The sequence below is a fragment of the Hamadaea flava genome (assembly GCF_024172085.1).
GTDB classification, from domain to species: Bacteria; Actinomycetota; Actinomycetes; order Mycobacteriales; family Micromonosporaceae; genus Hamadaea; species Hamadaea flava.
The window spans coordinates 2053111-2110781 of sequence record NZ_JAMZDZ010000001.1; the positions used below are offsets into that span (position 1 = coordinate 2053111).

At 66.2% G+C, this 57671-nt stretch carries 46 protein-coding genes and 5 pseudogenes (2 of these 51 only partly in view); 21 read left to right on the plus strand and 30 right to left on the minus strand.

The annotated features are described in order from the left end of the window. From HDA40_RS09680 to HDA40_RS09720, 9 genes are all read right to left on the minus strand, one after another. A protein-coding gene (locus HDA40_RS09680) for an SbcC/MukB-like Walker B domain-containing protein (protein WP_253754133.1) crosses the window boundary here: on the minus strand, positions 1 to 1949 show its beginning. The gene continues 2944 nt to the left of window position 1, outside the view; only the first 1949 of its 4893 coding nucleotides appear in the window; the start codon lies at positions 1947 to 1949; its stop codon lies beyond the left edge, outside the window. After that, positions 1946 to 3160 (minus strand): TIGR02678 family protein, encoded by a 1215-nt coding sequence (locus tag HDA40_RS09685; RefSeq protein ID WP_253754135.1) that lies wholly within the window; start codon positions 3158 to 3160, stop codon positions 1946 to 1948. The genes HDA40_RS09680 and HDA40_RS09685 overlap by 4 nt, the downstream gene beginning before the upstream one ends. Then, positions 3157 to 4734, minus strand: a complete 1578-nt coding sequence (locus HDA40_RS09690) for a TIGR02677 family protein (protein WP_253754138.1) — start codon at positions 4732 to 4734, stop codon at positions 3157 to 3159. Before HDA40_RS09690 ends, HDA40_RS09685 begins: the two co-directional genes overlap by 4 nt. A gap of 170 nt (positions 4735 to 4904) precedes the next feature. Next, entirely contained in the window at positions 4905 to 7892 is a 2988-nt protein-coding gene (locus HDA40_RS09695; RefSeq protein WP_253754142.1) for an AAA family ATPase, read from the minus strand. Then, on the minus strand, positions 7889 to 9121 hold the full coding sequence (locus tag HDA40_RS09700) for a metallophosphoesterase family protein (protein WP_253754144.1): 1233 nt from the start codon (positions 9119 to 9121) through the stop codon (positions 7889 to 7891). Before HDA40_RS09700 ends, HDA40_RS09695 begins: the two co-directional genes overlap by 4 nt. Positions 9122 to 9180: 59 nt before the next feature. Continuing rightward, the gene (locus HDA40_RS09705) at positions 9181 to 10509 is read right to left on the minus strand and encodes an AAA domain-containing protein (RefSeq protein WP_253754147.1); all 1329 of its coding nucleotides are present in this window, start codon (positions 10507 to 10509) and stop codon (positions 9181 to 9183) included. Further along, positions 10506 to 11999 carry a hypothetical protein gene (locus HDA40_RS09710; RefSeq protein WP_253754150.1) on the minus strand — a complete coding sequence of 498 codons (1494 nt, stop codon included), beginning with the start codon at positions 11997 to 11999 and terminating at the stop codon, positions 10506 to 10508. Before HDA40_RS09710 ends, HDA40_RS09705 begins: the two co-directional genes overlap by 4 nt. Next, on the minus strand, positions 11996 to 13123 hold the full coding sequence (locus tag HDA40_RS09715; RefSeq protein ID WP_253754153.1) for a hypothetical protein: 1128 nt from the start codon (positions 13121 to 13123) through the stop codon (positions 11996 to 11998). Before HDA40_RS09715 ends, HDA40_RS09710 begins: the two co-directional genes overlap by 4 nt. A gap of 58 nt (positions 13124 to 13181) precedes the next feature. Continuing rightward, positions 13182 to 13988 (minus strand): hypothetical protein, encoded by an 807-nt coding sequence (locus HDA40_RS09720; protein ID WP_253754155.1) that lies wholly within the window; start codon positions 13986 to 13988, stop codon positions 13182 to 13184. 366 nt (positions 13989 to 14354) lie between these two features. On the opposite strand from HDA40_RS09720, the gene HDA40_RS09725 reads away from it, so the two are divergent. Continuing rightward, positions 14355 to 15482: a hypothetical protein gene (locus tag HDA40_RS09725; RefSeq protein ID WP_253754158.1), complete on the plus strand. Its 1128-nt coding sequence runs from the start codon at positions 14355 to 14357 to the stop codon at positions 15480 to 15482. Positions 15483 to 15615: 133 nt separating this feature from the next. Here HDA40_RS09725 and HDA40_RS09730 read toward each other — a convergent pair whose 3' ends face one another. Further along, a complete protein-coding gene (locus HDA40_RS09730) occupies positions 15616 to 16401 on the minus strand; it encodes a hypothetical protein (RefSeq protein WP_253754161.1) in 786 nt (261 codons plus the stop codon). Then, a complete protein-coding gene (locus tag HDA40_RS09735; protein WP_253754164.1) occupies positions 16398 to 17330 on the minus strand; it encodes an MvdC/MvdD family ATP grasp protein in 933 nt (310 codons plus the stop codon). The genes HDA40_RS09730 and HDA40_RS09735 overlap by 4 nt, the downstream gene beginning before the upstream one ends. A 774-nt stretch (positions 17331 to 18104) precedes the next feature. On the opposite strand from HDA40_RS09735, the gene HDA40_RS09740 reads away from it, so the two are divergent. The 3 genes and pseudogenes from HDA40_RS09740 to HDA40_RS09750 all read left to right on the plus strand — a co-directional run. Beyond that, positions 18105 to 19436 (plus strand): site-specific integrase, encoded by a 1332-nt coding sequence (locus HDA40_RS09740; RefSeq protein ID WP_253754166.1) that lies wholly within the window; start codon positions 18105 to 18107, stop codon positions 19434 to 19436. A gap of 85 nt (positions 19437 to 19521) precedes the next feature. Next, the gene (locus tag HDA40_RS09745; RefSeq protein ID WP_253754168.1) at positions 19522 to 20046 is read left to right on the plus strand and encodes a hypothetical protein; all 525 of its coding nucleotides are present in this window, start codon (positions 19522 to 19524) and stop codon (positions 20044 to 20046) included. Between the two features lie 67 nt (positions 20047 to 20113). Further along, a pseudogene (locus HDA40_RS09750) lies at positions 20114 to 20719 on the plus strand (DUF349 domain-containing protein); the annotation flags it as partial. A gap of 1041 nt (positions 20720 to 21760) precedes the next feature. Here the strand turns inward: HDA40_RS09750 and HDA40_RS09755 are convergent. The 3 genes and pseudogenes from HDA40_RS09755 to HDA40_RS09765 all read right to left on the minus strand — a co-directional run. Continuing rightward, positions 21761 to 22051 (minus strand): STAS domain-containing protein, encoded by a 291-nt coding sequence (locus HDA40_RS09755; RefSeq protein ID WP_253754171.1) that lies wholly within the window; start codon positions 22049 to 22051, stop codon positions 21761 to 21763. Between the two features lie 659 nt (positions 22052 to 22710). Beyond that, positions 22711 to 23013, minus strand: a complete 303-nt coding sequence (locus tag HDA40_RS09760; RefSeq protein WP_253754174.1) for a hypothetical protein — start codon at positions 23011 to 23013, stop codon at positions 22711 to 22713. 498 nt (positions 23014 to 23511) lie between these two features. Further along, positions 23512 to 23938, minus strand: a pseudogene (locus HDA40_RS09765) (integrase core domain-containing protein); the annotation flags it as partial. Positions 23939 to 24112: 174 nt separating this feature from the next. Here HDA40_RS09765 and HDA40_RS41385 point away from each other — a divergent pair. Next, positions 24113 to 24244, plus strand: coding sequence for a hypothetical protein (locus HDA40_RS41385; protein ID WP_275978213.1), 132 nt, complete (start codon positions 24113 to 24115; stop codon positions 24242 to 24244). Continuing rightward, positions 24231 to 24878 (plus strand): hypothetical protein, encoded by a 648-nt coding sequence (locus tag HDA40_RS09770; protein ID WP_253754176.1) that lies wholly within the window; start codon positions 24231 to 24233, stop codon positions 24876 to 24878. The genes HDA40_RS41385 and HDA40_RS09770 overlap by 14 nt, the downstream gene beginning before the upstream one ends. A 512-nt stretch (positions 24879 to 25390) precedes the next feature. Here the strand turns inward: HDA40_RS09770 and HDA40_RS09775 are convergent. Beyond that, a complete protein-coding gene (locus HDA40_RS09775) occupies positions 25391 to 26479 on the minus strand; it encodes a chymotrypsin family serine protease (RefSeq protein WP_253754178.1) in 1089 nt (362 codons plus the stop codon). A gap of 302 nt (positions 26480 to 26781) precedes the next feature. Beyond that, entirely contained in the window at positions 26782 to 27261 is a 480-nt protein-coding gene (locus HDA40_RS09780; protein ID WP_253754181.1) for a hypothetical protein, read from the minus strand. A 364-nt stretch (positions 27262 to 27625) separates the two neighbouring features. On the opposite strand from HDA40_RS09780, the gene HDA40_RS09785 reads away from it, so the two are divergent. Together HDA40_RS09785 and HDA40_RS09790 are read left to right on the plus strand one after the other, a co-directional pair. Then, positions 27626 to 28039 (plus strand): tetratricopeptide repeat protein, encoded by a 414-nt coding sequence (locus tag HDA40_RS09785; RefSeq protein WP_253754183.1) that lies wholly within the window; start codon positions 27626 to 27628, stop codon positions 28037 to 28039. 67 nt (positions 28040 to 28106) lie between these two features. Then, positions 28107 to 32633: an ATP-binding protein gene (locus HDA40_RS09790; protein WP_253754185.1), complete on the plus strand. Its 4527-nt coding sequence runs from the start codon at positions 28107 to 28109 to the stop codon at positions 32631 to 32633. A 132-nt stretch (positions 32634 to 32765) separates the two neighbouring features. On the opposite strand, the gene HDA40_RS09795 is transcribed toward HDA40_RS09790, so the two are convergent. The 9 genes and pseudogenes from HDA40_RS09795 to HDA40_RS09835 form a co-directional block, all read right to left on the minus strand. Continuing rightward, positions 32766 to 33383 (minus strand): hypothetical protein, encoded by a 618-nt coding sequence (locus tag HDA40_RS09795; RefSeq protein ID WP_253754187.1) that lies wholly within the window; start codon positions 33381 to 33383, stop codon positions 32766 to 32768. Between the two features lie 19 nt (positions 33384 to 33402). Continuing rightward, the gene (locus HDA40_RS09800; RefSeq protein ID WP_253754189.1) at positions 33403 to 34578 is read right to left on the minus strand and encodes a hypothetical protein; all 1176 of its coding nucleotides are present in this window, start codon (positions 34576 to 34578) and stop codon (positions 33403 to 33405) included. Positions 34579 to 35208: 630 nt separating this feature from the next. Next, a complete protein-coding gene (istB, locus tag HDA40_RS09805) occupies positions 35209 to 35988 on the minus strand; it encodes an IS21-like element helper ATPase IstB (RefSeq protein ID WP_308197682.1) in 780 nt (259 codons plus the stop codon). Continuing rightward, positions 35985 to 37660 (minus strand): annotated as a pseudogene (gene istA, locus HDA40_RS09810) (IS21 family transposase). Before istA ends, istB begins: the two are co-directional and overlap by 4 nt. Before the next feature lie 419 nt (positions 37661 to 38079). Next, positions 38080 to 38913, minus strand: coding sequence for an alpha/beta fold hydrolase (locus HDA40_RS09815; RefSeq protein WP_253754190.1), 834 nt, complete (start codon positions 38911 to 38913; stop codon positions 38080 to 38082). Positions 38914 to 38940: 27 nt separating this feature from the next. Next, the gene (locus HDA40_RS09820) at positions 38941 to 39363 is read right to left on the minus strand and encodes a DoxX family protein (protein ID WP_253754191.1); all 423 of its coding nucleotides are present in this window, start codon (positions 39361 to 39363) and stop codon (positions 38941 to 38943) included. Positions 39364 to 39466: 103 nt separating this feature from the next. Further along, positions 39467 to 40312 (minus strand): ABC transporter permease, encoded by an 846-nt coding sequence (locus tag HDA40_RS09825; RefSeq protein ID WP_253754192.1) that lies wholly within the window; start codon positions 40310 to 40312, stop codon positions 39467 to 39469. Further along, complete coding sequence (locus HDA40_RS09830; RefSeq protein WP_253754193.1) at positions 40309 to 41274, minus strand: ATP-binding cassette domain-containing protein; 966 nt, start codon at positions 41272 to 41274, stop codon at positions 40309 to 40311. Before HDA40_RS09830 ends, HDA40_RS09825 begins: the two co-directional genes overlap by 4 nt. A 105-nt stretch (positions 41275 to 41379) precedes the next feature. Then, positions 41380 to 42021 carry a PadR family transcriptional regulator gene (locus tag HDA40_RS09835; protein ID WP_253754194.1) on the minus strand — a complete coding sequence of 214 codons (642 nt, stop codon included), beginning with the start codon at positions 42019 to 42021 and terminating at the stop codon, positions 41380 to 41382. Between the two features lie 407 nt (positions 42022 to 42428). Between HDA40_RS09835 and HDA40_RS42505 the strand changes: the two are divergent. After that, positions 42429 to 42590 (plus strand): annotated as a pseudogene (locus HDA40_RS42505) (DDE-type integrase/transposase/recombinase); the annotation flags it as partial. An 81-nt stretch (positions 42591 to 42671) separates the two neighbouring features. Here HDA40_RS42505 and HDA40_RS09840 read toward each other — a convergent pair. Next, positions 42672 to 43886: a Gfo/Idh/MocA family protein gene (locus HDA40_RS09840; protein ID WP_443671301.1), complete on the minus strand. Its 1215-nt coding sequence runs from the start codon at positions 43884 to 43886 to the stop codon at positions 42672 to 42674. Positions 43887 to 43905: 19 nt separating this feature from the next. Here HDA40_RS09840 and HDA40_RS09845 point away from each other — a divergent pair, with 19 nt between their 5' ends. Then, complete coding sequence (locus HDA40_RS09845) at positions 43906 to 44520, plus strand: TetR/AcrR family transcriptional regulator (protein ID WP_253754196.1); 615 nt, start codon at positions 43906 to 43908, stop codon at positions 44518 to 44520. A gap of 262 nt (positions 44521 to 44782) precedes the next feature. On the opposite strand, the gene HDA40_RS09850 is transcribed toward HDA40_RS09845, so the two are convergent. Beyond that, entirely contained in the window at positions 44783 to 45724 is a 942-nt protein-coding gene (locus tag HDA40_RS09850) for an oxidoreductase (protein WP_253754197.1), read from the minus strand. A gap of 237 nt (positions 45725 to 45961) precedes the next feature. Here HDA40_RS09850 and HDA40_RS09855 point away from each other — a divergent pair, with 237 nt between their 5' ends. From HDA40_RS09855 to HDA40_RS42050, 8 genes and pseudogenes are all read left to right on the plus strand, one after another. Beyond that, positions 45962 to 46954: an AraC family transcriptional regulator gene (locus tag HDA40_RS09855; protein ID WP_253754198.1), complete on the plus strand. Its 993-nt coding sequence runs from the start codon at positions 45962 to 45964 to the stop codon at positions 46952 to 46954. 68 nt (positions 46955 to 47022) lie between these two features. Continuing rightward, positions 47023 to 47580: a hypothetical protein gene (locus HDA40_RS09860; protein WP_253754199.1), complete on the plus strand. Its 558-nt coding sequence runs from the start codon at positions 47023 to 47025 to the stop codon at positions 47578 to 47580. A gap of 7 nt (positions 47581 to 47587) precedes the next feature. Further along, positions 47588 to 47947: a hypothetical protein gene (locus HDA40_RS09865; protein ID WP_253754200.1), complete on the plus strand. Its 360-nt coding sequence runs from the start codon at positions 47588 to 47590 to the stop codon at positions 47945 to 47947. Positions 47948 to 48132: 185 nt separating this feature from the next. Next, positions 48133 to 48339 carry a Mu transposase domain-containing protein gene (locus HDA40_RS09870; protein WP_253754202.1) on the plus strand — a complete coding sequence of 69 codons (207 nt, stop codon included), beginning with the start codon at positions 48133 to 48135 and terminating at the stop codon, positions 48337 to 48339. An 84-nt stretch (positions 48340 to 48423) separates the two neighbouring features. After that, positions 48424 to 48696: pseudogene (locus HDA40_RS42045) on the plus strand (ATP-binding protein); the annotation flags it as partial. 215 nt (positions 48697 to 48911) lie between these two features. Then, positions 48912 to 49436 carry a PadR family transcriptional regulator gene (locus tag HDA40_RS09880; RefSeq protein WP_253754204.1) on the plus strand — a complete coding sequence of 175 codons (525 nt, stop codon included), beginning with the start codon at positions 48912 to 48914 and terminating at the stop codon, positions 49434 to 49436. Continuing rightward, on the plus strand, positions 49433 to 50161 hold the full coding sequence (locus tag HDA40_RS09885) for an ABC transporter ATP-binding protein (protein ID WP_253754206.1): 729 nt from the start codon (positions 49433 to 49435) through the stop codon (positions 50159 to 50161). The genes HDA40_RS09880 and HDA40_RS09885 overlap by 4 nt, the downstream gene beginning before the upstream one ends. Before the next feature lie 11 nt (positions 50162 to 50172). Continuing rightward, a complete protein-coding gene (locus HDA40_RS42050) occupies positions 50173 to 51978 on the plus strand; it encodes an FtsX-like permease family protein (RefSeq protein WP_253754208.1) in 1806 nt (601 codons plus the stop codon). A 264-nt stretch (positions 51979 to 52242) separates the two neighbouring features. Here HDA40_RS42050 and HDA40_RS09895 read toward each other — a convergent pair whose 3' ends face one another. Then, entirely contained in the window at positions 52243 to 53502 is a 1260-nt protein-coding gene (locus HDA40_RS09895; RefSeq protein WP_253754210.1) for a COG4705 family protein, read from the minus strand. A 242-nt stretch (positions 53503 to 53744) separates the two neighbouring features. Between HDA40_RS09895 and HDA40_RS09900 the strand changes: the two genes are divergently transcribed. From HDA40_RS09900 to HDA40_RS09910, 3 genes are all read left to right on the plus strand, one after another. Further along, positions 53745 to 54929, plus strand: a complete 1185-nt coding sequence (locus HDA40_RS09900) for an alpha/beta hydrolase (RefSeq protein ID WP_253754212.1) — start codon at positions 53745 to 53747, stop codon at positions 54927 to 54929. Between the two features lie 223 nt (positions 54930 to 55152). Next, positions 55153 to 55689: a phosphatase PAP2 family protein gene (locus HDA40_RS09905; protein ID WP_253754214.1), complete on the plus strand. Its 537-nt coding sequence runs from the start codon at positions 55153 to 55155 to the stop codon at positions 55687 to 55689. 130 nt (positions 55690 to 55819) lie between these two features. Next, positions 55820 to 56236, plus strand: a complete 417-nt coding sequence (locus tag HDA40_RS09910; protein WP_253754216.1) for a hypothetical protein — start codon at positions 55820 to 55822, stop codon at positions 56234 to 56236. A 15-nt stretch (positions 56237 to 56251) separates the two neighbouring features. Here the strand turns inward: HDA40_RS09910 and HDA40_RS09915 are convergent, their stop codons facing one another. Further along, on the minus strand, positions 56252 to 56929 hold the full coding sequence (locus HDA40_RS09915; RefSeq protein ID WP_253754218.1) for a response regulator transcription factor: 678 nt from the start codon (positions 56927 to 56929) through the stop codon (positions 56252 to 56254). Between the two features lie 7 nt (positions 56930 to 56936). Next, a protein-coding gene (locus HDA40_RS42055; protein ID WP_253754220.1) for a sensor histidine kinase crosses the window boundary here: on the minus strand, positions 56937 to 57671 show its 3' portion. The gene runs 666 nt beyond the window's last position; only the last 735 of its 1401 coding nucleotides appear in the window; its start codon lies beyond the right edge, outside the window — the gene reads right to left on this strand; it ends in the stop codon at positions 56937 to 56939.

Genomic DNA, 57671 nt, shown 5'->3' on the forward strand with positions numbered 1-57671 from the left:
TGTTGAGGCTCGTAGTCGTGCAGAGTGGGCATGGGCGTGGCGGAGGTGGGGAGTTGAGCGAGGCTGGCCGCCCAATCTGACAGCCGTTGTAGCCATGTGGTGCGGGCGTCGCTGTAGGCGCTGGCTGCGGCGTGAGCATCATTGATGTGACTGTGGGCTGTGCTGAGAAGTTCCAGGTAGATCTGATGATTGAGGGCTCCTGCGTGGCGGGCCTGGATGGTGGGGCCGGTGCTGAACTGATCGATCAGCATTGTCAGCTGGGAGGTTCGGGTGCGGTGGGCAACCTGGCACCATTGGAGCATGGCTGATGCCACGCGGGTCGGTTCGGTTTCGCGCCATTCGTGGCTGGCGGCCAGGAGCTGGTCGCTGTTTGCCATCCAGGTACGGGCTTCCTGGATGAACTGGTCCCGGACGTGTCGCAGCCGCTCGCCGGCGTCTGCGGCTGCCTGGTCGGCCTGGATTAGTTCGCCTCGGGCGGACTCGAGCTCGCCTGCCGACTTCTCGGCGGCTCGCGCGGCAGAGGCAGCGTCTGACGCGAGCCGCCGCGCATCTTTCAGCGTGTTTCGCAGGTCGTCGACAGCCTCACGGAGGGTGTGCCGAAGCTGCTCGGTCGGTCGAGCGGAGGGTTCGGTGTCGGTAATCGCCGCCGCGAGCTGCTGGTAGATGCGGCTGAGCAAGGTGAAGAGCTCGGCGCCTTGCCGGGTTAGGCGGTGCCGATCATCGGCGGTCTGGGCGGCGAGCTCGGCGGCTTGGCGGGCCTGCTCGGCGAGCTCGGCAGCTGATTGGGCCTGCCCAGCGGCGTCGTCCGCGGCGTCGCGAGAGCGTCGGGCCAGCTCGTCGAGGGTGTCGGCTTGTTCGCGTAGCGGCTGGAGGTCGCGTCCCTGGATGTAGGCATCGGATTCCCGAAGCCCTGACAGCCGCCCGGCGGCGGCTCTAGCTTGGCTGGCCAGGCCGTCGATTTGCTGTCGGAGCTGTTCGATGGTTGCGGCCAGCTTCTCGCGTTCACTGGCCGACGCTTGCGCCTTGGCCGTGGCGCGACTGATGGCCTTGTCGCAGGTAGTGATGGCGGTGGCACGTTGCCACAGGAACGCTCTGGCGTAGCGGCTGTAGGCGTTGTCCAAGTCCCGCAGGCCGGTGATCATTTCGTGGCAGTTCTTGATGTCGGCTTGGTGACGGTCCAGCCGTTCGTAGCCGCTGGCGATCGACGTGACCAAACCTTTGTCCAGCCGGGGCAGCGAGTCGCGCAGGATCTCCGCCAGCGCCTTCTGCGACAGCTTGTCCGACAGTTTGGGTCGACGTAGTTGCCGCAGTGCCTTGAGCAACGCGCTGTAGCTGGTGTCGGGCAGGCCGAACAGCACGCGGTTGCACTCGGCGCGATGGTTGCGCGGCGAGCGGATGTCACCGACGAGACCCTCACCCGAGAGTTGGAGCAGTTGGCTTTGCAGGGCCTCACGTGTCAGCGTTTCAGTCCCGGGCGAGCCCAACTGCAGGTGGACTCCGACTCGTGCGCTGGTGGTGAAGTACCACGCGTTGACGGTTTCCTTGGCACGTAAGGCGTCGAATCCAGCTCCAACGGTGAAGTACTCCGGCTGACCGAGCGGACCGATTCGGCCGAATTCAACCCAGACGTAGCCGCGTGCGGTGCTGTGTCGCTGTGCCTGATCGTGGCCGAGCAGCCATGTGAACATCGAGCGAGTGCGGTTACCGAAGGTGCTCAGCTGACTTGGATCTATGTCAGCGACAAGAACGTAGGGCAGGAGAACTTCCAGAGCCATTGATTTGCCGTTGCCGTTGTTTCCACGCAGCAGGAGCCGTCCGCGGTAGAAGACGAACACCTGGGCGTCATAGTGGAACAATCCGCAGATGCCGGCCCGCAGCGGCTGCCACCGGCCCCGGGTTGGGATAGGTAGCCCGTTGAGCAGGTCGTCGGTCAGGTCATTGGTTGTCATTGGTGTGTTGGCTCCACGCTGAAAAGATCGTCCTGGGCTGGCTGGGTGGGAATCGGGCTGCTGCTGGGGGGTAGGCATGCCGGATCCACCCGGGCTGCCCACCGCCAGGCGGCTGGCATGATCCGCCATCCGTCTGATTGCGGCCGGATGAGGTCGAAGGAGCGAAGCACGGTCGCCACGGCGTCGGCGCGGTTGCGGTCGTTGCGCAACGAGCGTGCCCACCACGGGTATTCGTCGAGCAGCTCGTCGACCAGGGTGGCCAGGTGCGTGGCGGAGATCCAACCGCTGGGTTGGGCGGTGAGCTGCGGTAGGACAAGAAGGGCACAGTTGGACACGTTTGATCCGTCGCGCAGGCTGCGGGCGGTACCGGCTCGCCGGTTGACGACCATCCAAGCGTCGGCTCTGATCTCCAAAGCCAGCCCCGCCTCCGACAGCCACTGGGTGATGTGCTCGGTATGGTCGCTGACGGCGGCCGCGTCGTCGTCGGGAAGATCGCTCAGATAGCAGAGGGGTTGATCCAGCAGGCGGCGCATCAAATGCTGGCGAAGTCGGTGTGCGTCGAGCGGTGCTCCTGAGCTGGGTTGAGGATGGGGATCGGCGGCCATCTGTTGCCAGGTTGAGCAGCGCGCCGGTGGCAATGGGGCAACCAGTAGCTGTCCGAGCCTACGTTCGTCGATCTCATACAGGACGTTGCCGGTCGGGTCGACGCTGTAGTCACGGCCGGTGCGGTCCAGCTCGGTCACCACCCGCAGGGCTGACAGCAGCATCAGTACGTCGACGAGCGCCTGCCGGTCCTTATGGTCGAGGTCGGTGAACGGCGAGACTTTCGCCCGCACGCTCAGATCTGAGACCGCGACCGCGATGTCTTGCAAGCTAATCCTCGAGCGTCCGTGCTCGCCAAGTGCGGCGGCTGTCAGACAGAATGTCACGTATTTGCGGATGGTGAATGTGCTTTTGCCCGTCCGGAGGCTACGTTGCGGATGTGTCGAGTCGATCCATCCGGTGACCTTGCGCAGACGAGCCATCCCCCGCCGGTAGTCCACGATCAGTATCCAGCCGCAGGTCCGTAGGAACCATTCTTTGAGCCACTGTTCGCTGGTGGCGATCGTGTCGAAGGATGGCGTGTCGCGGTGCAGTAATGGAGTGTGCAGCAGTTGCTGGATGGCACGGGCGCGGCGATCGGCAAGGTCCTGTTCTGCGATGCTGCTCACGCCTGACCCCTTACGCCGCTGGTGATCTGAATCTCGTAGTCGGGCACGGCCCAATTGCCGGATACGGCCGAAACGACCGCGGCGCGGGCGGGCCGCGGCGCGCGGATGCGAATGCGCAGTCGGCCGTCAACGCTGGTCGCCTGCTGCCACCGCTGTGCGTCCGGGCGGGCCTTCTGAGCGCGAAACAGCAGCCGGGCCAACAGCTTCAGCGTCGTACGGTCCAAGATCGCGCCCAACTCTGATAGTGGCCGCGGTCCCAGGGCGATCAGCGTGTCGGCGGCGGCCGACACCGCGGCGATCTCCTCTCGGGCCTGTCCGGCAAGGACCTGACGAGTCGCCGAGTGGTCGGCCAGCCGGGGTGCTTGCCGGATGGTTTCGCTCGCTTCGTTGGCCTGCAGTTTCAAGGTCAGCTCAATCTGTGGGGCCTGGCGAACAGGAAGGTCATCCGGGGTCAGGTCCGAATCGCTGTGCATGTCGGTGAAGTGCCGCGAAGACGTCAACCCAAACGCTGCCTTCCAGATGGCGTGTGCCTCATCGGGCGAGGCGCGGTCGAACATCCCCGCGAGGGCCAGAAGATCGTTCGTGCGGGCCGACGGCTGGCTGGCGGCCTCCCGTAGACGTTCGACTGCGTGGGTGATACCCAAGACCGCCTGCCGGGCCTTGTTCGCGAGCACTTCGATCCCAGTGTTGGCTTCGCGATCTGCGCTGAACCAATCCACGAGGCCGTCAAGGCTCGCTTTCGCCCCGGCAATCCATTCGTCGAATGCTTCACGACCATCGATGGCCTTGTGCCCTGAAGCTCGAGCCGCCCGCGCCAACGCACGGTGACGCACCGCGTCCGGGAGCGCGGCAAGCCGGCTCGTACGTCGGCGAATGTCCGGGGTCAAATCATCAAGATCGGCGAGGAATCCCGTGAGGTAGGCGATGGTGTCGTCCTTGAAGCTGCCAAACACCTGAACGTCCACGACGCGAGTGGCCAGCATCCGATTGACCTGCTGCATGAACAGAGCTGCGTTCGAGGTCATCGCCTTGAAGCTGCTGCGCAGGTCCTGGACCCGGGTGAAGACCATCGCGCCGTCAGCGTCCGGACCCTCCATCTGGTCGAGCAGCTCATCGAGCAGCGTGACGATCTGGCGCAGCAGCACCGATTGAAGGCCACCAACGCGCCGAAGGCCGTCTTTGGCGATGCTCAAAGCGTCGTGAACGACCTCGCCTTCGGGCGTGAGATCGTAGATGTGCTGGCGACGTTCGTAGTGTGCCAGTGTCATGGCCGTGTCGTCGTAGTCGTAGTCGCGCGTGAGATTGCCGTGTTCCCACAGGTAGTCCAGGCGCTTGTCCAGCTCTGGCTCGGACAGATTCCAGTTCTGCTGCCGAAGCACTGCCAGAACGTCTTCGACCTTCAGCCGGGACTGGTACGCGGCTGAAGCCTGTGCAAAAACGTCCATGATCGCCCAGTAGAGCGCGTTGTGATGTGCATCAGACGCGTACGAGGCGAGCTCTGACAGTGCCACCCGCCGAGGGCTGCGGGCGCGGTCCGTCCGACCATCACCCGCCGACGAGGCAAGCTCAGTCATCGGGACCGCCGGCAAGCCGCGGACCCGTCGCCAAGCGCCGCGAGGCCGGGCCCGGCGATATCCAGCCGCCTGTCGCTGATCGTCGGTTCGCCGCGCTCGCGTCGTGTCGGCAACGGCGTGGCACGCCCAGCGTCATATCTCCGGGGCACGTGGGCGAATCTTCCTGCTGGTCAGTCATGTAGACCATCTCCGTAGGATTCGTCGGCGAGCTGGGCGAGTTCTTCGTCCGTGGCCCACCGCACGGCGCTACCGGTGGCCGATTTAGTCACCCGCAACAAGGCGGGAACCTGCTGTGCGACTGCACGCATGTGGCTGATCACGACGACGAGCCGTCCCGCGGTGACCTGTGTCGAAAGCGCGTCGAGCGCGTAACTGAGCGCGGCCTGGTCGAGTGTGCCGAAGCCTTCGTCCAGAAAGAGCGACTCGGACCGGCCGCCACTCGCGCCGGCTTGTTCGACGACTGCCAGGGCCAGCGCAAGGCTGGCCTGGAAGGTCTCGCCGCCCGATAGTGTCTTCGCCTCCCGCAGCTGGCCGGTGTAGTTGTCGTAGATCCGAAAGTCGGGTCCGAAGGCGAACCGGCCGGCGGTCATCTCTCGCAGGATGCTGGTTGAGGTGGCCAGCAGCGCCCGCTGCCGTTCTGCGACCGCAGCCGCGACGAACTGTCCGTCCGCCAGGAGCCGCACCAGTTCGGCGAGCGCATCGAGATGGGGTTTGGTGGCGTCGAGGCGGGACTGGAGGTCATCCACAATGTCGATCTGGTCGATCGCGATCTGCAGGGACTTTTGTTCCTCACGCCGGTCGCCGATGGCGTCGGTGAGGGCTTCGTCGATCGACTTGCCGTCGGTGGGTGCCTTGCGGCGAATTTCGTCGGCGGCCGCGTCGAGCTGTGACGTGCTCCGTTCGAGGGCGGCAAGACGCGCGGGGCTCTCGCGGAGAATGTCGCGTGCCCGCTGTTCAACATCGGCCGCCCACTGAGCTTGCCCGGCGACGTCGGCCTCAAGATCGATCGGCGGTGCCGGGGTGATGTGCAGGAGCGCGGCGACTGCGGCGTGGGCGTTGGCCAATGTCAGCGCCTGCTGTTGGGCGGACTTGGCCGGCACGCCGACCTCGGTCTTGCGGAGCTTGTCGACCTCGGTGAGCTGGTCCTGAAGTCTTTGCCGAATCTCCTCGATGTCTGACAGTTGCTTCCAGTCGTCGACGAGGCGCTTCTTGTCGGCAACCGCGCGCCGGTCGCACTCCTCGATCGCCGCGATTGAGCTGTCCGCGGGCCGGTACGACGGCGCGATGGCGGCGATGATCATGCTGGTCTCGCTCTGGAAGGCTTCTAACTGCCGCTTGCCGTTGTTGAGGATGCCGGTCCGGCGCACGAGGTCCTCGCCTAGCGACGCCGCCTTCGCGGCTGCGGCTGCGGCCTCATCACGGATCTCGCCCGCGCGGCCCGTTGCCGCCTTTACCTCCGCCTGTGCCCGTTCGAGCCGATGGAGATGCGCGGCGAGAATGTGATCATCAGTGTCGGCTGGGTCGAACGCGCCGATGCGCGACGCTAGTTCTGCCTGGGCTGCGGCGAACCGTTTGATGAGCGCCGATAGGTCCTGTTCCGCCTTGGCCGCAAGGCTGTTGGCGGCGCGTTCAGCGCCGACCGCTGTGGCCTCCGCCTCTGCGGCCTTCCGGGCCTGGATGCGCGCCTTCTTGTGAGCATTGTCGGCCGCGGCCAGGCTGGTCTCAGCTGGTGCGCGGAAGTCGCCGGGCAGCTCTCGTACACAGACGGGACAGGCGTCACCGGGCTGCAATCCTGCAGCGGCGTGCGCGGCGGAATTGAGCCGCTTCTGGTGCTCCAGCGCCGCTTCGAGGTCACTCTCGGCGCTGCGCGCGTCCTTCGCCGTCTGGGCGGCGATGGCCAGCGCGTCGTTGGCTTTGCCGTGTGCGGCCAGGTTCTCCGCGACGTCGCCATGTAGGCGTCCGATCTGGGCGAGCAGCTGGCGCAAAGCCTCCAGATCGCGGCGGTATCCCTCGACCTCGCCTTCGACGCCCTTCCACGTCTCACCTGACGTCACCAGCTCCTTTTCCGCCGCATCGAGCTTGCGCTTCAGGCCGTCGGATTCGGCGCCGGCGGCACCAACCTCTGCCGCGAGGCTGGTAAGAGCCAGAGATTCTCTCTCCTGCTCAACCAGCATCCGCGCGTGTTGGCCGGAGCGTTCCCGTAGTTGGGCGAGCAATGGCCGAGCGGTGTCGGGGAGGATCGCCAGGGTTCCGTCGGGCCTGCGCTCGCCGAGCTGCTCGAGCAGCCTGGTGTGAATGTGCTGCTGGTCGACGAGCTGGATGCGTAGATCCTTCTCGCGTGCCGCAAGCTCGGCGTCGAGCTGCGCCAGTGTGTGGAGGCGTGCTGCCGCGTCTGTCTCGGCAGCGGCGAGTTCCTTCAAGGACCGGGCCAGCGCAGTGTGGTCCTTGTCGGCTGCGGTCCGCTGAGCGGTGATCGTAGCTATACCCTCCTGGGCCGTTTTCAGCTGCTCGATACGTTTTTCGGCCGCAGCGAGTGCGGCCCCAGCGCCGGCTGCGGTGGCGCGTGGATCGGGCAGCAATGCGCGCCGGCGGACGTCGAGGTCTCGCCAGAGCGGATCCAGCCGGTCGAGCCGTTCCCGGGCGATGGTCGCGATGTCGTTCAGGACATCAAGCCCAAGTAGACCCTTGAGCATCTTGGCGCGCTCCGCAGTGGGTGCGTGCAGCAGTTGCTCGAACTTGCCTTGCGGCAGCAGGACCGACCGAAGGAACGTCTTCTGGTCCAGGCCGATCAGCTCCTGAACGCGGGCGGTGACGTCGCGTCCGACGACGGTTTCCGAGCCGTCGGCCGCCTCCAGCCGGTGGACGGAGGTCGTGGTCGTGTTCGAGATCCGTCGGTTGACTGTCCATTCGCGGCCGCGGGCTTCGAACGTGAACGACACGGCGAGCGTGCCGTCGCCGCCGTCGGCGATGAGTACCTTGGGCGACGGTGCTTCGAAGGTGCAGGTGCCGAACAGAGCGAAGTTGATGGCGGCGAAGATGGTGGACTTGCCTGCTCCGGTGTCTCCGGTGATGCCGATGAGGCTGTGACCGCGAAAGTCGATCGTCTGCTCGGCGGTGTAGGAGCGTAGTCCGCGGAAGGTGATCTGGAGCGGTCTCATCGGGTTGCCTCCGGGACGGCGTCGCCTGTCAGGATGTTTTCCACCTCGAAGTAGGGATCGCGGCCTTCGTGGGCGGCAGCCAGGAACTCGGCCATGACGGCGTTGACCCGGTCGGCCGCAGCGATCCGGGTGCCTCGCTCGCGCAGGAAATCGTCGAAGCTTTCCAGTAGTGGCCGCTGCGCCGTGACCGTGCCGGGTTCGACGACGAGCGACTCCATATGCGTGCCTGCGACCTGCTGGTGCACTTGGAGAACCTCGGCACGGGCCAGAATGTCATACACGCGCTGCGTCAGCGTCGGGTCGTGGGTGTCGGTGTGCACGGTGACCAGGCATAGCGCGTTCCCGATGCTGTCTGCGTCGCGTTGCAGTTCGGCGAGGGTGCCGTCGAACTTCACCAAGGCCCGGCCGCCGCGTAGCGGCCGCTCACGGCAGATGGCCTGCTTCCCAGGTTCCAGGGTCACGAGCGTGACGCTTTTACGGTCGTTGATCTCGCCGAAGTCCAACGGGATCGGGGAGCCGGCGTAGCGGCCGACGACCAGACCGGGCAGGTCTTGTGCTCGGTGGATGTGGCCGAAGGCGGCGTAGTCGACGGCGGGGATCGCCTGGGGGTCGCTGGCGTAGTCGTCGCCGCAATGTCGTTGCCGCTCCGATCCGGACAGTCCCGCGCCGGTGACGTGCAGGTGCGCGGCGAAGACGGTGACGTCTGTGTGCGGGTTGAGGTTGGCGGCGAGGTTGGCGGCGATGCGGGACTGCAGGTCGGCTAGCCTCCCGCGGTAGTCGCCGGCCCACGTGCGGGGGTCGTCGAAGACGTCGACGGCTGTGACCGCTGAGACGAACGGCAGTGCCCCGAGTCGAAGGGAGGTTTCGTCGCGACCTGGCAGGACGAGGTAGTCGCCATTGATTCCTAGCGGTTTGTTGATGAAGTGCAGTTGGTGCCGGCGGCCGAGACGGTCGAGGTAACGCAGCAGGCTGGGGTTGTCGTGGTTGCCTTCGACGACGACGGTGGGAGCGATCGCGGCCAGTTCGGCCAGCGCGTGCACGGCGCGTTCGATGTCGGTGTGGCTGACCTTGGAATGGTCGATGAGATCCCCGGAGTGGATGATCACATCGGGGCGTTCCTCGTGGGCAATTTCGATGATCTCGTTGAGGGCGTCGTCGAGGTCGGTGGCTCGCGACCGGTTGTAGAGAGTCTTGCCGGCGTGCCAATCGGAGGTGTGCAGCAGTTGCATGGGGTAATTGCCCTTCGCGGAGGCCAGACCGTGGGTGCTGTGGGGGAAGCTGCAGGCGGTTAGGGTGTGGCGGGTACGCGGTGTTCAGCGAGGTGGGCCAAGACCGCCTGGTTGGCCTCCCACCCGTCGGGGAACTTGATTAACGCGTTGAGGTGCATGGGTTCGGTCGAAGGGTGGGCGTCCAGAAGCTCGGGGATCCCCCTGCGGCCGACGACGATGCAGGCGTGCCGGTGTCGCGATGCCAGCACGCACAGCCTGCCGGATTCCAGGTGGAACGCGGTGGCGTCGATGCGACCGGACAGCGGGTGCAGGACGACCGTGATGTCGAACTCCGCGCCCTGCAGCCGGTTGGCGGTGTCCACTCGGATCCCAGTGGCGATATCGCCTAGGCCGCGTAGCTGCTGGTTGATTGCGGCCACCTGGGCACGGTGCACCGCGCCGATCGCGATGCGCCCGGGGGCCAGGCGCCGTCCGTTCGGGGCGTCCTCGCAGAACGTCTCCGTCCCGCGTTGCAGGAGCCGGACCGCGATGTCGGCGGTGGCGGCGACGGCTTCTTCGTCGGTGCGCACGGTGTTGCGGTGCGGCAGTTCGTAGAAGCCCCAGCCGGTCCGTGCGGCTAGGCTGATCACCTCGTCGGCGGCCGTCCGGCGGATCCCGGGGACCGGCATCGACAGGCCGCGGGTGGCCGGATCGGTTCCGGGGCCGAACGGCGAGAACGGGTAGAACGCTCGTTGGACGACGGGCGTGGCGCTCGGCGGCAAACGCCACGACAGCGGCAGCCGGTGCGGCTGAATATCGGGGTTGTTGCGCAGCAGGACCGCGACCGCGCTCTGCATCGGATCCCATGCCAGTCCGGCCCAGCGTTCACCGTCGACGGTCGAGAACGGGTCGAGCTGGCCCGGGTCGCCGACGAACAGCATCCGCTCGAACAACGGCGCGATGAGCAGCAGCATGTCCGAACGCATTTGATATGCCTCGTCGACGATTGCCCACGGCCACTGTGTGGGGCTCTCGCATCGGCTCCACTTGGCTGCGGTGCCCACCACGACCTGGCATCTGCTCAGATCGTTAAGGCGATTGCTGACGGTGACGTTGGGCAGCTGAACGGGCGGCGTCGGCGTGTAGTCCTCGCCGCTGAGTCGGCCGATAGCGTGCCCAGGCAGCTGTCGGGCGATCTTATTGACAAGATCGTCGACCTGCGCGTTGGTTTGCGCGACGACCATGATCGGCTCGCCGGCGGCGGCGATCTCGGCTGCGACCCGTACGACCAGCGTCGACTTGCCCGCGCCGGGTGGCGAGTCCACCACCACCCCGCGACGTATTGTCGTCGTGAAGTCGCGGATGATCGCCGTGGTGGCGGCTTCGGCGAGGTCCCGTGGGGTTGTCATGACCAGTCCTCCACCGCGTCCTCGGTAGCCGGTCGGTATGTCAGGGGCGGGCCGCCATGAGTCCAGGGCGTCTGATCCGGTGCCGGCCAGTTCTGGCCGCGGCCGGCGAACTGTGGTGCCAGTGCGCTGTACAAGACGTCGTCACCGGGCTGCGGGACGGTACCCGGTTCGGGCGTGCGGCCGCGGCCCATCTTGTTCTGCAGCTCGATGGTGACTTCCCAGCCGTCGCCGACGCGGTCAATGCCGATGATGATGGCTTGCTGTCCATTGCGGCTCGGGTCGTATACCGACTGGCGGTCCTCCAGCCGGATCGGGTCCTCGGTGAACACGGTTACCAGTGGGCGCAGTTTGGTTCCGCGCGCAGCGGGCACCCGACGGTGTGGCTCGGCGGAGACCACTCGACCTGAGAATGCTTCGCCCTCCAGCCGGAAGTCGGCCATCACCAGTGGGTCGTCATAGGCGCGTTGGGCGTCGTACGCCGCCAGCCTGCGCTCCATGTCCCCCAGCCGCCGGGCGCTGCGGACTGCGTTGTCCCGCTTGGGCTGGGGAAGGCCCACGGTTCGGAGCTGGTTGTCGTACCAGGTGAACTCGTCGCGCTGCGTTTCCCACCGCTGGGCCACGCCTGGCGCGGCAGGCATCTGCCGTAGCAGGTCGATGGCCTGCCACATCAGGTCCCAGGTCGGCCTCATCTGCTCAACCAGAAGGGTGGTGAGGCGGGCGAATACCTGCCGTCGGGTCAGCTCGGTGGTCGTAGCCGACAGCGCTTTCAGCGTCGGTTCCAGAAACAGGCGGTCGAACGTTGGATCTGTGGCAGGGCCGGCTGGCGGGCACCTGGCCGGATCCTCCGCCCGGCGCATTGCGTCGATCAACGACAGTCCGTTCGGCGGCGCCAGCCATGCCATGATTGCCGCGAGGTTGCCGTCCTCGACTGCGCTCTGGCCGGTCGCCCACATTGCGCCGAGAGCACTCGTAGTCGAAACAAGCACTGATGTGTCGGCGAACTCGGCCTGCTCGCCAAACCATGTCAACCACAAGCCGAGCCGCCGGACCGATGGCGCGACTGCCCAGGGGCCGTCGGTATGCCGGAACCGGGTCATCCGGCCCAGCAGGCGAACGTAGTTCACGCCGCCCGGGTTGGGCACCCAGATCTGCGGCGCCTGCCGGGCCCGCTCGATCGGTCCTTTACCGCGGTCGAAACGCTCCTTGTCGTCGGCCATCGATTGGATCGGCAGCAGCAGTACCGACGCGAGCCGTTCGGCAAACCGAAGTCGCTCGCTGCGTTCGCGCGGCTGACGGGTCACGATCACCTCAGGCCGCTGGCGGTCCTGGCCGACCATCACCGCTAGCGGAGCGTTGGTCTCGCCTGCGAGGGTGATCGGCACGATCACGATCGGCTGCGCCGAGATGGGAAGGTGCCGGTAAACAGTGATCTGCTGGGGCCGGCCTTGTTCAGCGGCCAGCACTCGGGCCAGCGACGTCATGACGCTCATCTGACCGCCTCCAGTGCCTGCTGGCGCATCCGATACGCGGCCTGCAGGATGGCCGCGGCCTGACGCTGCTCCTGACCGGGAACACGTCGGCCGGTGGCCAGCTCGACGGCCTCGGTGATCGAGTCGATGCCGCCGAGGTCCTCGCGTACCGTTCGGCCCAGCACAGGCACCGTGCGGGCCGCCTCCGCCCGGCACACGCCAGCCAGTTCGCAGCTGCCCAGGCATTCCGGCGAGTAGCGGGCGCTCACCTGCGCAACCGCGTTGGCCAAGTCCTCCGGGTCGCGAGTCGCCTGACCGTCGTGCTCGCGCAGGTCGAACGTGAGCGCCTCCGGAAGCAGGTTCAGCAGGCTCTCAATCGATTCCATCCGGATCAGCTGACGGCGCAACGAAGCCAACTGCTTACGCACGTCGATAACGACCGCCACCGGTTGGTTCGTGAAATCCTTGGGGCACACCAGGATCACGTCGTGCGACACCAGATCACCCGAAAGGCCAGAGCCGCGCAGCATCTCCTGCAACGCCATGACATAGACGGCCGACTGCTGCGCCGCGGCAGCGACCTTGCCCGGGTCCGCCGTGCCGTCGACGATCGGGAACGACTTGATTTCCACGACCCGCAGCCGGTCGCCGAACTTGAAGGCGACCAAGTCCGGCTCGATGAAGACTGCCAGCCCGTTGACCTTCAGTTGCAAGATTGGATGGTCGAACATTGTACCGACTGCGCCGTCGGCCGTGGCTGCTTCCTGGAGGGCGTGCTGCGATCGCCGAAGTCGGCTGGTGATGCGGTCGTCCTCGTCTGCGGGATTGAGGTCGTGGTAATGCGCCTGCGCGATTGGCAGGCCTATGTGTTCGCGCAGCAGGCGCAGCAGCTCGGCACCCCCCTCAGCCTTGACCTGGGCTTCGAAGCTCATGCCGCGGGCCAGGGCGATGCTCGACATCTGCCCGATCGAAACCGGCATGCCCAGCCGGCTGGCGACGGCGCCCTTGTCGACGCCAGCAGCGTCCATGAGGGCACGGCGCCGGCAGCCGGGATTCGCGGCGAGCGCGGCAAGGGTCCGGGCGTTGTGGGGCCTTCGCGGGGCCGCGCCACGGATCACGGTCAGGCGGTGCTCAACGACAGTCATCGTTGTCCTTCGTAGACGGGTCCGGCCTTCGCGGGAACCGGGCCGCCGATCGTTGTCCCTAGCGGGTGGCGGTGCTTCGGGTCACCAAACGCAGGCGTTCGGCGCCGAACAGTTGTTGCACGTCGTCGAGTCGACGTGCCCTCTCAGCGGCTTCACGGCGTTGAATACGGTCGGCTTCGTCGTGAACTCCCAGCTCCGACTGCGCGGCTGCGATGATCCTCTTCGGGTCGCCGGCGTCGAACGGGCCGCCCGCGCCGGGGATGTTCGTGGCGAAGCGCCACAACAGCCGGCTCGCCTGCGGGCCAGGGTCGCCTGTCCGCTCGACGTGCTCGGCGAGCCGGATGGCCGCATAGAGGAAGTCGACTCTCGGCGACAGCGACCCGATCATTCTTCGGTCCAGCGGCCAGGTGGATACGGCAAGCAACCCTCGAACTGCGACGAGCTGGTCCACCGACAAGGCGCTGCACAGGTAGTACGGGCGAGCATGAGGTGCCGAACGAAACGAGCGTTCCTCGTCTCGTCGTAGGCTTGTCAACTTGGCGCTCACCAGCTCACCCGATGAGAACGCCTCGTGCACGGCGACGATCAATTTCGGCGCCGCGGGCACGCCGATCAGTGTGAGCACCTGGTGCACCTGCTCGCGCATTGGCAGCAGCGACGCGACCGACGGCAGCTCAGGCACGACCGCGGTGGAGGTAGCGGCGTCTGCTTCCTGAAGCGCAGCATCCCACCGGTTTTCCGCTTCACGGAGCTCAGCCCGCAAACTTGCGGCCTTGACCCGATCGCCATCGCTGATGGCGCGGCGGATCTGACCTCGAAGTTTCGAGATCTTCTCCTCGAGTTCGTCCATCGTCACGTCGGCCACGCCGAGGACAGTACCACACTTCCAGTGTTTTCCAGTAATTCCCACTATCCATCGGATGGGGGTACGACGGAAGGCTAGGTCGCCGCGCAGCCATCTGACGCACTCCTTGTGCGACAAGAGCCCCGTAGCCTGCAGCCGCGCGCGCAAATCGCTCAACCCTCTCGGCGACACGGATCGTGGACCGGGACGAGACGACATCCAGACGCATCTCACACAGCTGCGGAGACCTGGTCGATTTAGTCTGGCGGGCGGCCAAAGCCGTACCGGACGTCGGTCTTCACCACAACGAGGAGAGCCTCTGGCGTCACTTGACGTGCGGACAGTGCCGCGGTGCAGGATGGAAACTCTCGGCAGGAGGTCCGTCTCATGACGCGGTACGCGCTGGATGAGCAGCGAGGCGAGTTGGTCGCATCGTGGGGAACGGGACGCGGTGAGCGGTGCCGCGCACTGACGGTCCTCCCAGCCGGGGCAAGGCCGGGCGACCTGGACTCCTTGCTGATGAACCTGACCATGCTCTCGGAGCAGTTGTGGCACTGCTACACCGACCCTGCTAGCGCAGCTGTTAGCCAGGAAGTCAACACAGAGGGCTGGCGTCGCGCCGGCACCCGTGCCGGTTTCGGCTCAGTCACCGCCTCGATCCGCAACCCTCATCTGCCCGACGAGGACGGTGCGTTGATTGTCTCGTACGATCCGGTGGTCGAACTGTCACACCGGGTCGGCCGCGCCCTGCACGCGATCGATTCGCCCGACTTCTCCGCTGTGGTCGTGGCCGAGGTTGAGCGCGAACTCGCAGCCGTCGAGCACGCCGAACTCGGCGACCTGACCGGACGGGCCGCCCAAGCGGTCCTTCTCACCCGGGCGGACGCGTCGCCGGTGCAAGTAATGGCGGCCGACGCCCTCCTAGCGGAGGATCCGCTCGGCAGCGTCGACCTGTTCAGCGGCTTCGACCCAACCTCGGCGGCTGTCGCCGCAGCGCATTGGCTGCGGGCAGCGGCGGAGGTCGCGGCGCAAGGCACTCCGTACCCGTTCACACGGATCGTCGAAGAGTCAGACAACATCGCAACGTTGGCGCACGAGACGCCGACGACGGTGTTGCAGCTGATGGCCGCCGGACATAGCCGTCTGCAGGCGGTGTTGAGCCTGATACGTCAGGCAATCCTCGTCGCCGACGGGATCGTCGCCGACGCCGAGGACCTGCAAAGCCGCATTGCACAAACGCGAAGCCAGCTACGCCGCCATGGCTACGACGCGGCCGAACCCGCTAACGAGTTCGCGGTCCGGCTGACGCCGCTGGATCCGAGAAGGCCTGCTCGGGATCTGCTCGAGGATCTGATCGCCGGCATCGGCGGCTGCCTCGAAATGTATCGCGAAGGTTTCGTCCCAGACAGCGACGGAGTGGCCGACGACGACGATTATGACTTCGATGCGGCTGACGCGTCTTTCAGAGCCGAGGTCCGTGCACGGGCAGCGCGAGACCATGCGCGGTTGATCTAGCTGTGGATTCTTCGCTGACGGCGGGGACGGGCGAGCCCGACGCCGTAAGGGGCTCACCCGGAGGCCGAAGCTACTCCGTTTCAGACGGTGATCGCCTGCGCGAGTGCACCGACGAAGTCATTGTCGATGGTCTCTACGGAGGCGGTGAGGACAGTGGTGGGCTGGGGACGCTCGTCCTCCTTGTCGTCGAGGATGACGGCGCCGAGGACGGTGTACAGGTCAGGCATAGTGTGCCTCCGCTGATCGACTGACTGGGAGTAATCGTAGGCGCTGGCGAACTCGGCGCGGTCGAACTGGTCGCCGGGCCCGGGTTCTGTCCGTTGCTGGCACCGAGCGTGATCACCGGCCACACCGCGGCGTACAGGATTGCGGCGACGATCGCCAGCAAGACGCCATCGCGCAGCACTGTTATCCGAGCCGCGACTGTCTGCTCGCCGAGCCCGACTATTTGCGCGTAGCTAGTCGCCGCCACACGCCGGATCGGGTGACGGACCAACGCCAGGCCAGCGGTGTCGATCCGTGTGAAGTTCGCCTTCGCCGTCATGAGGGCTATCGCCCCGCCCATCGATAGGAGCACGAAGACGACGCTTAACGCCCAAGCTGTGATCAGCCAGGGATTGGCGTGCGTGAACAGACGGTTTGCTCCCGCGGACAGCGCGGCGAGTTCCGCCAAACACAATGTCAGCAGGCCTCCCGCACGGCCGCGGACCTTCTCCAGATCGGCGTACTGGCGGTCGACCTGTCGGCGGCCTTCCTCAACGATCACCGCTATGTCGTCGGCCTGCAGGTCACGGTCGATTTTCCACTTGAACGGCTTGGGAGCCTCGAACAGGGGAACTTCCATCCCCGGCCAGAACGGGGAAATCGCGAACTGCAGGTAGCCGCGAAGCTCAGCGAAGCGTCCGGTCACGACCTTCATTCGGCGGCCAAGAGCCAGTCCGCCAGCACCCGGGTCGCTGGCCCGGACACTTCCTCAGGCAAGAACAGCCATTGCCCGCCAGGGTTCAGGTCGAGGAAGACCGGCCCGTCGTCGTCCATCACCCAATCCTGCGCGCTGAAGCCGACGCCGAGATCAGCAGCGAGCCGGATGGCCGCCGCCTGCACCTCAGGTCGCTTCCCTGCTTGGAATGCACTGTGCGCCGGCGGGTGCGAACGCCAGTCCAGCGGAAGATCAGCGGCAGCCAACTCCGCCACCCAAGCCTCGTCACGAACCGTCACTACTCGAAGGTGACGTCTGGCCACGATCAGAGACTGGGCAAGGAAGGGCGCCGAGGTCAGATCAACACCTTCGAGGTCGGCCGCGCACTGCGGCTTGACATAGACAACATGCTGACGGTCATCCGCTTCGAAGTTCCCGGGCCCCAACGGCTTGAGCACAAACGGCTCGCCGAGCGTCCCCGCGAGTTCCTCGAGATCCAACGCAATCATCGTCGCCGGAACCCGGAAGCCAGCCGCCGACGCAGCACGGTATTGCACCATCTTGTTCTCAGCGGCGTAGAGACGATCAACCGGAGTCAGCCATGATACGGACGGCTCTCGCAAAATTGCGGCGAGCAAGGTGATGCGCGAAGCCAGCACTGCGGCCCGATGGCTACCTAACGGCACTCCTTGGTCCCAACCGGCCGGCGCTAGCCGCCGAATCCAACCGCGCGCCTGCGAATCTGGCAGCGCGAACAGGCGACCTTCTACAGACCGGACCACGATCTGCTCCGGCGTCATCCGCGCAAGCGCCGGCTCCAACGTCGCGGCGTCCAACACGATCCGCCGCCTCGAAGGAATCAGATCTGCCACAGCCCGCATGTGAGGGTCGGCCAGATCACCGACAAGGAGAACCGCGCCGTCCGTCATGGCGCGAGGCGACCGAGCGCAGGCACCAACCCGGATTCGTCTGTCGTCTCGATCTCCCTTGTTTCTGTCGTCACCGGACGCGGCCGGTCATCGTCATCATCGGACCCGGCAGCGCGATACGGTCGTCCCAAGTACTCATAAAGATCCATGTCGCATCCCACACGGTCGGCATTCCAACAAGGCGAATTTTACGGCTCGCGGCTGACAGTCCATGTGCGTACCGACCTGCGCCGCGCAGCCCTAACACGCGATAGCAATCTCCCCGGACGTGTGTGCTCCCCGTGTGCTCGTATGCGATGTACGGGGAAGGTACGCGGTGGCACGAGGCGACAGGCTCGCCGACCCAGTCCTCTCAACCCTCGGCTAGTACCGAGCCGCCGCGTACGCCGATCCGGTGACGAAATCCCAGGTCACGGCGGCCGTGTTGACAGAAGAGTGCGGCGACCGTAGTGCCTCGAAGAGCGGCTCTTGACAGCCGCAGGGCGGAGCTTGCGCCCTCTTAATCCGCGGGTTCGGGGTTCGAGTCCCTGGCGGCGCACCACAGCCTAGCTGGCCATTCGTCGAAAGTCGAATGGCCAGCTTAAATGCGTTGACTCGTGTGAGTCACATGTGAGTCACACCTTCAGACTCACCGTCCGTTCCGGTTTCGCCACGTCAAGCAGCCATACCGGGCCGAACGCATGAGATCAGCCGATCAGGCTTGGTGCACCCCAGGGTGCTCGAACCTCGAGCCCTCGGATTGAGTGTCCGCTCCTGTTAGTTAAGGAAAAGACGGTGACTCGATCCCCCACGGGAACGAAGCTCGCACAACAACAAGATCAGCCGGGTGTCGTCTACCGGCGCTGCGGCTGCCGCGGCGAGGACGGCAAGCAACTGGGCTTCAGCTGCCCGGGGCTCGAGCACGTATCGCATGGCCGCTGGTACTTCGCGGTCCAGGTCGACGGCGTGGACGGCCGGCGTACCCGGATCCGCAAGGGCGGGTTCGCCACCGAACCCGACGCCCGAAGGGCCATGGCGCAGTTGCAGTCGTTGCCCAGCGCTGAGGCCGTGGCGCGGACGTGGACGGTGGGCCGGTGGCTGCGGTTCTGGCTGGCCGACATCGAACGTCACGAGGCGGTTCGGGCGTCGACCCTGGCCGGCTACCGGCGCGTGGTCGACGGCTACCTGATCCCCGAACTGGGGCACATCCGGGTGTCCAAGCTGCGCACGAAGAAGGTGCAGCGGGCCCTGGATCGGATCGCATCGCGGCACACCCGCAACGGCAGGTTGATCGCCGCCAGCACGGTGCATGGGATCCGGGCGGTGTTGCGCAGCGCGTTGAGCCACGCGCGTCGCACTGGGTTGGTCGGGTTCAACGCGGCATGGCGGATCAAGACCCCGAACGGTGTCCGAGCGTATCCAGTGGTGTGGACGCCGGCGCGGGAGCGTGAGTGGCGGCTACATGGTGTGCGGCCGCGGGTGGCGTGCTGGGATCTGCCGCATCTGGGCCGGTTTCTCGAAGCGGTGCAGGATGATCGGCTGTTCGCGTTGTGGTGGCTGGTCGCCTTGCATGGTTTGCGCCGGGGTGAGCTGGCCGGGTTGCGGTGGCAGGACCTCGACCTGGTCGGACGGGAGTTGACCGTCCGGGAGCAGATGATCGTCATCGACGGCCAGACTCTTCTGGGGCCGCCGAAGTCCGAGGCCGGGCGTCGCACCCTTGCCTTGGATGAGACTTCGGTGAAGATCTTCCGCCAGTACCGGCGGGAACAGGCTCGTCTCCGTGGCGGGAAGCTGGATGTGCTGGATCCGTTGTTCACCCGGGTGGACGGCAACCCTGTGCGCCCGGACTGGCTCACCCGCGAGTTCCAGCGTCGCTGCGCCGATCTGGGGCTGCCGCCGGTGCGGCTGCATGACATCCGGCATGGCTCGGTCAGTATCGACGGGGCGGCCGGTGTGCCGTTGAAGCTGACGTCGCAGCGGGCCGGGCATTCGTCGGTGGTGACCACGGTGGACATCTATCAACACGTGTTTCCCGAGACGGCGCACGCCGAGGTCGCGAAGACAGCCGCGCTGATCTTGCGGCATGCGAAGCTGCGCATGCGATCCGGCGGCGCCTCCCAGGCGTAGAGGACTTTGCTCGCTGGTAGTCCGATGGGATGGATTCGGGCAGCGGCGGACCTGGTGGTGTGCGGGTGCGGTTAGCGTGTCAGACGTGGCCGAACTGCACACCACCAAACGGGTCCGCGAGCTGGCTGCTGTGCTGCGGGAGGCGGTCAGCGAGCAGGGCGGGGATCTGCTGGGTGGGGACCATGTGGAGCGGCTCGTGGCCGAGCGGGTCACGATGATCGCACACGACACCACACCCGTGACAGTCGAACAGCGTGACGGGTTGCTGGTGCTGGCCGCGTTCGGGGTGTGCGGCATGCTCGCGGCACGCAACGCCGACCGGCGCGAGCACATCGACCCGCGAATCGTGGCCAAGGACGCCGCCGATTCGACGGTGCAGGTCGCGGTGCCGATGTACGAGGCCAAAGGGCAGCCGGTGCAGATCGGCGGGCTCACCGTCGTCGTGGCGCGGAAGGTGATCGGCATGACCCTCGAAGCCTTGCGGGAAGGCTGGTGGGAGTGCACCTGCGAACGACCACACCGGCCCGACGGCGGCTGTGTCCTGCAGGACCGGCTCCAACACGACCTGGCGACCCGGGGCGGGTGGGTCAACCGCGGCGAGGTTGTTTAGGAAGTTTGGGCCGAGGAGATCTGGATCGGCGCCCCGAAAATAGCCCGCCTCTGGCGCGGATGCGGGCATCCGGGGGATCGACAAGAAGGCCGACGGTGAGCTGTGGAAGCGGTTCGCGGCCGCCCGCGACGGCTTCACCCGCCGCCGGGGCGCCCACTTCGCCAGCCTCGACGCCCAGCGCAAGCAGGCGCAGGGTGGCAAGGAGGAGCTGGTCGCCGAGGCTGAGAAGCTGTCGGACTCGACCGAGTGGAACGCGACCGCGGCCCGGCTCAAGGAGCTGATGAACGAGTGGAAGGCCGCTCCCCGCGCCGCCAAGGAAGCTGAGCAGAGCTCTGGGAGAGGTTCCGCGCCGCGCAGGACGCGTTCTTCACTCGCCGCAGCGAGGTCTTCTCGGCTCGCGACGACGAGCAGAAGGTGGCCCTGGGCAGGCGTCAGGAGCTGCTCTCACAGGCGGAGGGGCTGGACGTGGACGCCGACCCGAAGGCCGCTCAGGCGGCGCTGCGGGACATCCAGGGCCAGTGGCACGACTCCGGCCGGGTCAGCCGGGAAGCCGCCGCCGGGCTGGAGCGCCGGCTGCGCGCGGTCGCGGACAAGGCGCGGTCGGCGATGGACTCGGCGGTTTGCGTTTCCGGTGGCCGGCGCGTACCGCAGAGCAACGGTCTGTCGGCAACGATCCGGATCGCGTGGACCACCCGGGCGAGCAGTCTGACAATGGGGCTGGGGGCCGCGCAGTCGGCGCACACGCGCTTTGGGATGCTGGACAGCGGGTTCGACCCTGTCCGTTTCTTCGCCACGTTGTGGCTGTCGGCAAACAGTTCCGTGTCGATCCTGCGCTCGTTCAGGGCCCGCTCCCCCTCGGCGACGGCCTCCTCCCTGCGGCTTAGGGCCCGGTCTCGTTCGTCGGCCCTGCGGTCTCGTTCGTCGGCCTTGCGGTCGCGTTCGTCCGCCAGCCGGTCCCGCTCGTGGGCGGCGGCCTCCCGTGCCGCCAGACGTTGCTCACGACGCCGAAGCTCGCGTTCGCGGGCGTCCGCTGGGCGGTCAGGGCGAGGGGCTCCCGCCGACTTTGTCTTCAGCCCGGTCCAACGGTTGTCGGCTTCGCAGGCACGAAAGTCGGACCTTCCGCCGCGAGACATGGGTATGCGGCCAACGGCGCCGCAGCAGGTGTGGGCGGTCACCTGTTCAGGGTACGGCCGATGCCGAACGCATTGGAGCCCCTTCACCGTCGCGAATCTCGCCGCGCCGACCCACATGCGCCTGCGCTGCCTGCGACTGACCTGTGGTCTTGCGGCGGCCACCGCCGCCAACCGGCGGCCGCCCGATGCCAGCGTCAGAGGGTGCGTCTCTGAAAGCCGGCATCTGTGCACGGAACGCAAATGGGCCACGTCCCCTGCACAGCGCTGGTCGTGGTCGCACAGGACAGTGACCGACGGGCACGTCTCCGGTTCGTACACATCCAGCCGCGCGCTGCTACCCATGCGCTATCGCCGCTCAAACCTTGATCCTCGATCACAATTCCTAACGAACTCGTTCGGGGGACGCCTCGGTAGCCCGCTCCGTGCCTGACTAACCCGCCGAGGCCAGGGTCGTCTTCTCCGCCGCAGCCGGCTGCGGGCAGTAGAGGAGCGCCGCCGCCACATCGTCACCCCGCCTCAGCCACGCGCTGACAGCATTGGTGGCAGCCACCCAGCAGGTCCTCGGGGCAGCAGCACGCGACCTAACCGACGAGCAACTCCCATAACCCCATAACCTGCAGCACACGGCGCACGGCAGGCTGCACACCTCGCAACCGCAGGGTTCCCCCGGCGGCGTAGGCCCGGCTCCGTGCGTTGACCAGCACGGCGATTCCAGCCGAATCCACGAACGGAACCTGACTCATGTCGACCACCACATAGCCACCGCCGTCGGCAACCGCCGCCAACTGATCGCGGGCCTGCTCCCACGAGGTGAAGTCCACTTCACCCGTCAGCACGACGATCGTCGGGCCGTCCGCGCCGGTCGCATTCACCTGCTAGTGCTCCTGTCGTAGCTGGCCACATCGCAGCGAGATCAACTCTGTGCACAAGGTAAGCGGCGGATCCCAGCTGCGCACATCGGAGTGCGCCACATATCCAAGGTTGAACGGTGCCGGTGGTTGGAGATCGGGCTGTGCCACGTCAGTGGTGCTTCGTCTCTCCTTCGGACATCGTGGTGGGGTCCTGCTTCGGCCGTCCCGACGCGACGCTCAGCGGCGGCGCTTCGCAGCATTCTGGCTTGGATGGATAGTCAGCGTCCTTGCCGATGTCGGTGCTGGCGACCTGCGATGGAGGGTGGTCGCGTTGCCCGTCAGATTAGATCCACAGTCCCAGGCCGTTCGTCCGGAAGAATCTTGCGGTTTTCGGAGAGGTCGACGCTTCCGCGCCTCGGCTCGTTCATATGTGCGCAGGCTCGGCGTCGCGCGGCAGTGCTGGCGCGGCTCACTCGTCTGGCGGCCCGTGACCGCCTGCGCCCCGCGCTCAGCGTTCCCACACGAATGCCGCGACCAACTGCGCCAGACGACATCGGGGCGCCCCTCGCGGGACGCCCCAACCGAGGGTCACTTGCGTGTGGGCGCGCCGGGCATGATGCCCTCCCCAACCCGCACGGAGTCGGCGCTTCGTTCCCACCCGGACCCTGCCCCCGAAATGATCAGCTGATCTTCATCCAGGGGGACCAGTCGGTCTGGTACCTGTTCCACCCGTCCGAGCCGTCGCGGATGACCGTCCTTATTCTGACGCTGCCGGTCTCGGCCAGGTTTTCGTTGCAGTCGACATCGCCGTTGTCGGCGCCGTTGGAGTCGTGGCACTCACCGGTGCGCCCATAGTCGGTCTCCCACTCGACCACCGCGCGGTAGCCGTCGGCACGGTAGTCGCCGATGGTGAAGTGATCGCCGTAGCTGTAGAAGCAACCCCGGGCTTCAGTCCTGGTCGGCGAGTGAAAGATCAGATTCATGCACCCGGAATCCGCGTACGACGGCGTGGCGATCAGACTGGCTCCCAGGACACCCGCCACAGCGGCAGCGACGATTCGTAGCTTCAAGAGATCTCCTCCTTGCGTTGCGAACGACGGCAAGTATGAGCCCGGTGGCTTGAACCAGACTTGCAAGAAGCTTGAATCCGCACTTCAGCAGGCACCAGCAGGGTCTGGCCTCGGCGACCAGTTGGCCGCTGGAACGGCACACGGCCGCCATCGACCACGCCCAGACGCACCCGGAGCTCGGCGGCCCACTCGTGCTCGCGCATTCACCGACCGGCTGGCGCCTACGCCCGCGCCGACCGGCTCACCGGCAACCAACACCGAAGCCGTGTCCGACCTGGTCAAAGCCGCATGCTCTCCGTCGACGCGGCGAACGCGCTGCTGGCCGTCATCACGATCATGGACACATAACATGATCCATGTCAGTCGATCACCGAGTCCATGCCAGAGCCAGCTTGAATCGCACCGGGTTTGCTAGCGGCTACATCGCTTGAGTAGCCGCCTCGGTGAGGCGGGTCTGGTTGGGATCGTAGAGGTTCTCAAAGTCGGCTGGTGGCAGGTCCGAGGCGGCGCTGTGCGGCGGTGGTTGTACCAGTCGACGTATTCGAGGGTGGCCAGTTCGACCTGGTCGCGGGTCCGCCACGGCCCATGCCGGTGGATCAGTTCGGTCTTGTACAACCCGATCGTGGTCTCGTGCCAGGGCGTTGTCGTACGCGTCGCCGAGTGAGCCGACGGAGGCGTCCACGCCCGCCTCCAGCAGTCGCAAAGTGAACGCAATCGATGTGTATTGGCTGCCGGCGTCGGTGTGGTGCACGAGGCCGGACAAGTCAGTGACCCCGCCCCGGCCACGGGTCCAGATCGCATGTTCGAGGGCATCGAGGACCAGTGGCGTGGCCATGGCCCGAATGAATGGATTCGGGCTACCGGCCCGCTGATGCTGAGCGGGGGTGGTTAGCGTGGCAGACGTGGCCGAACTGCACACCACCAAACGGGTCCGTCAGCTGGCTGCTGTATTGCGGGAGGCGGTGAGTGAGCAGGGCGGCGACTTGCCGGAGGTGACTATGTGGAGCGGCTCGTGGCTGAGCGGGCAACTGTCCTTGGGCAGCAGATGGGCATCACCGCCCGCACGGTGATGGCCAACTACAAGACGCCGGAACTGGTACGCGAGTGGGGCCACCAGTCTGGCGGCGCAGATGCGGGATGCTGAGCTGACTGCGCACGACGCCGCACCGGTGACAGTCGGGCAGCGGGATGGGCTGTTGGTGCTGGCCGCGTTCGGGGTGTGCGGCATGCTCGCGGTACGCAATGCCGGCCGGCGTGAGCACATCGATCCGATGATCGTGGCCAAGGATGCCGCTGATTCGACGGTGCAGGTCGCGGTGCCGATGTGTGAGGCGAAGGGCCAGCCGGTCGAGGTCGGAGGGCTCACGGTCGTCGTGGCGCGCAAGGTGATCGGCATGACTCTCGAAGCGTTACGTGAAGGCTGGTGGGACTGCACCTGCAAGCAACCGCACCGACCCGACGGTGGCTGTGTGCTGCAGGACCGGCTCGAATACGACCTGGCGACCCTGGGCGGGTGGATGAACCGCGACGAGGCTGTCTGGGCGCAGTGGCCCGCTCGCTGTCATCCTCGTAGAGGTGCAACAGCCGCCAGGGCTGCGGGTTGGGTAGAGCCGTTGCCGTCAGATGCCTGTCCGAATGGTCGGCACCGCCGGTCCGGCACACGATCGAGCCTCGGCGGCAGGCCGAACCGGCGATGTGCTCTGCGGCGGTTTGGACCGACCACCGCCGAGCGCCTATCGAATTCGGAAAGTAGGATGGGACGATTGTGCACTGGCTAGAGTGCTGTGCGGCCGCCGCCGGCCCCAAGCTCCAGCCTGGGTCTTCAACCGTGCAACTGCTCATCGGACAGCTTCGGATCCGGACCCGTGCAACCCCCTGGACGCCAACGCATCCACACCGCCAGCGAGCCACACCCGCGGCCGCTGGTGGCACTCTTGGTCGACACCTCCATCTGGGCTGCGACCTCGACCGCGGACAAGTCCTGGGTGTACAGCTCCGCCGCCTGCAACCGGACCCGCTCACGCCGGAGCCGTTCTGCCTGGTCCAATGTCATCAGCAGACCGCATCACCGACCACAGTCGCGATCAGCTAAAAGCCTCAAAATGGACTTCGCTCAGATCTCCGCCCGAAGGGTGTCTAGACCGACGCGCTGACGGGCTTGGCATCCGATTCGCCCCTTCGGCGCCGAGATGGCTGAGACTCGACGCGCTCACCGGGCAGCGATCGGCGCGCTGCCGACCGCTGCCCGGTGAACGCGGTGCGCCGTGGATATGGTCCGACGGCAGCCGGATCAGCCCGCCACTGGAGTCACGCCGTAGACCACGCTGAGGGTCCGCATGTCCTGGAAGATCGCCAGAGCGGGATCGTTCGTCATCACACCGGTGTGGCTGCCCTTTGCCCAGACTCGGCTGCCGTCGAGGGAGAAGAACGGCCCGCCGCTGTCACCGCCCTGGCTGCCAGAGCCACCGGACATGAACCGGGCGCACATGAGATCGAACCCGACGCTGCAGTCTTCCTGCCGATAGTTGCACACCGCCCCCGTCGTCGCTCCGCTGCGGCACAGGTACTCGCCGCGAATCACATCGTAACCGTCGTTGTTGACCGCCTTTCCCCAGTTCGAGGTCGTGTTGCCGTCATAGATCCAGCCTTCGGCTCGCTGATCCGTCAGATCGATGAGGGCGATGTCGAGATCGGGCCGGTAGTTCACGATCGGGCCCATGGCGATCGTGCCGTTGCCGTTATATACCCACAGTCCCGACAGTTGACTACCGCCGATTACGTTGCCGGTCCCGCAATGACCGGCGATCGTCAGATACTTGTGACCCCATCCGTTCTGCACGACGAAGCCGGCCGTGCAATACCCGGTGTACTTCGCGTCGATGTAGATGCGGACTTTCGCCGCACCCCACCAGTACGGTTCGTCGGCGTCACGTGTCCCCTGCACATCGATCTGCGGGCGCTGCACGTACACGACCGGCACCCCGGCACCCGTCCGATCCGGGCGGGCCGACAGGCTCGTCACCGGTGCCCCGACGATGACCTTCACCCCTGCTCCGTCCGGCTGCGGGCCGATCTCGACGTCAGCGCCGCCGAACTGCCCACGCAACGAGGCCGCAGCGGCGTCCAGCTCCATCCGGCTGTATGCGGCAGGCCGCACTGTGACCGGCGCGATACGGCGCGCCGAGGCGAGCGCCGACTGGAATGACTTCGGAACGTCGCCTTTCCACGACAGACGCACGTCGAGCTCACCGACGGCGATGTCGGCGAAGCCCTGCGCTGACGAGGGCCGATCGCGCACGGCTTTCATCAGTAGGTGTGCGGCGGCGACGGCTGGCTGCTGGGCGATGACGCGGCTACGGCCGTCGTCGTCGCCGGCCACCGCTGCCGTCGGCGTAGCCGCGGGGACAAGCGCCAGGACGAGTACGGTCGCGGCGGTGCGAGCGAACAGCCGGCGCAGCTGGGATACGCGAGAACGCATGTGCACTCCTTCCATTCGGATTGCATTTACAGTCACGAATGGAAGCGGGAAAGTCCAGCAGCCGACGCAAGGTCCGGACAAAACCCGGACTGGCCTTCGAGCACGAAAACGATCTGCTGGCGGGCCGCCCTACCAGCGCTCGCTGAGCAGCTCGACCTCATCCGCTCCGGAGCGGGCGTTGGCCCCGATCCCCCACCTCATCGTCATCCAGGCGGTATCAGAGCGCACGCCTCGGTATGTCCCCGAGCACGAGAACCTGCGGGGGACGCCCAGCCGCGCTTGACGAAGGCCTCCATCGTCAGCGGCATATCCATTGCTGGACTCACTAATGGTGCGCGACGGGAGTGTGGCGCGGGGATGGCTGAGCTCGCGCTGGTGGCGGGGCGATGGTGGAGGTCTTGAGTGAGCGTCGGTAGTGACCAACTGCTGAGGCTGCTGCGGAATCCCCGGGCCTTGATCTGGCGGAACAGTTCGGAGCCGTTGCGCTGGCCGGCGTGGAACTGCTCGTAGTGGAATGCCTTGTATCCGTCCAGCAGGGGGCGTCGGTGCGTGGCGGTGACCAGCACCTCATCGAGGCTGTCGCCGCGGGCGTAGCGGCGCACTGCGTAGTAGCCCAGGTTGAGATCGCGGTTGATGCCTCGCAGTGATCGTCGGGCGGCCAGCAATTCGTGGACGGCGATCACGGCCGGCTCAAAACACCGGCATCTCGGTTCGCGGGTTACGAACGGATAAGACAGCGCAGCTGATCGTCGCTCGACATGCCTTCATGCAGAATCTTCGCCGCGGCCACTACGAACTCGGAGGTGACCCCTCACCAGCAACCCGGGTCGCCGTAGCGTTCACCGAACTCGCTCCAGCGATCTGACCCAGACCTGGCGCGGGTTCAACGCGTGCGTCGAGCCCATAACGAACAGCGTCTGATCATCTGCCACAGGCCACTTAGCACTTTCCCTTCGCTGCCCACCTGTCCACAAGATCTTCGCCAGAGCCAGAAGCAGCACTGTCCGCCAGCCCGGATGCCCCACGACCGCCCATCCGGTGATCTAGATGACCGTTGACACCTTCGAAGCCGTCGCTCGGACGCAGGCCGCGATAGCTCTGTTCGCCCATACCCTGCATGCCAGCGAACGGGTGCTCGGCCCAGATGACGCCGTCGCCCTCACCCTGCGCAATAACCTCGGCTGTGCATACGAGTCAGACGGTTGGCTACGCGAAGCGATCGCTCTGCTGCAGCTGGCCCTCGACGACCGCGTGCGCATCCTCGGCGGCGAGCAACCGACACCCTCAACACACGCGCCAGCCGAATTCGAGGCAGATCGTGCGCAACAGGTCCGCCCGCCTGAGGCGGCGGATTCTCGGAAATGGCGGCCCCAGCAGAACCCGGTCGAAATCCGGCGTCGGGAAGCTTCGCCCACACCACCCGACTGTCGATACGGCCATGGGTCCAGCCCACGGATGTAACGGGACATAGCTGTCGTACGTTCCGGATAGCCTGATGCTCCCTTGTCGGCTCGGCAGGCTCCCTGGGGTGGCTGTGGATCGTTCCCGATTTGACCGTTTGCGCCAGGCTGCTGCGAAGCTGGCTTCCGATGCCTGGGCTGACACAGACATTGAACCGCAGTCGGGCTCCGAAGCTGTTTGGGCGGTCACTGCGCTTGGCGAGGCGATGGATGCCCAGGCTGGTTCGAAACATCAGGCGTTGCTGGGGCAGCTCGACAACGCTGACATGTTGTCTAGCGATCCGTTGCAGGTCCTGTCGGAGCTGGTACAGAACGCTGACGATGCCGGTGCCTCGGAAGTCCGATTTCGGCTTGAGTCCGATCAGCTGCTGGTCGCCCATGACGGCCGCGCGGTGCGGTTGCGGGATCTGCAGTTCTTGGCTCTGCCGGGGCTGAGCGGGAAGAAGAACGATCCACAGGCGACAGGCCGCTTCGGTATTGGCCTGTCAACGATCCGGAGCCTGACCGGTACGTGGGAGATCCACAACTGGCCCTTTCGGGTCCACGTCGATGGATCGACCCTCCGACCGGCTCGTGTCTTCGACGCGAGCGACCTCGTCGAGGGGCATGGCTGGACAGTCTTCCGGATTCCGCTAGTCAAGCAAAAGGTGACCGCCGAGGATCTGGATGTGTGGTTCGGCAATTGGGATGCATCGGCCCTGCTATTCCTGCGCTCGGTGCGCGCGGTCTCCGTGACGACCAAGGGTCGCTCCGTTCGGACGTTGTCGTTGACCGCCGAGCACACCGGCACCTTGACAGCTCGCATCGGAACGCAGGACACGCAGGTGACGATCGCCCGGGTAACCTCTTCCGACGGGGCGGTCTGGCAAGTGTTCCAGGCAGAGCTGCCAACACCCGTTGGTCTGTCGCGTCGCCATAAGTCAACTGCGCAAACGGTGCCGATCGGCGTGGCACTGCCCCATGCGCCGGTTCCCCGTGGTGTTGTTCATTCTGGATTGCCAGTGGCCGACCTGCCCGCCATGGCGCGCGTGAACGCCCTGTTCGAAACCCTGACTAATAGGCAGGACTTCATCGGTGGCGGCTGGAACGCCGAGATGTGTCAGCTGGTCGCGCAATTGTGGGCTGTTGCCACTCGTCACATGCTGGAACGTGTCGACCCACAGGCGTGGCACTTGATACCGGTGGGATCTGACGGGTACCCGGCCGGGACCACGCTGCCTGAGGGGCTGACCGAGCGGTTGAGGCTGTTGGGGCGAACTCAAATAGCATCGAACCTTCGTCTGTCGGCAGCACACCGTGCTCATCGCAGTCTCGCTGAGCTCGCGGTGGAGGAAGCACCGTTGACCGGAGTGGTGTCGGACATCGATCTCGCCGCAGTCGCGGGCCTGCCAGCTGTCTTTCCAGACCGTGCCCGCGACGCCGCTGGCAGGTGGCGAGTGGTCCTAGCTGACTGGCGGCACAGCAAGCGGGCGAACCTGCCGAAAGAGGTTTCGGTATCGGAGGCGCTGGTCCTGCTGAAGCGCAACGACTATCCGGTCGAGAAGGTGATCAAACTCAGCGCATGCGCGATTGACCGACACCTAGGCGGCCAACTCCGTGCGTCGCCCTGCCTGGTCGCCTCCGACGGCATCAGGCATACTCCCCCGACTGCAGAACAGCTCAGTGTTGTCTTCAACGCCACGACATCTGCGACGACACGACGCGACGCCCTGCCGGACGCGCTGGGAATCGGCATCACGCTGAACCCCATCTATTATGCCGACACCGCCGAAGCCCGGACGATACGTGGCTGGTTACGCGAACTCGACTGCCTCGTCGACCCTGGTGACGCGCAGGCGCTACTCCTGCGAATCGTGGCATTCGGCCGATCAGGCGGCACGCTACAGCCACCAGGTAACGACGACGTACTACGTGCGCTGCTGGCCGCGATGCGCCAACTCGACGACCGCACCCGTCGGCGCATCGGATTGGATATCGGCAACGCCGTGTCGTTGAAGGCCATCCGCCACACCTCATCCGGTGAGGCAGCCGAGTGCCTAGCGCGCCCATCGCAGACATACCTATCGGCACAGCTGGATCGGCGACAGCGCTCCTTCGCTGAGGCGGCTGGCAATACCGCCGGCCTGATGTGGGTGTCGCCCGACTACCTCAAAATTCTGCGGAGCCCCGGCGGCGACCACGACTTAAGCATCGCGGATTTCCTGCGGCTACTCGGCGCGGCTGACGCACCACGCACAGTCGATGCCGACTTCGGTGACAACAAGCACTACGCCCGCGACAAGCGCAGTGGGCTTCCGATCTACAGCAGCGGGAGCACCCCAGAACGCAATAAGGTTCTCGACAGAACTGGAGCGAGCCACACCCTCAACGACAGGCACAGCCCCGATCTGGAGGCCGTGGCCCGAAGCATCGCTGCTGACGAAGACGGCCTACGGCGCCGCCGACGCGCCATCGCGTTGCTGGAGACCTTGCGCCGAGCATCGATGCTGACCGGCACCGCCAGCAAGGTATCCACCGCTACAGGCAATTACGGCTGGAACACGATGGGACAGATCCAGCCACTGTGGGCATGGCGTCTACGCAGGATTCCATGGATCGATGACAGTCACGGTAAGGCTGTGCGGCCCGACGGTCTACACCACAAGACCGAAGCGGCAGCCGCACTCTACGGGACCGACGACCCAGGTTACCTTCATCCAGACTTCGATACCTTCGCAGCCAAACACGCTGACTGTCTGCCGATCCTCAACATCGCCGGCGACCCCAGCCGCACGCAACTGCTTGGACGCCTACGCGTGCTTAGGAAACGCTCACCGAACGGCCCAGTACCAGACCACGTTCGCACTGAGGTTCATGTGGTCTACCGGGCTTTGGCGCAGACGATCGCTGGAGGACCCGGCGTCGTACACCCGAACCTCATTCCCGCACGCGAAAAACTGATCCTTACAGATCAAGGCTGGCGACAGCCGTCGGAGGCGCTGCGTGGCAAGAGCATCCTGGCCGGATACCGGCCATACGTATCCGCGGACGACCAGCTCGCGCCCCTATGGCAAGCCCTGCGCATCGCACCTCCTAGCGCGCTCGACGTCGTCGAGGTGCTCAAAATCGTCGCTGCCAAACAGCAACAGCCAGACATCGCCGATCAGGGTGTCTTGCTGGAGGGAATGCGCCACCTCAACGAGCTCCTGGAGTCCACCGTTGCGGGGCCGGTGGACCTCGGCCTACGCAACAAACTACGACATCTTCCTCTATGGACTCGCGACGGCTGGTCCAAACAACGCCCGATCTACTTCACCGACAACAGGGATCTGACGCGACGGCTGTCGCACCTGCTGGCGATCTGGGAGCCCGGCGGCCAGCTCGAGCTGGGGACCGCTCTGCTGGACCTCCTGCGCGTCACGAAACTCGACCTCACGCAGGCAACGATAATCGCGTCCGTGCCGAGCGCTGCCGATGAGGATCTCACCGACAGATTCCGTCGCATAGCAGTTCGATTCCAGGACGAGATCGCCAGATTCGAACCACGAGCTGCCGACGCATTCACCGGCTGGGACTGGCTGACCGGCCTCGACGTAAGCGTCGCACCCGGGCTTCGCGTCGCCCTCCCGATCCCGCCTCAGGACATCACTATCAGAATCGACGCCCATATTGATCAGCCCAACGGAATCCTGTACGTGGACAACGAGAAGGCCCTGCTTTTGGCCACAGGGAATGCCATAGCGGCCTACTTCTCCGCCGAACGGGAACACGTCGCGATGCGGTGGACGAGCATGTGGGAGCATCCAGCCGCATATGAAGCGCTAGGACCCGCGCCCATGACCACCGCACGGCAGCGAGATTCCAAAGCCCAGGACCAACTGGCCGCACAGATCGCCCAGCGCACACAGGCGCTGCCCGCAGTCTCGACCTCGACGCCCGCCCGCGCTCAACAGACTCCAGCGGAACCGTCGCCACGTCCGTCGCCGCAGCGTCCAACGGCGCCACTCAGCACAGAGACGACCGCGGCCAACCCTCCCCGCCAGCTCGTGAACCTCGCCAGCCTGGCGCTCGAGGCACCCGGCTTCCAGTCCATCAGCAATCACCACACCGGTAGTGCCACTGGCGGCTCCGCGCATCCCGATCGGCGAACGAGGCAGCTAGCCGTGCCGCAGTCAGGCCGAGCCGCACCGCGTCAGCACCTCGGCCCTCGCGCGTACACCGACCTCGACCGCGAAAATCTTGCCTTCGAGTTGCTACGAGCCGCCCTGCACCAGCAAGGGCTCACCCTCCAAGACTGCCGCGCCCAACCGGGGGTCGGCGCCGACGCTGTCGCCTCCAACGGCGACTTCTACGAAATCAAAGCCCATGCCGGCCCCGAACCGGATAGTGAATCCATCACGCTTTCGGAGCTGCAACGCGCCTACCAGCAAGGCCACCGGTTCCATTTGGCCATCGCCAGCAACCTGGAGCAAGGCAACGGAAGCCCCGAGATCCGGATCGTCACGGATCCATTGCGTGTCCTAGCGGTAGAAACTAAGGATTCCATCCAGTTGTACGGCCTTCAGAAACCGGACCTGCCAGGACTCAAGATCATCTTCCCAGAGCGTGCGGGCTAACGTACCACCATCTGCAACACCCCAACTCAGCCACTCTTGCGCCACGGGACGTCGGCCAGGCTGAGACCGAAGCGGCCGGCTGCGCGACGGCAGGTTTGAACTCCTGCGAGGAGATGAGATTAGGGACGCCGGTTACTCACAGCCGGCCGTCGTGTGATCCGACGGTTCACACAGCGAGACGCTCCACTCGGCAACGTCGGCGTGCTGGCCTGTACCCGAAGTGTAGTAGATGGTGATCCCACTGTTACCCGCTGATTCGGCGGTTTGGCGCGTGTATTGGAGTATCAACCACGCAAACCTGTCCGTCGGGGCCGGTTGTGTGCCTGGTTTGGACGTGCAGACCTCGCTGACTACGACGTCCGCCGCAGTGTCAATGCCGTACTGGGCGATAGCCTGATGCTTGTTCTCGAACGGATGGAATCGGCCGTCCGAGATGGTGGGAATCGCCGCAAACTCATCCAGAGTCAATGAGCCGAAGACGTCTTTGGCCGCGACGCGGTCGATTCGAATCGACCCTGGCCGGTCGATGCATATCGCAAGATCACCGATAGATGTGGGGCGGCCAGGTGGCAGGTCATGAAAGCTGACACCTGCCTCGCCGCTCAACCGTACGACAAGACGAGGATCAGCCCGCGCCGGACTGGCCTGCGTCGGCCGAGGCGCTGGACCCGCTGCGGGCGCGGCCGAGCACGACACCAGCGACGCAAGCAACAAGGCTGCGACCATGGCACGGCTGATCTCTCGTCTCATCGTTGTCACCTCGAATCAGCTAGGACCAGGCACCCGCATGGGCCGAGTCCGCCCATCCCGCAGCTGATGTCCCGCACAACCTGCCGGTGCGCCCGAACGTCCAGGTCACCTTGGTGTTCGTGCTGTAGCTCGCCTGCGCTGAGACACTCAGAAAGTGCGCGTCGATGCCAGACGACCAGGAAATGTTCGACCCCTTCGTTTTGCTGTACGAGCCAGAACTCTTGGTAGCACAGGTCGCCGGCGGGTTCCAGAAGCCGGTGTAAAGCTTGGCGTTGTCGATGATGTCGTTAAAACTCATCGGCCGCATGTACTGGTTTTCCCACGTGTAGCCAACGCTGTGGCAGTACTCCACGAACCGGCGATAGTTCACTTTGTTGTAGAAAGTTGTGGCCGTCGTCCGGGTGATACTCGCACCGGCGCCGCTTTGAACCGTCTTGGATGCCGTGCCGCCGCCCTTCCAGCCCTTGCTGTCAAGGTTCACGCCGACGCCGAGGGTGTTGGACGCGCCAGCGTCCATCTCAACCTGCATGGAGATGCCCGAGACCGTGTTGAGGGAGTCCCAGTGTTCGGATCGGCCGTAGTACCATTCCTTGGCCGTAGTGGAGCAAACCGTGCCGGGGTCATAGACGGCGCTGGCGACCACGTCCAGCGCGGCGGCGGATTCGGTGACGGGGTTGTCGTTCTCGTCGAGACTGACCAGGGTGTCGTAGCCGGCCAGCGCGGCAGTCGGGCTGCTCTGCGAGAAATCGACTGTCAACGCGACGGCCTGCCCGAACTGGACAGATTCCCAGTCGGTGCCTGTGTTCTGCATCGAGAAGCTGGCGGAGGCCACGTTCGCCTGTCCGTCGCTTCGCCTCATGATTACTTGCGCCTCGGCGTCCACGACGCCGTCAGCACCGATGTAGTCGACCTCTCCCCCACCCGCGGCGACAAGATCGTCAGGCGTGATGGCGATCTCCGTCGTGCCGATGATCGGCTGCGCTGGCCAGTTGAGGACCGGCACGGGAGAATCGTCGGCAAGGTTGCTGAGGTAATCGGAGCTGGGCCAGATGCGCACTCGGACCTCGGCCGTCGTGAAGTCTTGCAGTGGGACGGGAGCGCCGTCTCGCTGCATGTTCACGGCAATGCCGTATTCGGTGGTGGCGGCGTTGGCGGTTACCGCCGGCAGGACGGCAGACAGCAGGGCACCCGTCACCAGGGTGCAAAGGATCCTGCCGGGTAAACTCACTGGTGTTCTCACGGCGCACTCTCCAAGGTTCGACTTGAGGACGACTGACGGCTGTGGTGTGCCCCACCACAGCCGTCGCTGATGTTTCGGCCCAACTGACGCGAGCCGAGCCCAGAGAATATGCGCTAGCCGAAGCTTCGTGGGGAGAACGAATGCGGCTCGACGTCGCTGGGTGTGACCTCTCCTTCACACCGACATCCGACATTCGGGAACACCATGATCAAACATGCCGCATGCCGCGACTTACTTGATCACCGTCAGTGAGAACCCCAGTCGGCGACTGAGCCAGAACTGGCCGTTTGGGCCAGATCCGCAAGACCGGCGGTCAACCGCCGATGTTGACGACCGTCCACATAGCTAAGCGATGTAGACGCGCACGGGGAGCGCGGCAACGCCCACGGCGAGAACGTCGGGTCCCCGAGTCGCCATGCGAGTAGCTTCCGAGCCTCGGTTCGGGGTTCGAGCCCATGGTGGATTTGCGGCTGGCTGCGGAGGTTTCGTCCGACACCGCTTATGGGCGAGTTCTGAGACCGCCAGGCACGTGTCGGTGTCGCGGATGCTGGTTTGCGTCGACACCGCTTCCGCACCCGACGGGTGTCAGGTTGTCCGCTGCTTTGTGGCTTGGGCCAGACGGTAGGAGCCGGTGCCGGTCTCGAGGATGGTGCCGCCGAAGGTGAGTCGGTCGGCGACGGCTGCGCATAGTCGGGGGTCGGTGAAGGTCTTGGTCCAGCCACCGAAGGACTCATTGGACGCGATCGCGACCGAGGCCTTCTCCTCACGCTCGGTGAGGACCTGGAAGAGGAGTTCCGCGCCGCGGCGGTCGAGTTGCATGTAGCCGAGTTCGTCGATGCACAGCAGGTCGACGCGGCCGTAGCGGGCGATGGTCTTCGCCAGCGTCATCTCGTCGGCGGCCTCGACGAGCTCGTTGGCAAGCTGGGTGGCCAGGGTGTACTTGACCCGGTAGCCGGCCATGGCGGCCTCGGTGCCGAGTGCGATCAGCAGATGGGACTTGCCGGTGCCGGAGTCCCCGATCAGACACAGCGGCTGTCCCTTCTGGACCCATTCGCACTTGGCGAGGGTGTGGATCACGGCGGGATCGATGTTGGGGTTGGCGTCGAAGTCGAAGGCCCGCAGGGACTTCTCGCGAGGGAACTTGGCGGCCTTGATCCGGCGTTCGGACCGGCGTCGGGCGCGATCGTCGCACTCGGCAAGCAATAGTTCGGCGAGGAACCCGCGGTAAGACATCTGCTCACGCCTTGCCCGGTCGGCGTAGTCGGTGAAGGAGTTGCGGATGGTGGGCATTCGCAGCATCCGGCACGCTTGGTCGATCGCGGCGTCGGCTGCTTCTTCGGTCATTCCACGGCGCTTGGTGGTCACGGTGCGGCTCCTTCGTTCGGGGTGTCACGTCGGCTGGCCAACAGCTGGTCGTACTTCTCCACGCTCGGCAGCGGCCGAGTGTCGGCCGGGATGTGGGCGCGGAGCCGGCGCTCGGTCAGCGATCGCGCGGCAGGGGTCTCGCCTTCTCCGCGTGCCCTGTCGCCGCTCATCAGGGACTGGTGGTCCGCTGTCGTGTCGTCGGCTCCGCCATCTGCTGTGTCGTTGTGCTTGCGCGCTTCCAACGCGACGGCGTCCGCGGTGAGCGCGCCTGCACGCAGCGCCGTCGCGAGTCCGGCGACGACGTGGTCGTGTGGAAGGTGCCGGTGCATCATCTGGACCTCAATGAGGGCACGGGTGCCGTCGGCGTCACCGTGGGCTTTGCAGGCCGCGGCCCACCAGGTGTCGTGAACGGGCGTGAACCGCCCGGATGCCCTGGCCTGCTCCAGTGCTGTCGCACCGGGTAGCGCGCCTGGTTTGCGGAGGAGGACCTCGAGGTAGTGGTCTAGGTCGACTCGGGTCGAGCCCTTGGTCATGAGCCGTTCGTGGCGGGCGATCTCGGTCCTGCCGTCGAACACGACCAGGTCGCTGGCGTTCAGGAGCACCCGGGATTGACGGCGGACCATGCGCGCGGGCACGGAGTACTTGTTCATCCGGACCGTGACCTGGGCGTACCGGTCCACGCGCGGGGTGAACCAGCGGCCGGTCTCGAACGGCTCGGTCGGAAGGGGCGCGAGGAGTGGCTGCTCGGTGGCGAATCGTTCACCGACCGTGCGGGCGCGGGACCCGATCCGCCGGGCGTCGTCGGCTTCATCCCAGGCGTCGACCATGGCGTTGAGCTCGGCGAGGGAGTCGACTTCTGGGATGGGGACGAGGTGGTTGCGTCGGAACCAGCCGATCTGCCCCTCGACGCCGCCCTTCTCGTGCGCACCTTGGATTCCGGGCTGGCAATAGAAGGCTTCGATGCCGTAGTGGGAACGGACGGCGGTTCACCTGTCGGCCTCGACCCGCTGGCGGGAGAACCCGATAACGCTGGCGACGGCGGCCTTGAGGTTGTCGTAGCGGATCTTCCCGGTCGGCACCCCGGCCGAGCACGTTGAAGGCGTGGACGTGACCCTCGAAGAAGGCTTCCTACCCAGCCGAGGCACTGACCCTGTGCACGGCCTTGCCCGAGTAGGAGAGCCGAAGGCTGAACAGCGCGCAGGTTACGAGCTCGCCGCGCAGGCGGATGGCGACGTCGCCGAAGTCAACCTCGGCCTCGCGGCCCGGGAGGTGCTCTTGCGGGATGAACGCGTTGGCAGGTTCCCGTCCGACCTCGACGCGAATCTCGCGGCGTCGGGTGGCGACGTACTCGCGGACCATCCAGTACGACACCGCTCCGGCCCCGTCATGTTCGTCAAGCAGTCGATCGAAGATCCGCTTCGCCGTGTCGCTGCTTCCGCGGCGCGTCGAGGTCTGAGCGCAGCCAGCCGTCGATCACCACTCGGTACGCGTCAAGCCGTGAGCCGCGTTTGGGCGGTTGCTTTCTCTCCTTCGGCCATGCTGATTCCAGCGCCGCTGTCACGGTTCGGAAGCCGACGCCGTGCTTGCGCTGCAGCGCGCGGTTGGACATCCCAGATCGGGCATCCCGTCGGATCGCCGCGTACAGGTCGACCCGGGAACGCGGCTGCGTCATCGGTGGCACTCCTGACATGAGCACGCCGTGGGCACGACTTTCGGCACCGGGCCACCGCCCGGGAACGGTGACCGCATGCGACCACAGCCCGGAATCACTGGCCCTACCGAGGTCTGGTCATGTGCTGCGCAGGGCTTCGGTGGGCGGTACTGAGTCGGCCCGGAGTGCGGGGTACGACCGACGACGGAGCCGATGAGCAGCGAGTAGGCCAGGTCGAGTCCCACTGAAGCCCAGGTCAGTACGACGGCCCGGCCTTGCGTGGTGACGAAGACGTTGGTGACGAGCACGCCCAGGATCAGGCCTGTGATGCCGCCGACGACATCAACCTCGACACCACCTGTCCGCCCCGTGTCCCTGGCGCGACGAAGATCTGCTTGCGCGGTGCCTAATCGGTCTTCCCGCAACACCTCGCGGGCCCCTCAGTGTTCGCTGCTGAAGAACCGTAGCAACAGCGGGCCGACGGTCTGTGGATCGACGACGTGATCCGGCCCCTCGAGGGTCTCCCGTTGAGCGAGGGGTAGTAGGTCTGCAAGCTCCTCGGCTGCGCGGTCGAAGAAGTCCGAGGGCAGGCCTGCCATATAGGGGACCGTGATCGGTCCTCCGGTGGTGACCAGGACCGGTTGGGTGACCGTTGCCAGTCGATCGGCCGGCAACTGGTAGCGGTTGAGGAAGACGCTGTCGTGGACCAGCGTGGACGCGAGGGCGACCGAATGCGCCCAATGCGCCGTCTGCTTGCCTGCCGCTTTCCTGGCCGCGATGTTGTCGTCGGAGGCGCCGGTCATGCGCATGAACAGTTCGAGAACCTCCTCGTCTCGCCCGGCGTCGAAGGCGCGTCGGGTGTCCGCGACGTACTCCTCGAATCGCGGGCGTATGTCGTCCCCGACCGCGTAGGGCACCTCCCACACGGCGATCGTGTCGATGGCTGACCCGGCCGCGGCGGCTTCCAGCGCCAGCGCGCCACCTGAGGACGCCCCGAACAGGTGTGCCGACCCGCCCGCCTCCGCGATCAACGCATCCAGGTCCTCGATCTCCCTTTCCACGGCGTAGGGCTCGGTGAAGCCGCTCGCGCCGCGTCCCCGACGGGCATAGTTGTAGACCGTGAAGTGCTCGGCGAGCGCCGGCGCCAAGGGAGCGTTCTCCACCCCCTCGTCGAGTGCTCCGCCCACCAGAATGACGGCCGGACCGCTTCCTTCCCTGTCGTAGGCGATGGTGGTGCCATCGTTTGATGTCACGCGAAAGGCCATCTCGTTCATCTCACATCTCCGTTCGAGAGGTTTGTCTCAGCGCCTGAGCAGCGTGCCGACGACGGCCTCGGTGCGCGACCACCGCGCCCTTGCGATCACGGCCGCCACGACGAGAAAGGCGAGCGGCAGCCAAGGGCTCTGCTCGAGCACGAACTGATCGGTGATGACAGCACCGGTCAGCAATGCCGCCAACCCGAGACTGGCCAGGCCCGCCAGAGCCGGGATCAGAAGTCCAACCCCTCCCGCGACCTCCAGCGCTCCGACCAGGTACCGGAGCCACTGGCCAGCCCCGATGTCGGCGAACATGTCCACCATGACCTGGTCGCCAGCGAGCTTCGAGATTCCGCCGCCGGCGATTATCGCCGCCAGCACGACTTGCAGAATCCAGACCCCGATGCTGCTCGCCCGCCCGGGCGTGTGCGCAACGGTTTCCGAGTTGTTCTTGGGGATGGTGCTCATTCGGCTCTCCTTGTCGTGTCCGGGCCTGGTACCGGTGATGGCGTTAGCCGAGTGGGCCGGGTTGTCGGAGTTGATTTCGACCAAGTGCTCGCGGTCGCGGCATCTACTTCCTGTTGCGGTAGAGGACCATGGTGATAGGACCGAAGACCGCGACGAGAAGTACGGACGAGACGAGCACCCAGCCGATTTCCCCGGCCGGCACCGAGCCGTCCATCAGGCCGCGTACCACGGTCGCCAGGTGGGTGATCGGGTTGACCTCGACGACCGCCTGCACCCACCCGGGCATCGTCTTCGGGTCCACGAAGATGTTGCTCACGAACGTCAGCGGGAACATCACCATCATGCTGACCCCCGCCACCGAGTTCGGCGTGCGCAGGATCAGGCTGAGCATCGTCCACAGCCACGACAGGCAGAACGAGAACACCAGCAGCAGCACCACCGAGAGCACCACGCCGACGGCGCCACCCTCCGGCCGGAACCCTAGGACCAGGCCGAGCGTGATCACGATCGCCGACCCGATCGAGTAGCGCATCACATCGCCGAGCAGGGCGCCGACCAGCGGCGACGGTCGCCACACCGGAAGTGACCTGAACCTGTCGAACACCCCCTTCTGGATGTCGGTGTTCAGCGTTATGCCGGTGTTCATGGTGATCATGACGTTCGCCTGCACCAGGATGCCGGGCAGCAGGAACTGCAGGTACTCCTGAGTCGACCCGGCGAGCGCGCCACCGAACAGGTAGGTGAACATCAGCGTGAACATGATCGGGAACATGGTCACGTCGACGAGCTGCTCGGGCACGTGTTTGATCTTCAGCAGCGCCCGCCAGCCGAATGTCAACGAGGTGAGCACCGGGCCGGGGCGAGACGGCCGCTCACCGGCCAACAGCACACTGCGCAGCGCGTCCTCGGTGACCGGCGCCGACGCCTGCTCCGCGGTCGTGGCATTCATGCCGCATCCTCCTCGGGTGTCTCCTCGGCGGCGTGTCCGGTCAGGGTGAGGAACACCTCGTCCAGGCTCGGCTGACCGAGCGCGAACTCGGTGACGTCGATGCCGCTGCGGGACAGCTCGGCCAGGGCGCGGGCGACCCGCTCGGGGTCGGAGATCCGCGCGGACAGCGCGGCCGGGTCGGCGGACGGCTCGGCCGGCACCTCGAGGACGGCGGCGAGGACCCGTTCGGCCTCGGCCCGCTGCTCGGGCGCACGCAGCCGTACGTGCAGCGAGCCGGCGCCGACCGATGCCTTGAGCTCGCCGCTTGAGCCCTCGGCGATCACCTTCCCGTGGTCGATCACCGCTATCCGGTCGGCCAACTGGTCGGCCTCGTCGAGGTACTGCGTGGTCAGCAACACGGTGGCGCCCTCGGCGACCATGCCCCTGACGATCTCCCAGACCTGGTTCCTGCTGCGGGGGTCGAGCCCGGTCGTGGGCTCATCGAGGAAGATCAGTTCGGGGGTGACGACCAGGCTCGCCGCGATGTCGATGCGCCGGCGCATCCCGCCGGAGTACTTCTTCACCTGCCGGTCGGCCGCCTCGGCAAGACCGAACGCGTCGAGCAGGTCGGCCGCCCGCTCCCTGCCTCGGCGGCGTGAGAAGCCGAGCAGCCTGGCGAGCAGCAACAGGTTCTCCACCCCGGTGAGGTCCTCGTCGACCGACGCGAACTGCCCGGTGAGGCCCACCCTGGTCCGCACCGCCTGGGCGTCACGCACGACGTCGTAGCCGAGCACCTGCGCCTCTCCGGCGTCGGGGCGCAGGAGCGTGGCCAGCATGCGGATCGCGGTGGTCTTGCCCGCCCCGTTCGGACCGAGCACGCCGTACACGCCCCCGGCGCTCACGGCCAGGTCCACACCGGCGACCGCGTGGGTCGTGCCGAAGCTCTTCTTCAACCCTCTCGTCTCGATCGCGAGCGTTCCCATGGGTTCGATTCCTTCTCTCGGTGTTGCGAACGGATTGGTTGAGCGCTAGTCAAGTTTGACTACTTGGCCAGAGTGCGCGCGGAGGAAACGTCTAGTCACGTTTGATTAGAAGCGCATCTTGAGGGGATCGGGGACCGTTCGCCACGAACCCGGATCATCGGCCATGGTGTAGGCGCCCTCAGCCAGTCGTTTGCGCAGGCTCTTCGCCCACTCCAGTTCGGTGCGTGCCTGTCCCGCCCACAGTTCGGCCTGATCGCGGACGTGCTCGGGGGCGTCCCTATTGGGGTGCTCCCGCCACTTGGCCTGCACTACGAGCTCCGCTTCCAGGCGCGCGACCCGCTCGTCAACGTGCGCGATGGCATCTGTCCTGGTCAGCATGGGCAACATGGCGATGGACGCGTTGAGCATGTCCGGGTCGTGGGTGCGCCGCAGACCGTCGCGGACCAGTTCGACCATCTCGTCACGTCCCCGAGCAGTCGCGCGGTACAGAACGCGCTCCGGCCCAGAGTTGCCCGGCTCGGCGTGTTCGGTGAGGAGGCCATCAGCCGCCGCCTTCTTCAGCGCGTGATAAATCGAGCCGGGCTTGATCTTGGCCCAACTCTCCGCACCCCAGCTCTGCAGTTCGGACCGCACCTGGTAGCCATGCGCGCCGCCGGAGAGGTGCACGATACCGAGTACCAGGAGCTTCGTCGCCGACACGCGCCCACCTCCGCTCAACCCTCTCGTCTCGATCGCGAGCTTTCCCATGGGTTCGAGTCCTTCTCTCGGTGTTGCGAACGGATTGGTTGAGCGCTAGTCAAGTTTGGCTACTTGGCCAGAGTACGCCAGGAGGAACGTCTAGTCAAGGTTGATTAGAAGCGCATCTTGAGGTGACCGGGGACCGTTCGCCACGAACCCGGATCACCGGCCATGGTGTAGGCGCCCTCAGACAGACGTTTACTCAGGCTCTTCGCCCACTCCAGTTCGGTGCGTGCCTGTCCCGCCCACAGTCTGATCACGGACGTGCTCGGGGGCGTCCCGATTGGGGTGCTCCCGCCACTTGGCCTGCACTACGAGCTCCGCTTGCGCGCCCGCCAGGGTGGTGCCAACTCCCACCAACACTAGGGTGCCCTCCTGGTCCGGGTGGTGTCAGCACTGACCTACAAGCGGTGTTGGTGGAGACCTCCAAAGCCACCGCGTGGCACCATGTCGAACGGTACGCCAACAACCCGATCGAGGACGATCACGGCCGACTCAAACACTGGCTGAGATCGATGCGCGGACCGCGAACTGACAAGACCGCCCAGATCATCGTCGCAGGGCACGCCTTCACACGGAACATACGCCGAAGCCGTTACGAACTCGGATGTGACGCCTCACCAGCAACCCGGGTCGCCGTAGCGTTCACCGAACTAACGTCAGCGCGGGACTGGCTGTCGGGTCCCGGTTTCCGCGGATCGCCGGATCGTGTCGAGCAGACGGTGCAGTCGCAGGCCGGCCACGAAGTCAGGGGCTTCCGACGTGCCGCTGCGGATGTCGCGGGCGAGCTGCGTGTAGAGCTGTGCCACGTTGCGGACTGCCAGCGCCGGCACCGTCCTCGGTACGTTCACGTAGCTGTCCGGTATGGAAAGTTCCCGCCAGGCGCCGCCGGGCTCCTGGATTCCGTACAGCTTCACCTCACCCACCTGGATTTGGGCCGCTTGTGGGCCGCCGGCGACGACGATGGCAAGGTCGCCCCTGGTACCGGCGATTTCCAGCCGGGTACGGTTGTCTCCCACCTTGGCGTCGTGGAGGTGGGCCGAGGCGACTGCGCCGGTGGCCAGGGTGGCGTGGAGCAGAACCTGATCCGGGCTGGTCACTTCGACGGTCGCGCCGGTCTCGGCGATGGTGTAGCGAGGACGCTGCACGGAAAGGGCGGCGGACAGGTCGGTGATGCCGCCGAGCAGGTGCTCCAGCACGTCGAGGGTGTGGCCGCCGACGACCTCCAGCACACCGGCGGCGTTGGCCTGGTCGAGGGTGTACGCGGCCCAGCCGGGCATCTCCTCGGTGGCGCCCTTGCCTCGGGCCGCGTAGAGGTTCGCCGAGGTGACGCGACCGACGAAGCCGTCTGCGAGCAGCGTCCGCGCGTAGCTGATCGCGGGGCTGTACCGTGCCTGCAAGCCGACGACGTGGTGCACGCCGGCCTGCCGGGCCGACGTGGTCAGAATCTCGGCTTCCTCGGCGGTCAGGGCCAGCGGCCACTCACAGTAGACGTGCTTGCCCGCGTCGAGCGCGGCGTCGACGAGTTCGGCGTGGGCCGGCACTTTGACGGTGACGACGACCAGGTCCACGTCAGGGTGTTCAGCGAGCTGGCGCGCGTCGGTGAAGGCGTGCGGCACGGCGAACCGGGCCGCCGCCCGCTGCGCGCTCTCGGCCCGGCTGGTGGCGACGGCTGTTATGTCGTACTGCGGGAGTGCCTGTAGCGCGGGGATATGGGCGCTCATCGCCCACCCGCGGTCGGGGTTCGCACCGATGATGCCCACCCGGAGCTTATCTGCAGCCAATCTGGTGTCTCCTGCCGTGACCTTGATTAAACGGACGCAGTGCGTCCGTTTGTCACGGCAGACTAACTTAACCGGACGCAAGTAGTCCACTTATTGCTAGCATGACTCCATGAGCCACCCACTGCCTTCAGCCCAGCGGTTGCTGCCGGACGGCGACGAACGCCGGCCTCGGGCCGACGCGCAGCGCAACGTGGAGCGGTTGGTGGCAGCCGCGCGCGCGGCTGTCGCCGAGGTGGGAATCGCCGTCACCGCGCATGAGATCGCGCGCCGCGCCGGCGTCGGAATCGGCACCTTCTACCGTCGGGTCCCCTCCCGGGAGGCGCTGCTGGAGGCCGTACTAGCCGAACTGCTCGGCGAGGCCGTGGCTGAAGCCGACCGAGCCCTGCAGAACAACGATCCTTGGGCCGGACTGTGCGAGTTCGCCACCGCCTACGTACGACTGCGCGCGGCAAGCTGCGGAGTCAACGAGGCGCTGGGCGAGGAATGCGGGCTGGACCTGGACCTACCTCTAGAAGAACTACGCGACCGGATCCGCAGTCTTGTCGAGCGCGCACAGACCGCCGCCGCCGTCCGTCGGGACGTCACCTGGCAAGATGTGGCCTTCCTGCTCGCCGCAGTCGTACCGGGACAACACACGATCGGTTTGCAGGCCGACGATCAGCAATGGATCCGCAACCTCCAGATCGTCCTCGACGGGCTGCGCCTAGCTGACATGCCACGCTGACCATGGGACTCGTTCGATGAAGCGCTCGAACAGGCCGACGTATCCGAGCTTGGTGACCGCGGAACGTGGGACCCGCTGCCGCATGAGTACCCGCCGGAGTTGGACGCCAGCAGCTGAAGATCAAACATCGCCGCGATCAGACCCAATTGAAGTCTGTTTTCACATCAAAGAGGTCACTAGTTCGATCCCAGTATCGCCCACCGGTTCGAGTCCCCTCGTCTCCACCCGCAAATCGGATATGTCCGATTAGAGAAAGCCCAGCTCACTCCTGAGCTGGGCTTTCGTATATCTGGGTAGTTTGGTTCCGCGATGGCGATGGCGATGGTGGCGGTGCGCGAACCACATTGGGTACTGCTGCGGCCGACTCGTGGTCAGGTCGCCGGGACGCCGGTGGCCCGGCGGATGAACGCGTCGAAGACCGGTCGGGGAGCACGCCGTGCAGAAAGATCGTCGGTTTAGCGCCATAACCGACGGCGTAGCGGGTCTTGGGACGACGGGCGGCGACCGCCTTGGTGATGGTCTTGCCGATGAGTTCGGGCGGCGAGGAGCGCCGCTGGGTGCTTTCCGAGGTGAGTGAGCTGGCCACGGCGTTGCTCTGAGGGGCATACGGGCCGCTACTGGAGACGGCGCGGAGCTTGTCGGCGGCGATGCCGCTCCACTCGGTGCGGATGCCACCGGGCTCGATGACCACGACGTTGATGCCGAAGGGGGCGACTTCCATGCGCAGGCAGTCGCTGAGGGCTTCGAGGGCGAACTTGGTCGCGTGGTACCACGCGCCGAGCGGGGTGGTGATTTTGCCGCCCATCGAGGTGACGTTGACGATCGTTCCGGAGCGCTGTGCGCGCATCTGCGGCAGGACGAGCTGGATGAGGCGGGCGGCGCCGAAGACGTTGACATCCATCTGGGCGCGGGCCTCGGCCATGGGCACGTCTTCCAGTGCGCCGTAGGAGCCGTAGCCGGCGTTGTTGACCAGGACGTCGATGCGGCTCTGCTCGGCGAGGATGGTCTTGACGGCGGCCTGTATGGAGGCGTCATCGGTGACGTCCATCGCGATCGGACGGATGCCTGCCTCGGTCAGCTTCTGCATCCGTTCGGTACGGCGGGCAGCGGCGTAAACGGTGTACCCGGCGGCGGCGAGTTCGCGAGCGGTGGCCTCTCCGATGCCGGACGAGGCTCCCGTCACCAGTGCAACCTTGCTGCTCATGATGGTGGTTGCCTTCCGATCGCAGTTGCTGTTCGACGTCTAGCTTCGGACCTTCAACCTCACGCTAGGAGCCAGATAGCGGAATTCCACTAGCGCAGCGCGCCGACTCACTTGCACGACGCGCCACTCTTCCTACGGCGGTAGCGTTCAGCCGCCGAGCGCACGGGTGGCGCGATCAGCTAGCGCTCTGGCGTGATCTGCATACCCTCGGCGGCGCTGCGGGCCTAGACTCGTTGGGTGGCAATCGGGCGATTCACCCTGGACCCCGGCATCAAGGTCTTCATCAACGACCTGCGAATATCGTGGCCGAGAACCCTGCGCAGGGCATCGCTACCAGCCGACCTGCTCGCGCGCGGCCCGCCGACACTCACGCCCGACGAGTACTTCCGGTTCTGGTCAGCGTTGCAAGCCGAAGGCGACGGTCGCGACCTCGCCCTGGACATCGGACAGGCCATCTCCGTCGAGACCTTCAGCCCGCCGATCATGGCCGCACTGTGCAGCCCCAACCTCGCCGTCGCCGCCCAGCGCATCGCCACCTACAAACCGCTGGTCGGACCGCTACGCCTCGACCTCGCCGACACCGCCGGCGGACTACGCATCACCTACCAATGGCCACCGGACCAGCAGCCACCAGCGCTGCTCGCGACCTCCGAACTGGTGTTCTGGACAGCCCTGGCCCGCATAGCGACTCGCCACCACATCCACCCAGCACGGCTGACCATGCCGAACCCGCCGCCCGGCCGAGTCGGCCTCGAAGACTACTTCGGAACCCGGATACGCAAGGCGGACACGCACACCATCACGTTCTCCGCCGACGACGCCGCCCGGCCCTTCCTGACCGAGAACGAATCGATGTGGCGCTTCTACGCCCCCGAACTGCGCCGCCGCCTGAGCGACCTGCAAGCCGAAGCGACCGTGGCCGAACGCGTACGCGCCGCACTCCATGAAACCCTCCCGGCCGGCGACAGCACCATCACCGCCGTCACAAAACGCATGGCCACCAGCCCGCGCACGCTGCAACGCCAACTCCGCGAGGAAGGCACCACCTACCAGTCCGTCCTGGCCAGCACCCGCGAAGCCCTCGCCCGGCACTACCTACGCCGCGGCAACCTCCGCACCGGCGAGATCGCCTACCTCCTCGGCTACGACGACACCAACTCCTTCTACCGCGCCTTCCGCACCTGGACCGGCGCAACCCCCGACGCCGTACGAGCCGCGACAGCCGTCTGACCCCCGTCCGCTGCAACAGTCGGTCGTGTTGGGCCGCACGAAGGATGGCCTGCCGGTGTCGAGCTGGCATGGGCAGGCCCATACATTGGCGTAGCGAATCGCCTACGATTCCTGCCTACGGCGCCGGCGGCCCGGCCTCGATAGCGCGCGTCAAGGGAATCGAGACGAACCGCTCGGCTGAGCTCATCGCGCACGACACCGAGCCGGTGACCGTGGAGCAGCGGGATGGGTTGCTGGTGCTGGCCGCGTTCGGGGTGTGCGGCATGCTCGCGGTACGCAACGCCGGCTGGCGTGAGCACATCGATCCGATGATCGTGGCCAAGGATGCCGCTGATTCGACCGCGCAGGTCGCGGTGCCGATGTATGAGGCGAAGGGCCAGCCGGTAGATATCGGAGGGCTCACGGTCGTCGCGGCGCGCAAGGTAATCGGCATGACTCTCGAAGCGTTACGTGAAGGCTGGTGGGACTGCACCTGCGAGCAACCGCACCGACCCGACGGTGGCTGTGTGCTGCAGGACCGGCTTGGATCAACCGCGACGAGGCTTTCTAGGCGCAGTGGCCCGGTCGCTGTCATCCTCGCGGGGGGCAACAGCCGCCAGGGCTCTGCACAACCGTCAGGGCTTTGAGGGTCAGGTGAACCGCTTGCGGCAGATGCGTCCACTCGAACTCCGGCCCGAGGCAGCAACTCTTCGATTGCGCCGCCTGATCGCCAGCCAAGCACTGCACATCGTGCTGGCTCACGACATCTATCAAGACCGCGACCTCTGCAGCTCTGCCATGCCGCCGTGTGACGGGCGTAACCACGCATCGATGCTTGACACCGAAATGTGCGATCGCGATGAGAGTGGGTACAGGCCTTTTGGGGGTGACGACATGTCTTCAACCACGAAGAAACTACTGTGGATCATCCTAGCGGTCGTCCTCGTCGCGCTGGTGATCTACGGCATCGTCGCACTCGGCGGCGGAAGTGGCGGTGGTGGTGGTGGCTATTGAGCAGCCACTGCTCGGCGTGCGCTAAGCGTCCCGAACAGACCGCTCGTCCGAATGTCGGCGCCGGTTGGAAGATGACCCCTATTGGGTTCCGGTTGAAAAGTGACCCCTTATCGCGAGCATGAGGAGGTGTTGAGCGTGGAGGACTGGGCGGAGTTCGCCGGTTGCGCCGGTCTGAGGGTTTGCCGGTGCATCCGTCGGTGATCGGCCGCCGGGTCGACGTCACCGCCGACCTCGAGCAGGTAACCGTCACCGCGTCCGGCGTCCCGGTGGCCCGACATGATCTTTGCTGGGCCAAACACCAGACCATCACCGGCCCTGGTCATCGCACCGCCGCTGCAATCCTGCGCCAGCACATCAACGCCGAACCAGCGGAGCAGACAGCGGTGCAGTAAAGGGACCTGGCCGGCTACGACCGCATCTTCGACACCGGCGATCTGCAGGCGGTGGTGTGATGGCGACCAAAAACTCATCGTGAGGTGACCTCTGAACTGGCGTTCCTCACTCGGGCGTTGAAAGCACCGTCGTTGGCCGCCGCTGTTCCCCGTCTGGTCGAACGGGCCACGGCAGAGTCCTGGAGTCATGAGGAGTTCCTGGCCGCCTGCCTTCAGCGGGAGGTCGCCGCCCGCGAGTCCCACTGCGGTGAAGGCCGTATCCGCACAGCCCGGTTCCCCGCCCGCAAATCGTTGGAAGAGTTCGACTTCGACCATCAACGGTCGGCCGACCGCAAGGAGATCGCTCACCTGGGCACCCGTCCTGACGGCGGGTCCGGACCGTGCAGCCGCAGACATCCTCACGTCCGCGACGGGGGTTCCCCCGGCCGCCGGAGAACTCCTGGCGGCACATCGGGGCACAGGTGTGGCGGCCGCGGGCACGTGGAGCGGGTTGGGTCCGGGTAACAATTCAGGCTTGACAGCCTCCATAGCTAACGGTTATCTGTATAGCTAACAGTTATCTGGAGGCGGTTGTGCAGGACGTGGTGCTAGCGCTGCTGGCGAAGGAACCTTCGCATGGGTATGAGCTGAGGGCGCGGCTGTTGGATGCGCTTGGCCCGCTGGGCGATGCGCTGAACGCTGGGCAGATCTACGTGACGCTCGGACGGCTGGAAAAGGCAGGCCTGGTCGCCTGGGAGCGCGCCGAAGGGCTGCCAGACCGACCCGATCGCAAGGTGTACGCGCTGACGGCGGCCGGGCAGCAGCGTGTGTCCGAGTGGCTCACGGTTGTCGACTGGCCTGGTCTGGTGCCCACCGAGTTCCAGCTCAAGCTCGTGGCGGCGGCTGCGGCCCGGCTCGCCGACCCGATCGCGCTCATCGACGCCCAGCGCAGGGAATTGCTGCGGCGCCTGCGTGATGCACAAGGTGCCGCGCTGAAGGAAGACGACGATTCACCGGCGGCCCTGCTGCTGGAAGGCCTGGTACTGCGGCTGCAGGCGGATGTGCGCTGGCTCGAGGCATGTGAACGGTATTGGACGACACGGAGGGCAGGCAGATGAGCACAGTGCTGCGGGTACGCGACCTCACCAAGACGTTCGGACGAGGCGAGGGCCTGGTCCGCGCGGTCGACGGCGTCGACCTCGAGGTCGCACAGGGTGAGACCGTGGCGGTGATGGGCCCGAGTGGATGCGGCAAGTCGACGCTGCTGTACTGCCTGGGCGGCTTGGACCGGGCCACGGAGGGAGAGATCGAGCTGGCGGGCAAGCGTATCGATCAGATGGGCGAGCGCGCCGTGGCCCGGTTGCGGCGCGATGCGGTCGGGTTCGTCTTCCAAGCCTTCCATCTGATGGACGAGCTGACAGCGGTCGAGAACGTCGAGGTGCCGGCGCTGCTGGCCGGACTGTCGTCCCGGGCGGCCCGCAAGCAGGCAGTCGGACTGCTGGACCGCGTGGGTTTGGGCGACCGGGCAGGATTTCTGCCCTCGGCGCTGTCGGGGGGCCAGCGTCAACGCGTCGCGGTCGCCCGCTCGCTGATCAGCAAGCCGCAGATCGTGTTCGCAGACGAGCCGACCGGCAATCTCGACAGCTCGTCGGCTGTGGACGTGTTGCGCCTTTTCGACGACCTCCATGAGTCCGGGCAGACACTGATCATCGTCACCCATGACGCACGGATCGCCGCTACCGCGGACCGGCTCATCACCATGCGCGACGGCGCTTTCATCGACCAGACCATCCTGACCGGCGGCGCCCGTGGCAACGTCAGCGCCCTGGCCGGACTGGAGTGATCATGGGACGTGTGCGCCTCATCTTCCGACTGGTGTTTCGTGACCTGCGCCGGCGCCCCTTCGACGCAGTCACCGTGGTACTGGTCATCGGCGTCGCGGTCACCGCCCTGTCGGTCGGCCTGGGTCTGCGCGGTGCGACCGAAAACCCGTACAAGCAGACGCGGCAGGCGGCCGCCGGCCCGGACGCGGTCATCAGCTTCCTCAACGTCGAGGATCGCGACGTCGACCAGGCCACGGTGGACAAGCTTGTCCGGTTGCCGGGCGTGACTGGGCACAGCGGCCCGTTTCCGATGGTGTTCACCACCATGCAGGCCAACGGACGTCAGATGAGCGTGACCGCGGAAGGCCGTGCCACCACGGCGACCGCGATCGACCAGCCCTACGTCACTGACGGTGCCTGGATCGGCCAAGGCCAGGCCGTCATCGAACGGGGTTTTGCACAGGCGATGGGCATTCGCGTCGGTGACCAGATCACCCTCGGTGGTCGCGCGTTCCAGGTGGCCGGTCTTGCGGTCACCGCCGCGCTGCCCGCCTACCCGTCCAACATCTGCCACATCGCGTGTAACGCGCCGGTGGAGGGCCCACACGGGCGCGGCGCACCTGACGTCGGCCTGGTCTGGATCGACCAACCGCAGGTCGCCGCGCTGGCCAGCAGCACCAATCCGCGGACGTACTTGCTGAACCTGACCTTGGCCGATCCCGGCAACGCTGAGGCGTGGGTGGAGAGCATCCGTATGGATCCGGCGACGGCGGGCGGGCCGGGACTCTACCCGATGGCGTGGCAGACCATCCAGGATGCCGACAACGGTCTCGTGCAGACCGAACAGGTCGCGATGCACGTCAGCGCGATCTTACTGTCCCTGCTGGCAATCGCTGGGATGGCGGTGCTCGCCGGGCGGCGGATGGTCGATCAGACGCGCCGGGTGGGCCTGCTCAAAGCTATCGGTGGCACGCCCAACCTCGTCGCTGGCGTGCTGCTGGCAGAACATTTGCTCCTCGCGCTGATCGCCGCCGCCCTCGGCGCCGTCATCGGCAGGCTGCTGACGCCGTCGATCGCCGGGATCGGCGCGGGTCTGGTCGGATCGCCCGGCGCGCCGGTGCTCAGCCCCTTCAACATGCTCCTGCCGTTGTTCGTCGCGGTCGCGGTGACTGTGGCGGCGACAGCGCTGCCGGCGTTGCGGGCTGGAAGCACCAGCACCGTTCGGGCCCTGCACGATCAGCCGCGCACGCCGCGCCGACGGCCGCTACTGGTCCGGTTCTCTGCGAAGCTTCCCGTACCGCTGCTGCTGGGCCTGCGCCTGCTCGCCCGCCGCCCGGCACGAGGGCTGCTCAACACGGCCACCGTCGCCATCACGGTCACTGGCATCGTGGCGATCTTCGCCACCGCCGGAGTCGACCTCGCCGACGGGCCGGTGACTCGGGCGCAACGGCTGACCGACCTGACGCGGATCATCACCGTCCTGCTCATCATCGTCGCGGCCGTCAATGTGCTGTTCATCGCATGGGCGACCATCGTCGACGCGCGCCGCACCATCGCACTAGCACAGGCATTCGGGGCGACAGCCGGTCAGATCCGCGCCGGGATCACCGCAGCACAGCTGCTGCCGGCGCTGCTGGGTACTCTGCTCGGCGTGCCGCTGGGCCTGTACCTGTACCGGGCTCTGGCCCAACAGCCGACACTGACCATCCCACCCGCGCCGCAGCTGGCGGCTATTGCCGCTGGCACGCTGCTGGCCGTTGCGGTCCTGACGGCAGTGCCTTTGCGCATCGCTGGACGCGGGCCGGTCAGTGTGGCCCTGGCAAGCGAGCACATCTGATCCTGCGGCATGGATGCAGGGGGGCGTCCCCCGGTTCCCACGGCGGACGCCCGTGCCTTCTGTGGCGCTTCCAGCGTCGCGAGGATCGCAGACCGCCGTCTGGGCCAACCGACGGTCTGATGATCAGGCCATCCGCCTGGCCGTCGCGCCTTCGCTGGGTTGTGCGCTGGATACACCGTCGTGTGCGGGCCCAGCGGAATCGTCTGTACCGTCCGGGCGTCAGTTTGCCGCCCGGACGGTATACACCGTGGCGTCGGGACTTCGTCAGGCGCCGGCGAGAGAGGTGAGCAGGGCGGTGAGCGCTTTCTGCTCTGTGGCCTTGTCCTTGTGGGACGCCCGCATCGCGCTGAGGACCGTGTCGATCTGCTCGTCGAGGAATGTCCACGCCTTGCGGTCGAGTGGCTCGAGTTTGGGTTGATCGTCGTCCCAGGTGGTTTCGAGGTCGGTGATCCTCGCGGTGGCGCCGGCTTGGTCTCCCGCTGTGAGCTTGTCCAGCGAGTCCTGAGTGATTTCGCGTAGGGCTGTGAGGTCCGCCGCTGGGAAGTGCTGGGTCGCCTGCTGCGGCGTCATGTCGGCGACGGCGGAGCCGGGTCCTTCCTCGCTGGTGACGGCGGCGTGTGGCTGTGCTGCGGCCCAGGTCAACAGCACGGCTGTGGCGAGCGCGACGACGCTGAGGTAGCCCAGCATGATGCGTTCTCGTGTACGGGGTGCGTTCACCGCCGAACGCTGCGGTTGTTGCCGTGTCTCGATGACGTCTCGGCGGGTAACAGTCAGGTAGATGACGGTGGCGAGGATCGCGGTGAGGAACACGATGCTGGTGATCGCGGTGCCGAGGCCGAGACCGTGGTCGGCGGTGTCCGACGCCAGCCAGTCGCCGAGGTTCGCGCCGAGCGGGCGGGTGAGGATGTAGGCGACCCAGAACGACAGCACCGGATTCGCCCCGAGCCGCCAGCCGAGTACGACCGCGGCGATCAGGCCCGCCGGCAGCAGGGTCGACACGCCTGGTCCCCAGCCGGTCAGTTCGAGAGTCCAGTCGCCGACGGCGGTGCCGAGTGCGAACGTGACGAGCACCGCCAGCCAGTAGAACGCCTCGCGAGGCCGGGTGACGATGCTGTGGATCGACAGGGTGCGTTCGCGGGCGTACCAGGCGCCGAACACGACACCGAGGACCGCGGCGCAGACGCTGGTACTGACGGCGAGGGGTACCTGCAGGTCGTCGGTGAGGATGTCGGTGTACAGGGTCCCGGTGATGCTGATGACCACGACCGTCAGCCAGTACGGCAACGGCTGGTAGCGGCGCAGCCGACATTGCCATGTCACGACGACGGCGAGTACGGCGGTGAAGATTAGGGAGGTGTTCTCCAGCCCCACGCCGAGTGTCATGTTGATCCAGTCCGCGAAGCTCTCCCCCACGGTGGTGCACAGGATCTTGATGATCCAGAACCAGATGGTGATCTCGGGGACCTTGTTCAGCATCGCCCGCGTGGACGCAGGCGTTCGACCGGCCGTCAGAGTTGTCGTCATGGTCGCGCAGGCTAGGTAAAGCTGCCTTAGAGGCGCCTGAGTTCGATGCGCCACGAGGTGCTTGACCTGGCGGCAACGGCGCCCTAAAGCCTGTTCGCTAAGTCGGGTGGCTGGGAGGCCGCGCGCTTCTCGGGTGTCGCCACCTGCCGGCCGCAGCCGTCCCTCCGAAGGGTTTTGGCGACCTGGCCTCGCGAGCTGAGCAATTCTCGCCCGGAGTGCACTGGTCGTCTTACCGTGTCGGCATGGCTGTCCAACGTCGGCGCTTCAGCAGACCCTTGCGATGGTCGGTGGGAATCCTTGCTGGGATCGTCCTCGTGGCCGCCGGTGCGGCGGTAATCGCGCAGGTCGCCCGGCAACGCCCACGGACCCTGCCCACACCCACGGGTTCGTATCCGGTGGGCCGGTCGACGCGGCAGTGGACCGACCCAGGCCGACTCGACCCACTTGCCCCGCAGCCGGGCCAGCATCGTGTTCTGTCGGTGTGGCTGTGGTATCCGGCCGGGCCGGTGTCCGGGCCGACCGCCGCGTACGCGCCCGGGGCGTGGAGCAACCTGCAACAGCAGGGGTTTCTCGGTGGGCCGCTGGATGCCATCAGCACCAGCGAGTACGACGATCCGCCCGCTGCCGATGGCCGGTTTCCGCTGGTGGTCCTGGAACCCGGTTTAGGCCTGTCGGCCCCGCAGTTCACCACCGTCGCGCAGGATCTGGCCAGCCATGGTTTCGTGGTGGCCGGGGTGACGCCGACCTTCAGCGCTAACGTCACCGTGCTGGACGGGCGAGTGGTCGGCCGCACGGCGAAAGGCAACCCTGACAGCGAGTCGGCCGACGTCCTCGGCCCGCTGGTGCAGATCTGGGCAGCCGATGCCCGTTTCGCCGCTGCACGGGTGGCCGCCCTGCCCGGCGATGATCGGCTCGCCGGGCATGTCGACACCAGCCGTGTCGCCTACATCGGGCACTCGCTGGGCGGCGCGTCGTCGCTGCAAGCATGCCACGACGATCCGGACTGTGCCGGCGCCGTCGATCTGGACGGCACTCCCTATGGCCCTGTCGGCTCCGCCGGCCTGGACAAACCGTTCCTGCTGCTCAGCTCGCAGGATGGGTGCGTAGCCGGGACGTGTGCGGCGGGAACGGGCACCGACCATGAACCGATCGAGTCAGCCGCCCGTTCGCTGCTGGCCGCCTCGAGCGGGCCGAACTGGCGCTACGCCCTCGCAGGAGCCCAGCATTTCAACTTCACCGACTACAGCGTGTACTTCTTCCTACCCCCGCTGCAGCATCTGCTCGGCCAACTCGGCACGATCAACGGCCGGCGAGCGTTGGAGATCACCGATGCGGTCGTCTTGGCTTTCCTCGACCACGTGGTACGTTCCGGGCCGGCTCCGGACACACTCGAGGCCCGCTACAGCGAGCTGAGGTCCTTCCCCTAGGCGTACGGCTGGTGCTCTGCCCGCCGCCTATTGCCTGTGTTCGGGCCGCGTAACCGCCTCCGGCAACGATCTCTGCGAGTCTGACATCAGGACCGGATTGTGGATGCGGTGTACCACATCGCCCGCGATGGCCGGTGCGTTTCTGCGGCTTCTGCCGTTCATCGGATTTTCAGCTGTGGGTCATTAGCGTGCCGGTGGTGAACGAAGGAGCTGGCCACCACCTATGAACTACAGCCTGTTTTCGCTGATCAACGGATGGGCCGGTCGCAGCGACGGTCTCGACGACGTGATGGAGTTCCTCGCCACCGCGTTGATCTATGTCGTGTTCGCGGTCGCCGCAGGGCTCGTAGTCCATGCCCTGTTTCGGCGTCGGCTGCGAGCGCTGGCGCTGATCGGGGCGAGCCTGGTGCTGGCGTTCGCGGCCGCCACGATGGTTTCGCACTTGAGTGGTCAGGTGCGGCCATTTCAGACGCATCGTGTGCATCAGCTGATCGCCCATACGGCGGGGGTGTCGCTGCCCAGCGATCATGCGACGGCCGCTTTCACGATCGCTGCCGGAATCGGGGTGTTCCTGCATCGTGGTTGGGCGCTTGCGCTGGGTGTGTGCGCGTTGGCCATTGGCTTCGCCCGGGTGTGGGTGGGTGTGCACTATCCGGGCGACATTCTGGCTGGGTTCGTGATTGCTGTCGCCGCGGTGGTGGTCGTCGCGGTTGCCGACCGATTTCTACGACGGCGGCAAGCGCACGCGCAAGCCCTGTGACCCGCCGCATCCGCTGCAGGTCACAGCGTTGTCTGCCTAGGTGCCTGGCTGTCGATCCAGGCAGGCACAAGTGCGGCAGGACTGGTCGTCACACCCAACCCTTGTCGCTGGTCCGCGCCGGGTTCTGATCGTGTCGGACAGCTTCGGATCCGGGCACGATCGTGCGGCGTTGCCGATCGCGGGGCGACTGCACGACCCTGGCGTCGAGCTGGCGATCGTGGATCTGGTGGACCTGATGCTTGCGGGCGCGGTGATGTTGCAGGCTCACCGGCTGCGGATCGATCGGCTGCCGGTCACCTGGGACTGGCTGCTGGCCGCCTGTGTTCAGTCGGCCAGCTTTCGGACGGCCCGCCGGTCTGTGCTGGGCACCGCAGGCCGGCTAAGGCAGATCGCCGAAGCTCTACATCGGGCCGGTCGGGTGCCCGCGCTCAGCAGTGGCGCTCACGCTGCTCTCCGTCATCCGGCGGCGGCCACACCTCCTACGACGAGCACGGACATCATCGAGCAGATCCGTGCCGTCAAAGATCTGGCCCTGTCTCCCGTCTGACGGAGTCCGCGCGGGTCAGTCCGGCTTGGATGCGATCCGGTAGCCCGCCCCGCGGACGGTCTCGATGGTCGCCCGGCCGTAGGGTTGATCGATCTTCTTGCGCAGATACATGATGTAGACCTCGACGATGTTGTCGTCGCCGTCGAAGCTCATGTCCCACACGTTCTCGATGATCGCGCGTTTGGACATGACGTCGCCCTTGTGGCGCATCAGGAATTCCAGCAGCGCGAACTCGCGCGTGGTGAGGGTGATCTGGTCGCCGGCCCGGGTGACGGTGCGGGCGGCCGGGTCGAGGACGAGGTCATCGGCGGCCAAAACGGTCGGGCGTTGGCCGTGGCCGCGGCGGGCTACCGCGCGCAGGCGGGCGAGCAGGACGACGAAGGAGAACGGTTTGGTCAGGTAGTCGTCGGCGCCCAGGTCGAGGGCGTCGGCGAGGTCGTATTCGCCGTCTTTCGCGGTGAGCATGATGATCGGTGTCCAGATCTGGCGCTGGCGCAGGGTCCGGCAGACTTCATAGCCGTTGAGGCCGGGCAGCATGATGTCCAGGATGATCGCGTCATAAGTGTGCTCGGTCGCCGCCCATAGCCCGTCGACGCCGGTGGCCATGACGTCGACCGCATAGCCTTCTGCAGTCAGGCCGGCTTTGACGACGGCGGCGAGGTTGGCTTCGTCCTCGACGATCAGTACGCGCATCGTTTCCTCATAAGGTGGTGGTGTAGTCCAGGGGCAGGCGCAACTCGAAGCGGGCGCCACCCAGCGGTGAGTCGGTGACGGTGACCGTGCCGCCGTGGCGATGGGCGATCTCCCGGGTGATGGCCAGCCCGAGTCCGGTGCCGCCGTCGTCGCGGGCCCGGCTGGCATCCAGGCGTACGAAGCGTTCGAAGATCCGCTCACGTTCCGGTGGCGGGACGCCAGGCCCGTCGTCATCGACGATCACACGAGCCGTTGTGCTGTCGGCGGTCACGGTGAGCGTGATGGTGGTGCGGGCGTACCGGGCGGCGTTGTCGCACAGGTTGGTGACGGCACGTTCGAGTTCGTGGTCGTCGCCGGTGATCCGGACCGGGGTGACCTGGCCGGTGACGGTCACGTCGGGGCGCGAGCCGATCAGCCGCAGCCGCGACCGGTAGGCGATGTCGTCGAGGTCCACGTCGTTGCGGCGGGGGTGCAGGCCGTGTTCGTCGACGCGGGCCAGCAGCAGCAGGTCGGCCACGAGCCGGGAGATGCGGTCGGTTTCCGCGCGCAGCCGGGCGACGTCTTCGCCGGTGACGTTGGCCGGGGTGAGCAGTTCCAGACCGACGTGCAGCGCGGCCAGCGGGCTGCGTAGTTCGTGGCTGGCGTCGGCGACGAACCGGCGCTGGGCGTCGGCGGAGGCGTGCAGCCGGTCCAGCATCGCGTTCATGGTTTCGGCGAGTGCGGCTATCTCGTCTTGGGTGTT

Bases quoted from the DNA above. Each gene is read 5' to 3' on its own strand.
- HDA40_RS09690 (WP_253754138.1), bottom strand. From the start codon at position 4,734: ATGACTGAGCTTGCCTCGTCGGCGGGTGATGGTCGGACGGACCGCGCC.
- HDA40_RS09695 (WP_253754142.1), bottom strand. From the start codon at position 7,892: ATGAGACCGCTCCAGATCACCTTCCGCGGACTACGCTCCTACACCGCC.
- HDA40_RS09700 (WP_253754144.1), bottom strand. From the start codon at position 9,121: ATGCAACTGCTGCACACCTCCGATTGGCACGCCGGCAAGACTCTCTAC.
- HDA40_RS09705 (WP_253754147.1), bottom strand. From the start codon at position 10,509: ATGACAACCCCACGGGACCTCGCCGAAGCCGCCACCACGGCGATCATC.
- HDA40_RS09710 (WP_253754150.1), bottom strand. From the start codon at position 11,999: ATGAGCGTCATGACGTCGCTGGCCCGAGTGCTGGCCGCTGAACAAGGC.
- HDA40_RS09715 (WP_253754153.1), bottom strand. From the start codon at position 13,123: ATGACTGTCGTTGAGCACCGCCTGACCGTGATCCGTGGCGCGGCCCCG.
- HDA40_RS09725 (WP_253754158.1), top strand. From the start codon at position 14,355: ATGACGCGGTACGCGCTGGATGAGCAGCGAGGCGAGTTGGTCGCATCG.
- HDA40_RS09730 (WP_253754161.1), bottom strand. From the start codon at position 16,401: ATGAAGGTCGTGACCGGACGCTTCGCTGAGCTTCGCGGCTACCTGCAG.
- HDA40_RS09735 (WP_253754164.1), bottom strand. From the start codon at position 17,330: ATGACGGACGGCGCGGTTCTCCTTGTCGGTGATCTGGCCGACCCTCAC.
- HDA40_RS09760 (WP_253754174.1), bottom strand. From the start codon at position 23,013: ATGAATCTGATCTTTCACTCGCCGACCAGGACTGAAGCCCGGGGTTGC.
- HDA40_RS09770 (WP_253754176.1), top strand. From the start codon at position 24,231: ATGCGGGATGCTGAGCTGACTGCGCACGACGCCGCACCGGTGACAGTC.
- HDA40_RS09785 (WP_253754183.1), top strand. From the start codon at position 27,626: ATGACCGTTGACACCTTCGAAGCCGTCGCTCGGACGCAGGCCGCGATA.
- HDA40_RS09795 (WP_253754187.1), bottom strand. From the start codon at position 33,383: ATGAGACGAGAGATCAGCCGTGCCATGGTCGCAGCCTTGTTGCTTGCG.
- HDA40_RS09815 (WP_253754190.1), bottom strand. From the start codon at position 38,913: ATGAACGAGATGGCCTTTCGCGTGACATCAAACGATGGCACCACCATC.
- HDA40_RS09820 (WP_253754191.1), bottom strand. From the start codon at position 39,363: ATGAGCACCATCCCCAAGAACAACTCGGAAACCGTTGCGCACACGCCC.
- HDA40_RS09825 (WP_253754192.1), bottom strand. From the start codon at position 40,312: ATGAATGCCACGACCGCGGAGCAGGCGTCGGCGCCGGTCACCGAGGAC.
- HDA40_RS09830 (WP_253754193.1), bottom strand. From the start codon at position 41,274: ATGGGAACGCTCGCGATCGAGACGAGAGGGTTGAAGAAGAGCTTCGGC.
- HDA40_RS09835 (WP_253754194.1), bottom strand. From the start codon at position 42,021: ATGGGAAAGCTCGCGATCGAGACGAGAGGGTTGAGCGGAGGTGGGCGC.
- HDA40_RS09845 (WP_253754196.1), top strand. From the start codon at position 43,906: ATGAGCCACCCACTGCCTTCAGCCCAGCGGTTGCTGCCGGACGGCGAC.
- HDA40_RS09850 (WP_253754197.1), bottom strand. From the start codon at position 45,724: ATGAGCAGCAAGGTTGCACTGGTGACGGGAGCCTCGTCCGGCATCGGA.
- HDA40_RS09860 (WP_253754199.1), top strand. From the start codon at position 47,023: ATGGGCAGGCCCATACATTGGCGTAGCGAATCGCCTACGATTCCTGCC.
- HDA40_RS09885 (WP_253754206.1), top strand. From the start codon at position 49,433: ATGAGCACAGTGCTGCGGGTACGCGACCTCACCAAGACGTTCGGACGA.
- HDA40_RS09895 (WP_253754210.1), bottom strand. From the start codon at position 53,502: ATGACGACAACTCTGACGGCCGGTCGAACGCCTGCGTCCACGCGGGCG.
- HDA40_RS09900 (WP_253754212.1), top strand. From the start codon at position 53,745: ATGGCTGTCCAACGTCGGCGCTTCAGCAGACCCTTGCGATGGTCGGTG.
- HDA40_RS09905 (WP_253754214.1), top strand. From the start codon at position 55,153: ATGAACTACAGCCTGTTTTCGCTGATCAACGGATGGGCCGGTCGCAGC.
- HDA40_RS09915 (WP_253754218.1), bottom strand. From the start codon at position 56,929: ATGCGCGTACTGATCGTCGAGGACGAAGCCAACCTCGCCGCCGTCGTC.